We start from the raw sequence: 56,969 nt of genomic DNA, 5'->3' as shown, positions 1-56,969 counted from the left end.
AAAAAATGTCGCATGTCCTTTGTTTTCTTTTAAGGCTTTTAAAATTTTTGAGGTCGTGGATGGATTTGGTCCATCGTCAAATGTCAGGGCAATGGCTTTTTGATTTGGGTTGAATGTTGCCTGTTTTGGCAGTTTTACGAGCTTTCTTTTTGGGATCGGTTCTTTTTTCTCATTTTTGTTCTTTTCTTTATGAATATATTCAGGCTTTAACATTCCTTTAAGCACTGTTTTTTTAATCGCCAGCACTTGAGGGCCTTTTTTGTCTGGTGCGATTTGCCCTGCTGGAAAGTAAAATTCAATAAAACGATCCTTGATGGCAAAATACTGATAATGCTCTGCCGCAGGAGACGTTCCTTGCTTGAGCAAATGCTCATTTTCAGCAAGAGAGCGATCTTTTTTTAATTCATCAAATGTCATATGAGACAGTTTTTGCAGATCTTCTTTCTTTGATAAAAATAAATCATCTATTGATAAAAAATGCTGTTTCTTGAAATCAAAATTGAACAACTTCGTTTGATGTGCGCCTTTTACTCCGCCTTTCAATTCATATGTATTGAATTTGATCGCAGCGGTTTGTTTGGCATAATGAGTAATCTCGTAATCTATGTTTAATTCGTATCGATGATCTTCATCGACATCGCTTGCTTCACTAAATGATGTTTTGAATTTGTCGAGCGCTGTTTCTGCAAATCTTTTCATCTCTTGATCTAGCTTTTTTTGATGAAACACTGGATAGTTCACAGCATATCTCAAGTATCTCCCGTCATTCACGAGAGTGACAATTTCAACTTCTTTATAGCTCGCATCTGGTTCTACCTTCTTCTTCTCTGTCCCGCTTGCCTGCTGATTATGATAAAACGCAGCGATTCCGATGATGATTGCAAGTCCGCATAGGACGAGACTGATTTTCCATTTCATTGACACAATGATTCCCCTCTCGTGATGGCGTCATGTCTTGATGACGTGTGTTTGTAGGATAGACTTTGCGCCAACCCGATTTAGTTTTCAAAAAACACATTTGTCACATTTTCGTCACAATTAAGAGAGGTTGAAAAAAAGGGCTTGATCTCTCAGCCCTTTGATTATTTTTGCATATATAGTTGAAATAATTTCGTTTCTTCATCAATAGAACTCGCTCGATCAAAAGCCGCTCTAACCGTCTTCGTATTGTTCATGAGCTCATACAGCATTGTCAGGACAAAGATAAATGCCGCATCTCCATCAATGTAATCATCAGGCGCTGTATAGGACAAAGCACCTGCTTCTAAAAAGGCTTCTGCAAGTTTTTTCTCACCTAGTGTGCAGCCGGTTGATATGACGTGAACCCCTTTTAACGAAGCATACCGCTTGATTTCATCCGCTCCAAAAGTTACACCTCTAGGCTCCCCATCTTCGTATACATCTTCCCCTAACTCCGGCATGAGAAACGCTCCTTCTTCCCCATGAAAAGATAAAAAAAAGTAGTCCGTCTCCCTTCTATTTCTCCCAGATAACACATCAATCAGATCATTGGGTCTGCCTATCCAATGCATATCGACTTTTGCACCAAAGTTCTCAAATGCTGCACGCAGGGCAAAAGATTCTAGCTCACTATTTGGTCCTGTTGCTAATGTAATGCGCATGGTCTGTTGTTCCACTTGTATCTCCTCCAAACGATGATAAAAATAAACCCATTTTTTCTTCATCTGCATATGTATCCGTCCATTTTAGTGCACTGATCAATACATTTGCTCGATGTCCTGTCGTTCTCGTGCGAAGGAAAGAGCTTCCGTCATCAAGACTTGCCTACTCCCTTTCCGTGGGCACCAGCCGTTACATACATCACTGCTACATTCGCTCGGTGCTTTAATTTCTGTAAGGTTTCTTGGATGAGCGTGACCGTCCCCACAAGCTGCCCTTGATAAAAGGTGCCAAAGGTCCACATAGATTGTGCCGAAGTAAAACGAGCCGCATATTTGTCTTTTGTATCTATTTGTTCTTCTTCATAGCTCATCGCAAAGCCCTCTGGATGTAATCGCAGTGCTTCTAGTCTTAATGCTGTAAATTCTTCAGCATCACCTGCGTTAACAATTGAATATTCAGACAACCACCTCCAACAGAATGATTGATACTTCCAATTTTATCTTGAAAGGAGGTTTTGATCAAAGGATATTGATCCCTTAGCACCAATCTCTTTTCCTACATGCAATTAGACATGCTTATCCATCTGCGAAAACAAGGTATTTCCGATCATGTTTACTCGTTTTATCCTAGCAAAAACGATTCTTTTCTCACTTATCTTTTCACCTTTTTTATATTAATCTATAACTAATTCATGAAAAAAAAGAAAAAAAAGGATTGCTATGAATGAAAAGATATCATAAGATAGAATAGTAATAAAAAGTCAAAAAAGGGAGGAATTTGATATGACAGAAACAAGAAACGAAATCAAACTACATGTTCTTTTTGGTGCTTTAGCAGTAGGTTTCCTTATGCTAGCTCTTTTTTCCTTCTCGCTACAGATGCTGCCAGTTGCTGATCTAGCAAAAGAATTTGGTATTCCAGGCAGTGTTGCAGCTGTTGTTTTGAACGTTGTTGAAGCGGGCGGAGCTGTTACAACAATCGTCTCCATTTTAACTGCTGTAGGATCAGGTGGTCTTTCTCTTATTGCAGCGGCTGGTAAAGAGACCATTCGTCAGTACCTTAAAGCCCAAATTAAGAAAAAAGGCCGTAAAGCCGTTATTGCTTGGTAATTCATTTTTATGACTCAATAGAAGGAGACTTTGTTCTCCTTCTATTTAAATTTTGATGCAGGTGAGAAGATGTTATATCCATTATTATCACTACTTCTATCAATTAGAATTCAACAACAATATTCAAATCTAGCTCAGTTTATAATACGTAAGGTTCCATTTTTCACATCGTTTTCTTCTAAACAGTACATATTATTTTCTTGTATCCTTGATACTTTATTCGGATGTATGATTGTATTCGTTATTTCTTCATTTCTTTACTCTCCGATCTATCAAATAGAATGGGAAAGTGCTTTTGTGATATTTTTGTTTCTTTTCTCTATCGTCAAAGGGATTGAATCTTATAGAAGAACTCATATTCTTCCTTTTGAAGAATTGATACAGCTTGCACCTGTTTCCTCAAGACACCTTTTCCAAACGCTTTTGTTTTCAGAACTGATCTGGTTGATGTTGACCAGTTTGAGTACTTATTTAATCTATTTTCTGTTTCAATATTCCATTGCACAAACACATGACTGGATATTCTGGTTAAAGCATCTCAATGTCATGTTGACAGGTTTCTTCCTTTTTATCGTCAGCAATAAGATATTTGGTGCTTACATCTATAATATTGTCGTGAAAAAAATCGGGATCATTCGTGTTCTTTTTTTCGCAAGCATCTCTTTACTTTTTTTCTTATTTGGAAGAGTCCTGATATTGAACATTATTTTCCCTTTTTATCACACCTTCCAACAACTTTTTCAGTCGATTTCATCGCTTGCAGAGGATTCGTTTTGGATTACACTTTCCAACAATTTGGTGGCTTTATATCAAAATGATCTTCAGCATATCCATCATGCTTTATTCTCAAAGGATTCTGTATTTCTACAATTTCAAGCGCTTTTCACTTCACCTGTCACATTTTTCGTGGTGATATTAGCAGCTATACTCGTCATGAAGAGTCCTGTACGCTGGATTCCAACTGGGAAAGATCATGATCAAAACTCAACACATTTTCGAGATTTATTTTATTGGTACTTTCAAGTACTTAATAAAATTCAAGGCTCGCTGTTTCAAAAGAATATGTTGATCCAAAAAGACCTCAAGGTGTTAAAAGAAAAAAGATGGCTGCTGTCTAAAGAGTTTTTTAATTATATGTTTATGTCATATGAAGCCTTCTTTTATATCGGGGTTATGACTAGTTTGATCTCCATTATTGATCATCCGGCTTTGCAGATTCAGCTGCTTTTTACATTAAATGTGATGATTTTAGCAAATCAAACGTATGAGATGAGAATGCTGACCCCTTCTATTTTTTCTTTAAGTGCTGAAAAAAAGAATATTTGGCTTTTTGAGCTTTCTCAAACATCTCTTATTCAGTTTTTCTTATCAAAAATCCAGTTATTTTATTGTTTATTTTCCATACCAGCTCTCTTTCTGCTATTCATTAATCTATCAATCATGGGTGTATATCAGCTTTTTGATATTCAGATGCTCATTCAATTTGTGGCATTAGGGATTGGTTTTTTCATTTTCCCTTTGATTCAGCTTTACTTGTTTCCATTTACAACGAAATTCAATTTTATTCATGAGCATGAAATAGGGACAACCAATGAGGAAATAGAAGTTATCGATAAAGGGCAGGCTTTTGCAAGAAACTTTCTTGTATTACCTTTTATGTACTACATGATCTTGACCTCTTTTCTACCTATTTTGCAGCAATCCTCAGGTCTCATAAACTTTCTGTTTGCTTTATATTTTGTGATCGTTTCATTGATCTGCTGGGTGTTATGCCGCAAGACCATCTATAAAGGGATTGAGTATGTTGAAAAAAATAAGATATTTTCTATCGGAGAATAGACTGATTTTACGACTCGGCTACATTTATGCTGCTATCTTTATTGCAGCAGTGCTGATTGGTAGCCTTCTTCCTTATGATCAGATTCCTTATTTAAAAAAGGATGAAGAGATGTTTTTTCTATCTATTTTCTTAAACAATTTGCAAGTTGGGATGGCGATATTAGGGATCGGAGCTTTTACAGGCGGCATCATGGCTGCTGGCATTCTTTTTTACAACGGATACATTATTGGCAAACTAGTTCAGTATTTGATTGTCAATCAAGAAGTGCAGCAGATATTCACAGGATTACTGCCTCATGCTTTCGTAGAGATTCTTGGTTTCATCCTGTTTTCAATTGTCAGCTCTTTTCCTTTTATTTATCTTTATCGATTTATAAAAGGAGAAACAATTGATTTAAAAAAGCTGACTGTGACTGTGCTTCAATTGATTTTTGCAGCAATTGTTCTCTTATTCGCAGCATCTCTTTTAGAGGAATACGTTAGCCATGTACATCTACCATAGAAGAAAGGGGAATGTGGTTCCATGGAGCTACTTCTACGACCTAAGGAATTTTTCAATCAGAATCAATCGATTAAAACCATTGTAGGCCTTGTCTTACTATCATTATTTGTTTCGACTGTCTTTTTAACATTTTTTATTATTGATTTGTTAGTAGATGAACCGTTATCAGCTGGAAAACAAGTAGCCAGCATTGTTTTTATTTTTTTGCTGACGATCCCGCTGTATTTCATTTTAAATTTTCTCAGTACCGTTCTCACTTCTATTTATATGTATTTTTTTCATAAAGCTTTTATTTTACGCAAAATGTATCTTGTCATTTTGGTTTATAATGCATTTCTTTTATTAGTGAATAGTGCAGCGATCTATTGTGTGATGGTGTTACAATTAGATCACTATTTTATCTTGATACAAGCAATTTCCTTCTTCATCAACTTATATCTTTTGCGCATCCTTTATGATGGCATCATTTACTATGCAGAAGGGTCGAAAAAAGCTGCCCTTGCGACAGTGATCTTGTATATGCTGGTGACCACTGTGTTTGTTATTGGAGGATTCATCAATGGCTAGTCTTCAAGTGTCTCAGCTATCTTTTCGCTATGAAACAACAGAAGAAAGCTCTCTCCTCCTCGATCAAGTTTCGTTTGATCTGAAAGGAAGCGATCGAGCTTGTATCATTGGAAAGAACGGCAGTGGTAAATCGACTCTTTTAAAGATCATCGCTGGTCTGCTTCCTTCTGTATCAGAAACGATTTTACTCAACAAACAGCTTCACCCCGGGACCACTCAATATAAAAGTCTGGTGGCGTACATCCCTGATAAGCCTTTAGTCTATGATGCGCTCACTGGTCTTGAGCACATGGAGCTTGTCCAGTCTTTATGGAAAATGAACAAGTCAGAAAAAGAATTATACAAAGAGACTTTCCTATCGCTTTGTGATGCATTTGATTTAACGCATGCCCTAAAGATGCCAGTCAAACAGTATTCATTGGGCATGAGATATAAACTTTTCTTTAATTGTATGGTGGCAAGATCTCCAGAGCTGATCATTCTTGATGAGCCTTTTACCTCTCTTGATGAGGCCTCACAGATACAATCGATTTCTTTATTAAAAAAAGAATTCTCACATCGATGTGTTTTATTTACCAGCCATCAGCGCTACCTTTATTCAGAATTAGGAAATCGTTTCTTCCAGCTGGATCAAGGACAATTAAACGAAGTGGAACATTAGACATACAAAAGGCATCCCATAAAAGGATGCCTCTCTTCTTTTTCTCGATCACATTACCACTTACAGCGTTTCACTGGACGGCAGCAAGGGTTTTTGATATCCCTGCCGCAATCGTATTCTTCCACAATGTACTCGTTATGAGTAGATTGAGTGACAGGGTAGTAGTTTTCAATTCTTTTGATGTTTTTATTGACGTTTGTGATATGCGTTGGATGAATTTTTCTGATGGTTTGTTCATTCGTTGTCGTGTTGACAATTTGACGTGTGGGGAAAACAACCGTTTCATCTCCTCCTTGGTTTCCTCTGCGAGGACCAAAGAAAAAGTCATCTAATCGATTCCGGCTCATCTCAACACCCCTTCAAGTTGTCTTTCACTTACACTCTATCGTATGTAAGAAGCGCCTTTCGTGACTAGATGCTTGTCTATTTTTAAAAAAATCCACTATTTATCTCGTTTTCTCTTCCTTTACAAAAGGACAATTTTAACATATTATACAAATGATATATTGTGGTAGAAGAAATTGTAGCCCATAACCTTCCCACTTATCAAATACGAGGTGAACGATATGATCAATACGACACAACCAATCGAACGAAACAAGCTAGACATTGCACTTGAACTGACTCAATTGCATTTGAATCAATATGAAACGAGTCATCCTGATCAGTTGAGTGAGGTTTATGCGAAATATTATGCGCTGCTTGAAGTGCTGGATTTATCTTCTTATGATCAATTGATTGATTTATTGCCCGCTGAGCTAAAACAGACGCTTGAGTAAAAAAACCCTCTATCCACATGGGATAGAGGGTTTTCTTTATACACGTGCTGCCATATCGGTTTCGATTTGCTCTAAGCTTCTTCCTTTTGTTTCGACTAAAACAAAGCGGGTGAACAATAGTCCGATTAAGCAGATAACCCCAAATGAGGAGAAAATGACCCCAAAGCTGAACTTATCAGCTAAGATAGGGAAAACGAGTCCAACAGCTAACGATCCCGTCCAGTTAAAGGCAGATGAAATGCCTGCTCCAATGCCCCTGACAGAGAGTGGGAAGATTTCGCCGATGATGATCCACGTGATCGGTGCCCATGAGAAGGCATAGCACAAGATAAAGCAGCAAAGGGAAATCAATGTCACCCAGTTTAAAATCCCTTCACTAACGCCAAGTGCACCTAATGCCGCTGGTGCAAAGAAGGAAAGTGCCATACCTGTGCCTCCTACGGTGAGAATCGTTCGGCGGTCGAACCGGTCGACAAATTGTAAAAAGATAACGGTTGTCACGACAAAAATGACACCGACAATGACTGTAAAGCCTGCTGCGACCTGCGGCGCAAGGCCTACATTCCGAGCAATACTCGTTGCATAATACACAATGGAGTTCGCGCCTTGAATTTGCTGAAGGGTCGCCATCCCAACCCCGATGAAAAGAGCCATTCTGAATTTCTTTTGGAACAATTCACGAATACCAGAGCGTTCTTCTTTCGCGACTTCTAAAATTTCCTGCATTTCTGCTTCGATTTCTTCACGGGAAGAACGCAGTGATCCTAATACCTCCCGTGCTTTATGAGCCATTCCGTGTTTAATTAAATATCTCGGAGATTCAGGGAGCCTCAGCATACCAATATAAAGCACGATAGCAAATAAAGCGGCACTTCCCAGCATCCAGCGCCAGCTGTCTGGAATAGGTTCAAACACAAACGCGACAATATAGCTCAGCAATAGTCCGCTCACAATCATAAGCTGATTGAGCCCAGACAATTTCCCGCGGATTTTAGCAGGAGCGATTTCAGACATGTAAGCCGGCACCAAAGATGAGGCTGTTCCTACTGCTGTCCCTAAGAAGATACGAGCAATGGTTAAGGAAATCTCTTCTGGTGCGATAGCTGATCCGATAGCTCCGACAAAAAAGATAACGGATGAGACCAAAATAAGCTTTCTGCGGCCGAACTTATCCCCCATGAGGCCGCTTAAAATCGAACCAATGATTGCTCCGCCCATTAATGAAGAGACGACAATTCCAAGCCATAATGGGCTGAGCTGAAATTCTTCCTGAATATGTCCTTCTGCCCCTGCAATAATTCCAATATCATATCCGAATAAGATGCCTGCAAAGGACCCGAAAAAGAAGATAAATTTACTTGACACTTTTTTCTCCAAGTGGATGACCCCCTCACTTAATTAACCGCTTTCATTTCTCCCGGTGCTTCTACTGTAAACAGTAGAAGACGTTTCACCCTTCTATAAAACCACATATTCTGCATGAACCAGCTTTGTAAAATGAACAATTTGATCAACCGTTAAATTGAGGGATACGACTGTATGATGACCCCCGCCTTGCTTAATCCATGCTTTGACTCCGTCCTGAAAATTCGGCTTGATTTTCCAGAGCACACGTGCAACCGGTAAATGAGGTGCTGCTTCCTCCGGCTCAAAGGCTTCGACTTCTTGTATGAGCCATTTGAAATGGGTTCCAAAGTCAGCAATGGAAACAACAACACCTTCGCCTGCTTTTCCATCAAACACAAGACGCGCTGGATCTTCCCTGTTTCCGATACCAAGTGGAGATACGACAATCACTGGTTTCGTATGGGCGAGCGCTGGATCTACTTCTAACATATGAGATTGCAGCACCGCTTCCTGTCCAGAGGTCATTTCATACGTGTAGTCCTCCATAAAACCAGTGGATTGATGATGACTCATCACCTTTAATAATCGGTCCAGTGCAGCAGTTTTCCAATCGCCTTCCCCAGCAAAGCCATATCCCTTTGCCATCAGCCGCTGTACCGCAAGTCCTGGCAGCTGTTTCATTCCATGTAAATCTTCAAAGTTTGTCGTAAAGGCATTGTAGCCGCCTTCATCTAAGAAGCGTTTGATGGCAATTTCATAACGCGCTTGCACCTTGACACTTTTTTCCCATTCTTCAACTGAATACGTTCCATAATCCACATCATATTGCGTTAAATACTCCGCAAATAATGCATCTACCTCTGCTTCTTCTACTGCATTGACATATTCAACGAGATCGCCTATTCCAAAGTAATCAACAGTCCACCCTAATTGAATCTGGGCTTCAATTTTATCGCCTTCTGTTACAGCCACGTGGCGCATGTTGTCACCAAACCTAGCTACTTTAATCTGAAAGCTCTCATGATAAGCAGCCGCCACGTCCATCCAATCAGCGATTTGCTGCTGCACATCCGGCTTTGACCAATGACCGGCGACAATTTGATTTTGTTTATTTAAGCGCGCATTGATATAGCCATATTCTCTATCTCCATGTGCAGATTGATGAAGATTCATATAGTCCATGTTGATCGTGTCCCACGGAATCTTCTCATAATACTGTGTGACAAGATGCAAAAGAGGCTTCTGCAAGAGATCGGTTCCGCGTATCCACATTTTTGCCGGTGAAAATGTATGCATCCACGTCATCACGCCGACAACCTCATCGCGATAATTGACTTCTTTCATGAGCTTTGTGATTTGATCCGCGCTGACAGCCAGCTCCTGCAAGATCACTGGGTAAGGAAGTAAACCACTCTCATTTAAGGCATCCGTCATCTTTTGAGCATCTGCTTTTACTTTCTGCAGTGCTTCATCTCCATATAAATGCTGCGATCCAACAATAAACCAGCATTCTTTATGTTGACTTGTTAACATAGAAATCCCTCTTTTCTTTATCTTGAAGGTTTTTGTCCGTAATACGCATGTTCTCCGTGTTTTCTTAAGTAATGTTTATCTAAAATTCGCTGCGGGAGAGGCTCCGCGTATTCGTTTAATTGCTTTGCGAACAGATTCATTTTGGCGACTTCATCTAAAATCACACTGTTTGTGACCGCACTTTTTGCATCTTTTCCCCACGTGAATGGGCCGTGACCTTGAAGCAATACACCCGGCACCGCCATCACATCTAGGTTTCTTTCCTCAAACGTTTCGATGATCAGCCGGCCCGTTTCTACCTCATAACCGCGGTTGACTTCTTCTTCTGTCAGAAATCGAGCACACGGAACAGCACCGTAAAATGTATCGGCATGTGTTGTGCCCATTGCCTGTAAATCAAGACCTGCCTGCGCCCAAACGGTTGCCCACATGGAATGGCTATGCGATATACCGCCAATTTCCTCAAAGTGTTTGTAAAGAACAGCATGTGTTGCTGTATCTGATGAAGGACTGAATTCCCCTTCCACTACTTCACCGTCAAAGTCGACCACAACCATGTCTTTTGCTGATAATTGGTCATACGCTATACCGCTCGGCTTAATAACAAATAGACCGCTGTCACGATCACACGCACTGACATTGCCCCATGTGAATTTCACAAGTCCGTATTTCGGCAAATCTAAATTTGCTTCAAATACTTCTTCTTTTAAGCGCTCTAGCATACGGTTGTCACTCCTTTCTTTGGCATCAGATGTGCTACTGCCGCTTCTTCAATCGCAAGGCCCTCTTGATAGCGCTTTAAAAATTCGTCAAAGCCTTTGACATCAAGCGGGTCGGGTTCCATGAGCTCTTCTGATGTATGGGCAAACACTTGATGCGTGAGAAATTCAGCCAATGTTTGCTTTTGATGATGGACCATATAGGAAGCAAGAACAGCCATCCCAAACGCACCGCCTTCTCCCGCAGTGGAAACGACTGATACAGGTGTATCAAGCGCTGCGGCCACCATTTTTTGACCAACGAGCGGGGTTTTAAATAACCCCCCATGCCCTAGTAAACGATCAATCACAACCTGTTCATGTTCTTTTAAACGATCCATCCCTATTTTCATTGCACCAAAAGCAGAAAAAAGATGGGTACGCATGAAATTAGCCAGATTAAAGCGGCTTTCAGCTGATCTGACAAAAAGAGGCCTTCCTTCTGGCAATCTTGTAATATTTTCACCAGAATAATAGCCATAGCTTAAGAGTCCGCCGCCATCTCGATCTGCTTCTAACGCCTGCTGCAATAAGGCTTCGTATACCTTTTCTGACGCCACTTGCATACCCAATGCTTCAAATGCCTCTCTGAATATATTCATCCAAGCATTTAAGTCACTTGTACAGTTGTTCGCATGAACCATTGCGACTGGCAGTCCGTCTGGCGTTGTGACCATATCCACTTCTGGATACACACCCTTTAGCTCCTGCTCTAGCACAATCATGGCAAAAACAGATGTCCCAACTGAAATGTTCCCTGTCCGTTTTTCTACACTGTTTGTTGCCACCATTCCCGTTCCGGCGTCACCTTCCGGGGGACAAAATGGAATGCCTGGCTTCAAGTGTTTGCCTTGATCTAAAATGGCTGCTCCTGCTGCCGTTAACACGCCAGCCTCCTCGCCTGCTAAATAAACACGCGGCAGAAGGTGACGCAGCTTCCACGGGTAGCCTTTTTCTACGATCAAGTCTTCAAATTGATGGAGCATTACTTCATTGTAGTCCTTCGTTTGTTCATCAATTGGAAACATGCCTGACGCATCCCCAATGCCAATGGCCTGCTTTCCGGTTAACAGCCAGTGAATGTAACCTGATAGGGTGGTCATATATTCTAAACGGGAAAGATGTTTTTCCTCCTCTAATATCGCTTGATACAAATGGGCAATGCTCCATCTTTCTGGAATATGAAATTGGAAGACATCCGTCAGTTTTTGACTCGCCTCAATGGTTGTTGCATTCCGCCATGTGCGGAACGGAACGAGGACCTCTCCTGTATGGTCACATGCCACATAGCCATGCATCATGGCTGATACTCCAATTGAGCCAATGGTTTGAATGGTCACGCCATACCTTTGCTCGACTTGCTCTTTCATCTCCCGGTACGCCACTTGAAGACCTGTAATGATATCAATTAAGTTGTACGTCCAAATTCCTTCCTGGAGAGAACTTTCCCATTCAAATGTACCTTGAGCAATTGGCTGAAACACTTCATCTATTAAAATGGCTTTAATTCGTGTTGAACCAAATTCAATCCCTAAAGATGTCCGTCCTTCTTTTAAGGCTTTGGTCGTCTCTTCATGATCCATTCTGCGTTCACCTCCATAATTGATAGCGGTTTCAATTTTAATTTTCTAGATTCATTGATTCTCTGTGCACATTCACAATATAATATTTGTACGTACATATGTCAATATTAAATGTAGTTGTACATACACAATGTGACAAAAACCTTCACTTTTCTAAAGCTGAGACGACAGAAAGGGAAAGCGCCTGTTTTTGATTCGACAACCATGTTAAAATATGTCCATACAATTTCTTCTCAATCCGAGTAGATGATCAACTGAGAAAGAAGTGAAACGATGAAAAAGAAGTACCAGATCATTATCGATGATATAAAAAGCAAAATACTCACAGGGGATTACCGGATCGGGGAACGTATTCCAACCGAATCAAGCCTGCAGGAGATGTATCAAGTGAGCAGGCATACGGTTCGAAAGGCCATCTTAGAATTGTCGAGCGAAGGGTTTTTACGAAGTGAAAAAGGTTCAGGCACATTTGTGACCAATCAATATCAAACAAAGCCTGCTGGACATACGCATATGAAAACGATTGGCGTCATGACGACATACATATCCGATTACATTTTCCCTTCCATCATTCGAGGCATTGAAAGCCGATTAAACGAAGAGAACTATTCTTTGTTACTGGCAAGTACGAATAATGATGTGGAACAGGAGAAAAAAGCGCTAGAAATGATGCTGTCCTTTGGTGTGGACGGACTCATTGTCGAGCCGACGAAAAGCAATTTATATAATCCGAACATCTCGTACTACCTATCTTTTAAAGAACAGGATGTACCGCTCATTATGATCAATGCCTATTATGAACAGTTAGAGGTTCCTTTTCTCTGTTTAGATGATGTGAAATCCAGTTATTTAGCCACAAAAGAGCTGATCACCTCTGGACATCAGCAAATCGGCCTGATCTCAAAAACAGATGACTTACAGGGAAAGTACCGAATGAAGGGATATATTCAAGCGCTCGGTGAAGCCAAGCTTAACTTTCTGCCTGAGCACGTCCTCTTTTTCGATACAGAATCGAAGCAGCATTTGGGAGATGATATCAAAACTTTCTTATTAGAGCATCAGAATGAGCTGACTGCCCTTGTTTGCTATAACGACGAGGTTGGATTAGAAGTTGCCAATGTATGCAGTGACATCGGGCTGTCCATTCCAGAGGATCTCTCCATTATTGGACAGGATAATTCGTATATTGCCCAGAAAAATGCCCATGTGAAGCTGACAACATTGACCCACCCTCAGGAGCAAATGGGCCGGGATGCGGCAGACTGGATGATTAAAAAAGTTCAAGGAAAAAAGAATCTCCCTCATCAAACCTTTTACGAACCTGAATTGGTTCCAGGTGAAACGATCAAACATATGAATGCAAGAAAAAAATGAGCCCTTTTTGGAGGAGGCTCATTTTTTATATGATTAGATCTCTTCTTTAGGGGCAGGCACTGCGCATACGCCGTCTGCACATGCTGCTTCAAATGAATTGGCAGCCGCTTTCTCAGCTTGAGCTGCTTCTTCTGTCCAAGCCGTTTCAAGTGCACGAAGGAAGGTATCGGGTGGCTGTGCACCTGCCACTGAATATTTGCCATTCAATAAGAAGAAAGGAACAGCAGAAATACCAAGCTGTCTCGCCTCTTTTTCGTCCTCTCGTACATGATCTGCAAACTCTTCGCCGCCTAGAACTTGCTGCACTTCCTTCAAATCAAGACCTGCTTTTTCTGCAATATCTAAAAGGGTTTGACGATCACCAACATGCTTTCCATCTGTAAAATATGCTTGAAACAGCTCTCCCATGACGAAATCGCCTTTGCCCATTTGACCAGCATATTGCGCCAATCGATGGGCATCAAAGGTGTTTGTCAACACGAGTGGATCAAATTGAAAATCGATTCCCTTCTCTTTGCCGGCCTGCTTCACCTGCTCATTCATCGCCATGGCCTGGCTGCGGCTCATCCCATATTTTTTGACGAGCATATCATGGACATCATAATCGACATCAACGGGTGCATGTGGATCAAGCTCAAAGCTTTTAAACTCGATTTCTACCTGTTCCTTTTGAGGGAATTGTTCAAGCGCTGTTTCTAGTTGTTTTTTTCCTATATAACAAAAAGGACAGGCGATATCTGACCAGATTTGTACTTTCATCTTCATCTTCCTTCCGAGCTTACGCTTTTTCTTTAACGATGTAACAATTATAGTTACATCCAATCGATGATGTCAAGATTCTGCTCTTGATTTAGATAAAAAAAGCCTCTCCTTCTAAGAAAGGAAAGGCTTTGAAAATATCTATTCTAAATTTGCATGGTGACCGTACATTGTATGTGTGTCGAGCTCTTTTATTTCCATTAAACGCAAAATGACCGCATCGTATGTCAGAAGAAGCGATTGCTCAAATAGCGAGCCCATTGGCTGAATGGTATGATGGCTTCCTTCCTTTTGATCCTTCGGCGCACCTGACAGTAAAATGACTTCATCCGATAGATCAGCTAGAGGTGAGTCAACTGAAAGCGTGAATGCTGCCACTTTTCCGCCAATTGCTTTTGCCTTTTTTGCAAGGATTAGCAATGTCTCTGTTCGACCAGAGCCGCTCCCAACAATCAAGAGATCTTCTTCTGTAAAGGAAGGAGTATTGGTCTCACCGATTACATAAGCCTTGACGCCAATATGTGTGAGTCTCATGGCAAATGATTTTCCCATCAAACCAGATCTGCCAGCCCCTGCCACAAAGACCTTTCTTGCAGCTAAAATACTTGAGACAAGCCGCTCCGCTTGTTCGTCTTGAATAGCGGGGGAATGCTCAGAAAGCTCATTCAAAATGGCTTTCACATAGTCACTGGTCTTCATGATTGTGCGATCAGCTGCTTCATTTGTGCAGCCACTTCTGCTTTATTGTCCTGGCTTGCGATACCGCCGCCGACAATGATCAAATCAGGATTTAACTTCACGACTTCAGGTAACGTATCAAGCTTAATTCCGCCTGCAATGGCTGTTTTCGCTTGTTTGACGACTTGTTTAATGGTCATAAGGTCAGCAAATGAGTTTTGACCAACCGCTTGCAGGTCATAGCCTGTGTGCACACAAATATAATCGACTCCAAGCTCATCCAGCTCTTTTGCCCGGCCAGCGATATCTTTGATACCAATCATATCAACTAAAATTTGTTTCCCTCTTGCTTTCGCTTCTTTCACCGCTCCTTGAATGGACATATCTTCTGCCGCTGCAAGAATGGTGACGATATCCGCTCCAGCTTCAGATGCCTGCTGCACTTCATAACCGGCCGCATCCATAATTTTCAGATCAGCGAGTACACGTAAATTCGGAAATGCCTGTTTGACTTCTTTTACAGCACGCAAGCCTTCATTGATCACAACAGGTGTCCCAATTTCAACCACATCAATAAATGCTTCTACTTCTTTGATCAGCTCAATCGCTTCTGGTATATTCACTAAATCTAATGCTAATTGTAATTTCATTCACTTTCACTCCCGTTTTTTCATCTCATCTTCAAGAGCTTCGCGGATGGTGCTTCTTGAACGATGAAATGAGTATAACAACAGGATGGCAGCAATCCAAGTACGCACTTTTTTTTTACATACTATACTTTTTCGCATATGGTCACAAAAAAGATACTGTCTTTCGACCAGTATCTTTTGCACTTTCTATTTATCATCCTTTAAAAAATTGCTGTCGAGATATTGTTTTCCCCAATCATACATCGCCTCTAAAATCGGCATTAAGCTTTCTCCTAGTTCTGTGAGGGAATATTCAACTTTTGGCGGAACGACAGGATAAACCTCCCGATGCACAATGTGATCTTCCTCTAATTCTCTTAGCTGATTGACAAGCATTCTTTGCGTAATCCCAGGCATTAACGACTTTAGCTCACCAAATCGTTTTGTCCCTTCTCTGCCAAGGTGCCATAAAATCAGCATTTTCCACTTACCGCCGATAATATTCAGCGTCAGCTCTTTTTCGCAATTGAACACTTTATTTTCCATACGTGATGACAACGACATACACTCCTTTGGTACAAACCATTTACGCTTTATCATATACTGCGGCAAATTAGATTGTCGAGCATACGGTCTTCGTTATTGATTCTGTTTATTCACAAAAGACATGACAGCCTTTGTCATTTCTTGCGCTTCTTTTGGCGCCCTGTCTGATCCAAACCATTTATTCAAGTTACTGTGGCTCAGCGAATGAACCCGAAAAACAAACCGCGAGCCTTTATCATGATTCAGTTTTTCTGCAAATCGGTACACCTCTGGATTTTCCCAGCCCGTGACCAAATAAACAGGCGGTACATTCGCTTGATTCATATAAGTGACAGGTGATGCCTTTGTCCAGTTCTTCTCCTGTTTGCCAAACACCTTTTTGTACGATGGTATGGCTTGTATAAATTGATTGATGTTTAACGGTCCATCTAAAATCACGATGGAATTGATCGTTTTTGGCGACAATCCAACACGTTTTAAATAAGTTGAATCTGTGGCCACCAATGCCGTTAAATGACCGCCTGCCGAATGTCCCATCATGTTGATTTTTGATGAATCGATTTGATATTCATCCGCATGATCCTTGACCCATTTAATGGCGTTTGCCGTATCATCTGCCATCTGCTCATAGTTGGCATCAGGGTGAAGCCTGTAATTCATCGAAACAAACACATACCCTTGATCCGTAAAATAATCAGCCTTTGAAGCGACTCTATTCTTATCGCCGCCTGTCCAGCCGCCGCCATGGAGATAGATCATGACTGGATGCTTCTTCTTATTGTCTTCATCTTTTCCCTTTGGCATATACATATCGAGTGTTTGCTGTTTGTTTTGTGTGTCTGCGTAATGGATATTCGTCGTCGGCTTAGGCTGGTTTAAACGGAACACAAAGAATGCGCATACCAATAAGCCCGCGATGACTGCCGCAAATAAAAGCCATTTCATCATTCGATTCAATGTCATTGCACCTTTCTGTGTTGGGATAGAGAAGCATGATTAGCACATATGTTGATAGACTAGCACGATTCATTTGATACGACTTGTTTGACTTGAACCGTTTGACAATAAAAAGAAAAATACTCTTCTTCAAAGTCTTCGACAAAGTAATTCAAATTTTCCCACCCTCTATCCAAAAGCTGAATGTCCTAAAAAAGATAGGAATCGTTTGTTAACTCCAAATCTTTGATTTGAACAGAAGAGACATTGGTGAATTTCAGATGAATGTCTGCTTGTAGATTCGGGGATTCATATGGGATGTGCAGAACAATACAGTTGATCAAGTCGTAATGTTCATTATACTCTTTAAAGTAGTGAAATTCATTGATTTGCTTTAGATGGTTGATATCGAAATCAGGGATTTGTTTCTGGATTTTTTCATCTAAAAACCATGTCATCGTTTGTCCAAGAGGTTATTGTATAAGTGCAATGATTCGTTTTCTTGTTTCTTCATGGTATTGAATACATAGCGTTGTTCTTCTTCCCAAAAACCCATTAAAAACATACACTCCTTTGTAAGTTGCGTTCTTGATTTCCACAAGTGTTATGCTATTCTCATTTTGCTTTATCACGATAACCGTACACTTGTATAAACAGGTTTATTTGTATGTTTGAATAATGCTACTTCATGATCAGTTAGCCATTTAAGCTCACGAATGTGATAAGAAATTTCTTCTAAATAGGTATCGGTTTCAGCAATTAATTTTTTTGATAAAATCTTTCCTTTATTATCTTCTATAACAAGATAGAGAGTAAACTGCTTTAGATCCAATTCGATCAGAGGATATGCTTTCTTTTTTTTATCGGGACTTAATTTTGTTTGTTTTCCTTTCATCTCCGCTTTATATTCCTTTTCTTTCATTTTTTGAATTGTCGCTTTGACTAGCTGACTGTCCCAGTTTTTTAATTCACACAGATAGAGCATCGCTTTTTCCAAAGTATCAGCTAAGATCTTTTTCTTATTTGTTGCATTTTCAAATTCACTGTAACTAAAGGGTAATTCTAGCTCGTACGTATTTTTTAAAAATAAGATGTCAGGTTCTTTTTTAGAAGTACTCAGTAATTTGTAATCTTTAAAAGAGCCACATATAAAAATAATAGCCTCACAATCTTTCGTTTGAATTTTTTCCCTAATTCCCATAAAAACATTTCTGTCACACAAAGGGATTGGCTGGCTAAGTTCCCACGGTCATCATCTGACATTAATTGGATGTATTTCAAGTACACTCCTTATACCTCCTTTCTAGAATCACCATCTCCCCATTAGGGTAAAGGCACGCCACATTCATAAATCGTATTTCATGTTGAGTTTGAGCTATTTTTTTACTTTTCATATCTTGACTAAAACACCTTCCATATTCAACTGATAGACCATAATTTTTATTTATATGAAATTATTCTTTTTAGGGATTTTTCTAATAAATCAATTGGTATATGGTCTTGACTAATATAGTGGAATATTACTACACCATTTTCCAGTGAAAGAATTGCCCATGCCATTTCTTCAGAAGAAAGGGCACATGTAAGGTTCTCTTTTTTCATCAAATTCTCAAGGGATTGCGATATTTGTTTTACCGATTGTAGGATCATATTTGACCACTGACACCTTACTTCTTCATTTCTCATTGAATACAGAAGAAATTCCATGTTTAGCAGACTCCACGTCCGATTTTCTTCACGACTTTGAATAGACTGTTGATTCATTTTTTCTGAAAAGTGTAAAAGAGAAGGTTGTTCTGCTATTAAAGCATTGATTTTTTCTACATGTAATTGCATTTGTTGTTTCAATAGTGCCAAAAAGATCTCTTCCTTTGAATGAAAATGCGCATAAAAGGCCCCTTTGCTAAATCCCGCATGTTCTGTCAATTTATCAATGGAGACCCCATGAAAACCATACTTGGCGAAATTCTCAACTGCAGAATTTAAGAGTAATTTTCTTGTTTCTTCTTTCCTTTCATTTTGCGTCTTTCTTTGTCTAATCATTCCTTTACCTCCTTTTCTTGACAATCATACCATATAGAATTAATATACCAATTAGTATATAAATTCAAAAGGGTATATAATGTGAAAAGGAGAAAAACAATGCGACAGATGGGGAAAAAAATTCACAAAACGAAAATGGAAATAATCGCTCAAACAGTTAAATCAGGGATTATTAAATCAAATTTGATCCCAATGTGTGCTGGCTTAACCTTGGCATTATACACATATCAAATTGACATCCTTCATAAATCTATTGAGATACTATTGGCTTTTGCAGGTTCAATTTTATTAATTGGTGCTGCTGGAGCTTTAAACAATTTGTATGATAGGGACATAGATTCAGTGATGAATAGAACAAAAAACAGACCTACTGTAACAGGAGAAGTCAATCCTAAAAAAGTTCTATGGCTTAGTATTTTAATGTCTGTTTTAGGACTAGGCTTTTTAGCATTTACAACCTATCTAGCAGCTATTATAGGATTGATTGGTTTATTTTTTTATATTTTTCCTTATACAATATGGAGTAAAAGAAAAACCGTATACAACACAGAAATTGGTAGTATTTCTGGAGCAATGCCTCCTCTCATTGGTTGGGCAGCTATTTCACCAGATATATCACACCCAGCTATTATGGGGTTGTTTTTCATTACAATTATTTGGCAGATGCCGCATTTTTATTCGATAGCTATTAGAAAACAAAATGAATACAAGGCAGCAAACATTCCCATGTTACCGGTTGTAAAAGGAATGAAAAGAACATACTTACAAACGAATCTTTATATCTTAGCAATTACCTTAAGCAGTTTTCTTTTCCATTCTTTAAGCATAGGGCTTGTGCTTGTATCCTTTTTTTTAGGCCTTATATGGATTTGCTTAAGTATTTTGGGTTACAAGCGAATGCATTCCGAGAAGTGGGCATCAATTATGTTTGTCTATTCACTAATTTATATGACAACTCTTTATTCAACGGTCATTATCTATTCTCTTACTCGTCAAATTTTTTGATTAATAAAACATTAGTTTTGTAGATAACCATAATAAGTTCATATAAAAAAGCACCCTAAACGGATGCTTCAATCAAATGATATTTTTTCAAAATGCGATAGGTGATTTCTTTTGCTTCTATTCCGGTGCCTTCGATATTTGTGGCGAAGATGTAGGTTTTGTTTTCATGTTTGATGAAGCCTACGTACCAGCCGATGCCTGAGCCGGAGCCTGTTTTTCCGTATAGGGTGGTGTGTTTCTCTTCTTCTTGAATCATCATTCGTTTGACCGTTCTCATGGCGTTTAGGTCAAATGGGAGAGTCTCTTCATATAGCTGTTTGAGGAAACGAACTTGTTCAACTGGAGAAATACGCAACGTACTGCTTAACCAAAATTGATCGATTCCGCCAGATATGTCTTCGTTCCCATAATGAATGGCTTTCACCCACTGACTCATGCGTTCTTCACCGATGTCACGGGCCATGGCTTGATAGTACCAGACGACTGAATCTCTCATGCCAGATCCTAGTGTATGATCCCTATTCCAGCGGTCAATCTCTCTTTTCACTCCGTCCCAATATTTGATGTCATATTCATCTCTCACTGCGCCTGTTTGGAGTCCGATTAAGGCATTTGCTACCTTAAATGTCGATTGAGGTGCAAAGCGCTCTTTCGCTCTTTTTTTGTTATACACCCAGGGCGACTTTTCTTTTACTTCTTGAATCACAAATGTGCCTTCTCGGTCTTTCAAGAATTCATCTACTGACCATGCTGGTGATGCTCCTTCAGTTGATGAAGGCTGGCTTATACAAAGTGCCATCAGCATCATGCCAGTAAACAGCCATTTTATATACTTTTTCTTCAAAACAATCGCTCCTTTTCCCATGATTCCATTGATTGTAGCATGTTGAGCGATGAGATATAAGGTACGCTTGTCCTCTTTTCTTTCAAACAAAAAAAGCCGGTTCATCCGGCTTTTTGCTGTATATTAGCTTTCTTTTTTCTCTTCAATGGCTTGCTTCGCGATTTTTGAAATCGTCATATCGTCCATTGGCGGGTTATGGAGCCCGGCACGAATATCTCGATAGTAACGCTGCAGTGGACAGTCAAGGCTTAAGCTTTTTGCACCGACTAAACGCATGGCTTTATCAACAACTTGCAGACTGTGATTGACGACTGTATGTTTCACAGCGCCGAATTCATTGATTAACAGCTCTCTTTTCTCCGGCTTTTCATACAATGTGGTCGTTGAGTAGATGACGTGGCGTGCTTGCTTTAATAGTAAGTCAATTTCACCAATAAGTGTTTGGACATTTGGCAGATCACTAATCGTTCCGCTGATACTGTTCGGTGAATGGGTGATGGCATACTGAACAGCATAGTCTCTTGCCGCTTGCGCAATCCCTAAATAGCAGGAAGGAATGTGTGCAATCCAAGGATTTAGCGTACCCCCCCGCGGCCCTTTTTGCACCTCAACAAGCATGTCATCTGAGACCTTAACCTGTTCTAAGATTAAATCATGGCTTTCTGTTCCTCTCATGCCCACAACATTCCACGTTTCTTCTATTGAAACACCTTCTGTCTCACGATGAATTAAGAAGAAACCCATCGCCTCTTTTTCTTCGATCCATACGCCGACTAAAAAGTATGTAAGCGCTGGTGACATCGTTGTGAAAATTTTACGTCCATTGATGATCCACTCATTACCTGATCTAGTGGCTGTTGTCCCAGGCTTGCCCCCTCTTGTTGGACTGCCTGTCTGCGCCTCGCTCACGGCACGGTTGACAAGGGCGCCCTTCTGCACTTCTTTCGCGAAGAATTGCAGCTGCTTCTCATTCCATTGTTTCTTTTCGTAGATTTCGCCTACAACCCCTTGGTGCCAGCCGATCGATAAGGCAGTCGCTCCGTCCATGCTGCCAAGCGTTTCTTGAAACAGAACCATATCCGTGACAGATTGACCTCCGCCTCCGTATTCAGTAGGAAGAGACAACGTCGTATAGCCCATTTCTACTAATGATTCAATATTTTTTTCAGGAAAATAAGCGCCTTCATCATGTTCTTTTGCCGTTTGTTCGATCGTTTCACGAAGAGATTCTAGTTGATTGAGCCATGTTTTTTGAAAATCGGTATCGACAAATAATGCTTTAGACAAAACGTATCCAACTCCTCTGTTTCTTACAATCTATCATATCTGATTTTTCCAATCGGAATAAATAAAACACACTTTACTTATAGGATTTAATATGTTAAATTTTATCAATATTAAGTACATATGTCAAAGGAACGTGATGCTTTTATGATCTCAGCTACTAATCTACATAAATCTTATGGGCAGACCCATGTGTTAAAAGGCATTGATTTCACCGTACAGGAAGGTGAAGTGGTCGCAATTATTGGACCGAGCGGATCAGGAAAAACAACACTTCTTCGCAGTTTAAACAGCCTCGACATTCCAGATAAAGGAGAGCTGACGGTTGGTGAAGCCACGATTCAATTTGAACGATATCAAAAAAAAGATCTTCTAAAACTCAGGCAGCAATCTTCCATGGTGTTTCAGCATTATCACTTGTTTCAAAATAAACGAGCACTTGAAAATATTACAGAAGGATTGATTGTGTCTCAAAACATGTCTAAGAAAGAAGCAGAAAAGGTCGGAGAGCAATTTTTAACGCGGATTGGACTGCTTCATAAAAAAGATGCATTTCCGAGTGAATTATCTGGCGGTCAGCAGCAGCGTATTGGCATAGCCCGCGCTCTTGCGATGAACCCTTCGGTGCTTTTGTTTGATGAACCTACGTCGGCACTGGACCCAGAGATGGTAGGAGAAATTCTTGAAATGATCAAAGATATTGCGAGCCAAGGAATGACGATGGTCATTGTGACACATGAAATTTCTTTTGCAAAGGACGTGGCGGATACGGTGATCTTTATGGCAGATGGCGAAATTGTTGAAAAAGGCTCACCAGAAGACGTCCTGTTGAAACCACAGCATGAACGAACGAAACAATTTTTATCAAGGATTCATCGCGGAATGTGGCAAGGATCGGAGAAAGACAAATGAAGCAAAAGACAGCATTCATGATGTCCGGTGTCCTTCTGTTTCTCCTTTCTCTGATTGGCTGCAGCAGTGTGAAAACCACGACAGATGACGGCAGACAAATTGTGAAAGTCGCACTGAGTGCAGAGGTCAATCCACCCTTTTTAGCAACAAATGACCGAAACGAACCGATTGGCTATAACATTGATTATTTAAATGAAGTGGAAAAGAGGCTTCCCCACGTACATTTTGATTACATTTTTGGCGAGGAAGAATCCAATTTAATCGGTGTAGGCGCAGGGAAGTTTGAAATGGCGGCTAATTGGTTTTTTAGTAACCCTGAACGTGAAAAGCGGTTCCTTTACCCTAAGGTCCCGTATGGCTATTCGATGACAGGTTTAATTGTGAATGAATCAGACAAGGAGATTCGATCGCTTGATGATATGACATCTAAAAAACTGGCTCCTGTCAGTCCTAGCGGAGGCTTGCGTTCGATATTAAATCAATATAATAAAGAGCATGATCCGGATATTCCACTGACGACCATTGAAAGTCCTTCAAATGAACTCAACTTAAAACGTGTTGAAAGCGGACGGTCCGATGCAGCATTTATGAACATTTCAACCTTTGATACCATTCAAAAGCATTTGAACCTAAAGGTCAAAGTTGGCGGCATTGTGTCAAAGGAGCCTATCTATCTTGTCTTACAGCCAAGCGAGAAGCAGCTTGCAGCAGATTTGGACCGGATCACACAAGAAATGATTGATGATGGAACACTGCCTAAGCTTGCGAAAAAGTGGTTTGGTGGTGATTTCTTTCAAAATATTGATGACATCTCAGAGCAAGGGGATCAAAATGAAGAAAGGAAGGAAGCGTCATGACGTTTACAGCTGGAGATTGGCTGCGCATCTTTTTACAGGTGCTTGAACGCCTGCCACTCACTTTTCTCATTATTACGGTGTCATTGTTTTTTGCTATCATCATCGGGTTGCTATTTGCTTTCATTCGTATCAAGCAAATCCCAGTGCTGAAGCAATTGGCTGTTATCTATTTATCTTTTACACGAAGTACGCCTTTAATTGTTCAGTTGTTTTTGATTTATTTTGGACTGCCTCAGCTTTTACTTGTGGCAGGGATTCAAATCAATCATTGGGATCGTGTGTTATTTGTGATGATGACGTTTTCTTTACATACTGGCGCTTATTTATCTGAAGTCTTTCGCAGTGCGTATTCATCTGTTGGGAAGGACCAGCTGGAGGCCGCCTACATTGTTGGGATGACAGATACACAGGCCTTGATCAGGATTATTATCCCGCAGGCCTTTCTCATTGCACTGCCAAACCTCGGAAATTACATCATTGATCTCGTGAAAGACACAGCGATTGCCTTTACAATCGGACTTATTGATATCATGGGACAGGTGAAGATCATTTTAGGAAATAACTACGGGATCGGCATGTTTGAAGTGTACGTGATCATTGCGATTGTGTATTGGCTCATTTGCATGAGCATTGAACTGATCACCATGCTGCTTGAAAGGAAATTTGTAAAAGGCCGCACCAGCCTGTCACGTTAAGGAGGCGATTTGATGCAAACCATTGATATTCAATTTGCGATTGACCAAGTACCTCATATTCTAAAAGGCGTTCCTTTTACTTTATTGATTGCACTCGTTTCCATGGCTGTGAGCCTTTTGATCGGATCTGTTTTTGCTTTCATTCGTCTCTTTCGCATTCCTGTACTCAGGCAGCTTGTGACACTCTATGTCTCCTTTTTTAGAGGAACGCCTCTTATTGTTCAGCTGTTCGCTTTCTTTTATGGGCTCCCTTTTGTTCTAACCAAAGTGAGCGGTACATTCGGGCTGACCTTTCATCCAGATATGGTCTCCCCATTAGCTGTTGCCCTCATTACCTTCAGCCTCCATTCAGCCGCCCATTTAACAGAGGTGGTTCGGAGTGCACTCCTTGCGGTAGACAAAGGGCAGCTTGAAGCGGCAAAAATTGTGGGTATGACGACGCGCCAGGCGATGATGCGCATTATTTTGCCGCAGGCCTTTGTGGTCGCCTTACCGAACCTAGGCAATCAGCTCATTCAGCTATTAAAAGCCACCTCTCTTTCGTTTACGATTGGAGTACTTGAAATCATGGGGATTTCCCGGATCATTGCGAATGACGGCTATCAGTTTTTAGAAACGTACCTCGTCTCTGCTTTGATCTATTGGCTGCTGAGCATTTTCTTTGAACTCGCTTTTGCCTTGTTAGAGAAACGTGTCAGCGTGTACGGAAGATCTCTTGGACGTTAAAAAAGCCGATCAGGCTCAAATACCTGACCGGCTTTTTTTATTCGCCTTTTTTCGGTGTGTTAAACAGTTCCTTTGGTGCGGGTTTTAGTTTTGGTGCGGAACCGAACACGACTGGTGCAGAAATATATCTGAATTCCCCTTTTCCATCCATGCTTCGGCCATATGCCCATCTGCCTTCCTTGCTTGCTTCTCCTCTTGAGAAGTTAAACAGATCATAGGATACTTGCTGTTTTTCTAGTGAGCGCGGGAAGGTGGTTGGTACGACGACGTCCCCTTCTCGTTCTTCTAATTCTTTAATGGCCGCAAGCCACATATTTTGATGATATGTATCACGGGCAATAAGAAAAGAAAGCATATCCTTCACGCCGCGATCATCGGTCATTTCGTAGAGCCTTGTGACCTGAAGCCTCCCTTGTGATTCTGCATTTAAGTTGGCCCTAAAATCAGCCATTAAATTTCCGCTTGCAATGATATACTTGGCATTCCACGGATACCCTTGACTATCCGCTGCCATTGCTCCTAAACCGGCAACAATTGCATGCTGAGGATTCATTCCGCCCATAACAGCTGCTAGTGCGGGGTCACTTTGATACGCCTCTTCTTGTTCCTTAACTGGTGCTTTATCTAGTAAACGCGCGATCATCGTCGCCAGCATTTCGACATGACCAATTTCCTCTGTCCCTATGTCAAACAATAAATCTCTGTATTTTTGATCTGCCCGGCAATTAAAGCCTTGAAATAAATATTGCATCATGACACTAATTTCTCCATACTGTCCGCCTAATACTTCTTGCAGCTTTTTCGCGTAAAGCGGATCAGGCTTTGAGGGCTTTGCTTCATATTGCAGTTCTTTGATGTGATAAAACATGATGTCATCTCCCTTATCAAAACATCTTTTCACTTATCACTATTCAACCGCATGCCTCTTTATGAAAATGAGCAGAATATGTGCACAAAAAAAGGGAATGGCCTCTGCCATTCCCTTTGTCATCCTACTTATTCAGCACTAACTAAAATTTTCACTTGATCTTTTTCATTGATTAATGCATGGAAACCATCCTCGATCACATCGTCCAGCTTGATTTTTTTCGTGACGAGCGTATCTGCAGAGAAATAGCCTTTTCTCATTAAGTTTAATACAGATGGGAATACGTCTCTGTAGCCGATAATTCCTTTGACTGTACGTTCTTTAATGACAATGTCATTTGGCAGAATTTCTGCGCCTTTTTCCCAAATGCTCACAATGACTGTTTCACCTGAAATTCTTGTTGATTGGATGGCTTGCTTCAATACAACAGGTACACCTGTCACTTCAAAAGAAACATCGACGCCACCGTTTGTACGGCTTGCGATTTCTTGAACAACATCTTCATATTGAGAAGGATCAACAATGATCGCTCCAAGCTCTTTAGCTTTTTCTTGGCGTTCTTTAGATAATTCTACTGCGTAAATATCAGTAGCACCAGCTGCTTTTAATGCTTCAATGACAAGTAAGCCAATTGGTCCGCAGCCAAACACAGCCGCTGTATCCCCAGCTTGTACTTTACTAGAACGAACCGCATATAAAGCAACTGCAGAAGGCTCTACAAGCGCACCTTGCTCATATGAGATTTCGTCTGGTAATAAATGAAGTAATTCTTCATCGACAGATACATATTCAGAGAATCCACCGCCGCCTCCGGCAAGTCCTAAAAAGCCCATGTTTTCATCTAAGTTGTAAGCACCTTGGTGTCCGTGAGTCGCAAAAATAGGCTCAACAACCACTCGGTCGCCTACTTTGTAATTGCTCACGCCTTCTCCTACTTCAACAACCTCACCAGAGAACTCGTGTCCCAGCGTAACGGGTGCTTTTTCTTTTGTAAGTGGATGAGGTTCATTCACTGGAATGAAAATCGGTCCTCCTAAATATTCATGTAAATCACTACCACAAATGCCGCACCATTTTACTTTTAGTTTCACTTTTCCTGGAGCAACTGTTGGTTCGTCAATTTCCTCTAGTCGAATGTCCTTTTGATCGTGCCAGCGTAGTGCTTTCATGTGTAAGACTCCTTTTCTCATCAATTTGATTAACTTACTTAAATAATCATAACATAATTTTTTTAATTTTCTAAGTAGGATGCACTATTTTTTTGACATTCAATGGACGAAAGATGACAAAACATAGCAATAAACAGACAAGAAGCATACATACACACCCGATGACAACGGAGGTTCGGATTGATAAAACATGTGCAAGTCCACCAGAGACCCCTGTCATCATCATCGTCAGAATGGCTTCAACCAAAGCATAAAAACTGGCTACCCTCCCCATGACCTCTACCGGGATATTCGTTTGATAGAAAGTCATAAAACCTGTGTTCGCAAATGCTAAAAAGAATGCTAGTATAAAAAAACCAACAGCGGCTACAAACAATGTGCTGGAAAAAGCATAAATGAGATAGCCACATGCAACAAACAAACTGCCAATCCCAAGCATGATCGAAACAGGCAGCCTCTCCACAATCACCGAATTGAGACCTGCGCCTGTGATGATGCCTGCCCCAGCTATACTGACAAGAAGACCATATTCTGTATCAGTCAGCAGCAGCACTTCTTTTGCAAAGGCTGTTTCAAGAGAGTCAATGGCAGTAGGAAGCACCGTGATGGCGGCACTAAACAATAAATACACCGTCATAATCTGGCGTGATGTCAAACTAAACCGAAGAACAAGCTTCGCATCCTCTTTTAACATTGAAAGGGAAAAGCCATTTTGGCCAGCATCTTGTTTTAGCAAATTCGGTAAACACATCGTTAACAGAGCAGATATCAACAAGCAGATCGCATTTATATAAATTGAAAAAACAGGTGTACCGATTAAAAAAAGCAGACCTGCTGCTGCGGGTCCAAGTAAAAATCCACCCGATTGTAATAATGAGCGAATGGCATTAAACCGTTTTCGATTATCCGCCGGGATCAATCCTGTCATATATACCATCGAAGCTGGATGAAACATCGCTTGTGCCATTTGAATGAGAAACACCATCACATACAGGATCAGCAGATGTCCTGAAAATAACGCAAAGGGTACACATGCGATCAGGATAGCCCGGGTGATATCTAAGCTGATCATCACATTCCGCTGATTCAGCCTGTCAACCAAACTGCCAGACCAGCTGTTTGTCAAAAAAGCTGCAGCCGGTCTCAGCATATAGACGGCTGTTACAGCCAGCACAGAGCCCGTTTCTTGAAAAATGAGCAGATGGAGAGCAATCATATAAATCCATTCTCCTATGTTCGCAATTCCGATGGCTCCAAGCAGCAAACTCATATCCCGCCAATGTTTTTTCATAGCTGTTCCCCCTATTTGTCATAAAAAAATCCCGCCCCCAAGACATTTCTGTCTTGAGGACGGGATTTACTCCGCGTTGCCACCTCAGTTTATTCATCTGTTGCCAGATGAACCTTAGCAGGTCATCATGAACCCATCTCTGTAACGGGAGAATTTCGCTGCACCACCATCCGAAGGAATCCGGTGCAGAGCTAAGAGGCTTGGTTCCATCATGCTTCCCAGCTCCTTCTCAGCTTAACGGAGTTCTCTGTGCGGGACAGCTATGATGTACTCTTCTCTATTTGCGCTGTGTCTTTATTTCATCACGATCTTCAGCTGAATTGTTACATATTGTACTGCGCCTCGATCAAAGCGTCAATGTTTTTTTCAAGTTAATCAGCATAGATCATCTTTCTGGTCATGCCACCATCAACGACTAAATCTGTACCCGTCACAAATTGATTGTCTTCATCTGTTAAATAAAAGCAAGCCTTCACAATATCCTTTGGCGCCCCGACTCGATTGGAAAGATGCTGCTTGTGGTCGACCTCTCGAAGATTCTCCTCATCCTTCGTTTCAATCCATCCAGGGGAAATGCTATTCACCGTGATGTGATCCGGGCTAAAAGAAGCAGCCAAGGCATGAGTCAGTGCTGATATTCCGCCTTTTGATGCAGCATATGCTTCCGTATGAGGCTCTGACATTGTCGCGCGGGTGGATGAAATGTTCACAATAGAACCGCCTTTTGGATTCTCTTTTATATAACGTGCTGCTTCTCTTGCACATAGAAAAGTCCCTCTTAGGTTCGTATGTAACACACGATCCCACTCATCGACCGTTAATTCATAAGGCGATACTGTGCACATGACGCCGGCATTATTGATGAGAATATCAATCGTTTTGCAGCGCTCCGCTGCAAACGACATTAAGTGTTGAATATCCTTCTCTTGTGTCACGTCCGTTTTTTTAAAATAAGCTTCTAAAGATTCTTTTTTCAGCTCTTCCTCCAAACGCTTGCCCTTCTCTTCATCTATATCTGCAATCACCACACGCGCTCCTTCTTTTGCATAGCCCCAGGCGATCGATTCACCAATTCCATTGGCTGCGCCTGTGATGATAACGGTTTTTTCTTTAAAATTCAGCATATGATTGATTCCTTTCTAACTGGTATGAATGAAATACTTTTATCCTTTCCTGAAAAGAGCGATCCAGTCATCCACCTCTATTGATTCTATTTTTTCCTCTGTCATTTTTAATCTATAATATTGCTTTATTTTCTCGTTAGCATCTAACAAGTATTCTGTAACAATCTCTTCTTCCTTTAAAGTTTTCGTTGTGCGCTTGACCCATTCTTGAAAAGGATAACGTTTTTTTCGTTCCATTGATCTTACTTCTTTTATTCCCTCTTCTAAAAACAATTTCCTCCATTGTTCTGTAGATAGACAGGACACATGACTTGGGTCTCTCAATCGTTCTAGCTGATTGATAAATAGTGCAAGCTCTTCATCATTTGGCGAAACATTATCAATAAAGAAAAACAGACCATTTGACTTTAATACGCGAGACGCCTCTTTGGCGAACTGTTCAGGGTGCGGGAAATGGTGTGCTGCAATTCGGCATGTGACCATATCAAATGTTCCATCTAAAAAAGGAAGGCTTTCTGCATCCGCTACTACATAAAAAATTTGTGGATACGCTTTTAAATGAAGTGATGTATTAGAAAGCATCTCTTTCGTTAAATCTGTCGCAAACACTTGATTCACATATGGAGCCAGTGCTTTTGCGGTATGCCCGCCACCTGTTGCTATATCGAGTACGATCCAGCTTTTTTCTGGAGCTGCCCATTCAACAATTAGATCTAGGTCTGCTCCCTTTGCATGAGTTTGACTCGTCACATACTTTTCTGCATTTCTCCCAAATTGTTCTACAACTCTTCTTTTAGCCTGATCTGAATTCATCTGATTCCTCCCCTTTGAAATGGATTTGTATATTCTATGTGATTTTCCACAATAAAGAGCCGTCCCATTTTATTGAGCGGCCCCTTCCATGTTAAAAATTATCGAGAAAGCATTCCGTGCGGGTCAATGACAAATTTCTTCGCCACACCCGAATCAAAGTCGCTGTATCCTTGAGGAGCTTGATCAAGGTTAATGACGGTCGCATTCACCGCTTTGGCGATTTGTGCTCTTCCGCTTAAAATGGATTTCATTAGACTGCGGTGATATTGCATGACAGGGGTTTGACCTGTCACAAAGGTATGGGCTTTTGCCCAGCCAAGTCCAATTCGCACTTTCAGAGATCCAACTTTTGCATCGGCATCCACTGCACCTGGGTCTTCTGTGACGTAGAGCCCTGGGATTCCGAGCTTACCGCCAACTTTGGTAATATCCATAATTGTATTTAAAACGGTTGCAGGTGCTTCTCCTTGATCTCCATGACCTGACGCTTCAAAGCCGACACAATCGACGGCACAGTCAACTTCTGGCTCTCCTAAGATATTCGTGATTTGTTCACCGATTCGATCATGTTTTCTTAAATTGATCGTCTCACAGCCAAAGCTTCTGGCCTGCTCCAGCCTTTGTTCATTCAAATCACCGACAATTACAGCAGAGGCGCCAAGGAGCTGAGCGGAATGTGCTGCGGCAAGACCTACTGGCCCGGCACCAGCAATATATACAGTCGAACCAGGCTTTACTCCAGCCGTATAAGCACCGTGAAAACCTGTCGGGAAAATATCGGAAAGCATCGTCAGATCAAGTATTTTCTCCATCGCTTGATCTTTGTCTGGAAATTTGAGCAGCTGAAAATCTGCATATGGGACCATGACGTACTCGGATTGACCGCCAACCCATCCGCCCATATCGACGTATCCATAGGCAGAGCCTGGACGGTCCGGGTTTACATTTAAGCACACATGAGTTTTTTGTTCCTTGCACATGACGCAGCGTCCACAAGCAATATTAAATGGAACGGACACGAAGTCTCCTTTTTGAATAAACTCCACATCTCGTCCAACCTCAACGACTTCACCTGTAATTTCATGACCAAGGACTAGTCCTGCAGGCGCAGTGGTACGCCCTCTCACCATGTGCTGGTCACTTCCGCAAATATTCGTCGTCACTACTTTTAAAATGACGCCATGCTCACATTTGCGCCCCACATTGGCTTTCGGTACACCCGGGCCATCTCTTAAAATCAAATCAGGGTATCCAATATCCTCAACTGCTACATTTCCTGCTCCTTTATAAACGACACCTTTGTTTCCCGACATGTTTTCATTCCTCCCTTTTTGTTTAAAAATGAAGTCTCTACAATTTTCTCTATTTATGAAGCAATTCCCTGCTTCAAATGGCACAATAGATAAAAAAAGCGAAAAATGTCTATCAGGGAGAGAAAAATGTATCTTCCAGTCAAATAAAAAAGAAAATATTGAAAAAAAAGCTAAACTTTTGAAGAACGGTGTCGATATAAGAAATAAGCCAGACAGGTATCCTTAATCGACAAACAAATTCCTTATATATACTATCATTCCTTACACACCTGGCTGGCGCCTACATAACATTGAAAAGACTCTTCTGATGAAGAGTCTTTTTTAACTTTGCGTCCCATCAATCACGGGTACAATTGTAAGCAAAGAGGCTCCTCTGACGAAGAGCCTCTTTTTGAATGCTTGTTCATTACCTGGGAAATATTTTCATCATTTTAACGCTTTGATACAGATGTATGTATCATAGTGATAAACCGAAACTTCTCTAAAGTGATACGCTGAAAATAGGCGGCTGATCTCTTGTTCACTATACGATGAAAAAGATTGTGACCGTTTTTGTTCCTTCATCAGTTCCTGCTGTTGGAAAGATAAGAATACTTCTCCATCCACTTGAAGGACGCGGTACACTTCCTTCATGACCTGTTCAATATCCTTCAAGTAATAGATGGTCTGTACCGTAAATAATTTATTGAATGATCTGTCTTCAAAAGGTAAATGCTCAGCTTTACCAAGAGTCACGACGGCTTTATCCTGTTCTACAAGCTTCTTATGTTTTCTTTTTGCATATTTGATCATATGACGAGAGGCATCCACTCCATATACTTTACCGCGATCAAGTTTTTCTGCTACCTTCGATAATGTCATGCCTCTTCCAGTTCCGATTTCTAAAATTCGGTCGTTTTCTTGTATATTTAAGAGTTGAATCGTCCATTCATTGATATTATGATGATTTTTTTCCATATAGCGGGCAACCCATTTTGAGAACAAGCCTTTTGGTTCCCTCATTTGTTTTCCAATCCAGCTTTGAATCAATGTTAACACCTGCTTTGCACCAGTAAATAAAACTATTTACGAATTTTCTTACTTTTCATATCGGCTCTCGCCTAACAAAGTTTAAGACCTAGTCCTAATTAGTTGTCATTGATTAGACGGCACCTTTTCAGAAAATGTTTCGCAGAACTTTAAAAAATTTTGATCTGAATAGGCGTTTTCATTAATTGTGCTCAGATTGATTTCGTTTTCTGCATGAGCTGCATATTTTATGAATGTATCTTGATTAGATAAAGGTGGTGCTAGATTATGGGCTTTGGTGGCGGTTATTCTGGAGACTGCGGTGGTTACGGTGGCGGTTTTGCAGGCGGATTCGCATTGCTTGTTGTACTGTTCATTTTGTTGATCATCATCGGTGCAAGCTGGATTTACTAATGTAAAAGGAGCAGAAAACAATACGTTTCCTGCTCCTTTTCTTTAATACCAATAAGTTGGATAATTGTAATTGTACATATAGCGTCTAAGCATTTCTTGTTGCTCTCTTTGCATCCGGTATGGATTGCCGTATCCGTGCTTTAAGGAATGCGGAATGGACGTATACCCGTGCCCCACTGACGGAAACCTCATATATGGTGACATCGACATTCATTGATCACCTCACAATCTCCTTTTACGGATATCATATGTGCAGGTGATCAATGTGGAGCGTGTCTAAACCTGGTCCTTCTCCCTAGTATAACAATCAAGCATTGCAAGCATCATAAACATGTCAATCTCCTCCTTTTCCAATTTTTCTTTTCCTGTTTTAGTTCATATACTTTAGTTGTTTCTGCTTCATTTCTTCATAAAATGTTTCGACTTGTTGTTCATAAAGAACGGTCTCAATGTCTTTGTATTTACGCTGAATCGTCAATGTAATAAAGAATAAATGGATTGTCATATACGCTCACCTCCCTTCAGTTCGCAGCATGCGAAATAGCCCGCAGATCTTCTTTATCAGTTGACCTGCGGGCACACAAAAATGCAGATCAAAAGACAATGTCTTCCAACCCGCAATGGATGATGCGTGAAATCCTCGTTTACTTAAACAGTTTTGAAGCGTGCACCGTATAAGGTAAAGGAAGGACACGAGCTCTTCCACAGGCTGATGACATGATGAAATTGTTGGTTGAATTGATCACAAGTAGATACGAATAACATATTCTTCAGCCTCCTTTACGTTTTTAATTACTTTGTAAGTATATCCAGCAAGCACCATTTTGTAAACCTGTTTTTAGTAATATAGATGATTTTTGTGTTTTTGACTAAATTTCTACAGTTATTCTTGTCCGTTTGTCCAATACAATCAAAAAAGCCCCCTCACGTATATGAGGAGACTTTTCGAATTAATCTTCATCTAGTTCTTGCAGTTTCTTTTGAAAAAAGATCGCGCGTCTGACACAAAGAAAAGCTGCTAATAAGAAAACACAATCAATTCCCATCATCAGCATTTTTGGAGATGCTTCGATGTGCTGGTTTGGTATGATCGTACCAATATATAAAAAGGTGCTGACAGCAAGCAAAATAAAAGCGTACTGCTTGTAATCTGTCACTAAACCACTCCACTTTTTCTTCACTTGAATCACCTTCCTGTTTAACATGTCTATTGATAGCTTAACATAGTAAAAGAAAGGTAGTGGCATGTAAATCTATCCATTCACTAGTGCGTTTAGTCCTTGCTTCATATCATTCAGTAAATCATCCACATCTTCAATCCCAACGGATATACGAATTAAACCATCAGTGATGCCAAGCTCCTCCCGGCGGTCTTTCGGAATGGACGCATGAGTCATTCGAGCAGGAACAGAGATTAAGCTTTCAACCGCTCCAAGGCTTTCTGCGATTGTAAACAGCTTAAGCTGGCTTAAAAACACATCGACATGTTCTTCTTTTCCAATATCAAAAGAGATCATTCCGCCGAAGCCGGATGCTTGCGTTTTCGCAAGTTCATGTCCAGGGTGAGCACCAAGACCTGGGTAATAAACACGTGTGACCGCTGGATGTTGTTCTAAAAATTCAGCGATTTTCTGCGCATTTTGTTGATGTGCTTCCATTCTTAGTCCAAGCGTTTTGATCCCTCTCATGAGAAGCCATGAATCCTGCGGTCCAAGAATTCCACCTGTAGAATTTTGAACAAAATGAAGTTCTTCTCCAAGCTCTTTCGTCGCTGTTACAACAAGCCCGCCTACGACATCACTGTGGCCGCCTAAATATTTAGTGGCACTATGGAGGACAATGTCCGCCCCATATTCAATCGGTTTTTGGAAATAAGGTGTAAAAAATGTATTATCAACAATCATTAAGATGTTGGCTTCTTTTGTCAATTGGCCGATCGCTTTGAGATCAGTCATTTTCAGTAAAGGATTGGTTGGTGATTCAATGTAAACCGCTTTTGTTTCGGGTAAAATTGCTTTTTTCACCGCTTCAGGATCACTTGTGTCCACGAAGGTCGCATGAATGCCAATACGGTTTAGTACCTTTGTAATGACGCGGTAAGTTCCGCCGTACACGTCATCTGTCAGGACAATATGATCTCCGCTGTTAAACAGCATCATGACTGCCGTAATGGCAGCCATCCCTGAACCGAATGCGTAGCCGTTTGCTCCCCCTTCAAGATCACGAATGACGGTTTCAAGTGCCGTTCTTGTTGGATTCGCTGTTCTAGAATATTCATATCCTGTATGTTCGCCTGCTTTCGGCTGCTTATATGTGCTCACTTGATATATAGGCACAGACACAGCTCCCGTTTTTTCATCACCAGTTGTTCCGCTGTGTATCATCATTGTTTTTGGTTTCATTCTATTTTCCTCCCTCATAAATTCCTTTACTTAAATAGCGTTCACTGCTGTCAGGAAAAATGGTGACAATGACTGTCCCAGGTGCTGCCTTCTTTGCTTCCTCTAAAGCGGCATATAATGCGGCACCTGAAGAGCTTCCAATGAGAACGCCTTCTTTTTCAGCAGCTTCTTTCACCATTTGGAAAGCATCATCATCACTGACCGTATAAATCTCATCGAATAAAGCAGATTCCATATAATCTGGGATAAATTCAAGGCCGATTCCTTCCGTTCTATGCGGGCCCGGATCTCCTCCATTTAAAATCGATCCTTCAGGTTCGACAACAATTGTTTTTAACGCCGGATGCTGCTCTTTTAAATAGGCAGCACACCCTTGAAAAGTTCCTCCAGATCCCGCTCCTGCTACGAATACATCAATGTTTCCTTGTAGGTCGGACCATAACTCTGGGCCAAGCGTTTTATAGTAAGTCAATGGATTTACTTGGTTTTTAAATTGTAAAACGCAATAGGCATTGTCAAGGCTTGCCTCTAGTTCAAGGGCTCGATCAATCGCACCTTTCATGCCCTCTTTTCTTGGTGTATGAATAATCTCTGCACCGAGCGCCTTCATTAGCTGTTGTTTTTCTTGACTAAAATGTTCTGGTACGCAAAAAATGGTCCGCAATTGATGCTTTCTTGCACTGAGGGCAAGCCCAATTCCTGTGTTTCCAGCAGTTGCTTCAATGATGGTTCCGCCTGGACGCAATTTGCCAGATGCCAATGCTTCTCTTATGAGCATATCACCTAAACGATCTTTAATACTTCCACCCGGATTCATCATTTCAAGCTTTGCATACACCTCTACACCATCTGGGATGCCAATCCCTGACAGCTTTAAAAGCGGTGTGCGGCCAATTAATTCTGTAATATCCTTTATGACAGCCATATGATTTCCCTTCCTTTGTATGGAAAAGAAGGGGGAACCCCTTCTTTTATTGAGTTTGCTTTATCATACGCAAGACAAGGTCGGTTGAGTGAATCGCTGCTTGCTCAAGAAATTGATCAAAGGAGACATTGGATTCTTTCCCTGCAATATCAGATAACGCTCGAACGACAACAAATGGCGTTCCAAAGAGCTGGCAAACTTGTGCAACAGCTGCGGCTTCCATTTCCACCGCATATAGTTCTGGAAACTTCTCTCTCACAAACGCTACACGATCCGGATCATTCATAAACGAATCTCCTGTTGCAATTGTTCCTTTTGCCACTTGAATATGATCGATCTCTAAAGCCGATTCCTCTGCCAGCTTCACAAGCTTTTCGTCTGCAGCGAAAGCAGCTGGCAACCCTGGTACTTGTCCGTATTCGTAATCAAAGATTGTCACATCCACATCATGATGTCGAACATCAGTAGAAATGACAATATCCCCTACATTTAATGTGTGATGGAAACCGCCAGCAGATCCTGTATTGATCACATAATCCGGCTGAAAGCGGTCAAGCAGAAGTGTTGTGCTGACCGCTGCATTTACTTTTCCAATCCCTGATTTTAATAAAATCACTTCTTTATCTTCATAAACACCTGTTGTGAATTCACACCCAGCGATGTTTTCTTGTGTAGCATTCTTTAGTTGATCTCTTAATATTGTCACTTCTTCTTCCATTGCACCTATGACTGCGATTTTCAAATCAAAAACATCCTTTCATTCCCTTTTCTTCGCTTCTACGATCCAAACAAAATCATTCATTTGATGAAAGGACGTGCTAAAACCTTCTTCTTCAAAGATTTGTTTTAGCACATCAATGGATGGATAATATTCCGTTTCTAAATCCTCAGCAAGCTGATCGAATCCTGCGGCTTTCGCTTTGTCGATTTCCGCTTGATGTGCAGCTTGATTTTGAAACATTGTATCAGCAAAGACTATTTTACCATCTGAGTGAAGGATGTTGCTATAGGTGTGAATGGCTTGTTTTTTTTCTTCGTCCGTTAAATGGTGGAAAGCATATGAACTGACAATCGTATCCGGCTCAAATGGCAGTGCTGGAAATGATAAAAAATCCCCATCATGAAACACATCGGGTACTCCCTTTTGAAGAGCCGCTTTCTTCATGGCGTCTGATGGTTCAACACCAAACACGTTCTTATCAGCTGCAAGCAGTGCCACTGTTAGATTCCCCGTGCCGCTTCCAAACTCAAGGACATATTGACCTGAACGTTCTACAATCTCTTTTAAAATGGCCGGATACCGGCGAAACACTTCTTCATACTGCTCGTCATGACCACTTACCGTGTCGTCATAAGACTCAGCCCAATGATCAAATAAAGAAAGAAACTCACGTCCCATTTTCTTTCCCTCCACTTTATCTATTTATTCCTATGCGTATAGTATGCTTTAATTCGTCGAACAGTTCTTATCCTACCACATCTTCTGTTTCTTTCCTACTAAAAAATACTGGGAGGGGTAGAAAAATATTTGCCCTTTTAGAGGCGAGAGATTAAGATGAATGGAGAGTATGGAGGGGTGAATCAAATGGATTTTCAGTTGGATTTTCTAAAGGATAAAATTGAATTCTTTGAAGCATCGTCTTTAAAAGAACTTGAACAAAAGATCCAAAAACAAATTGAACATAATCAGGCAATCTTGCTGACTGTTCATTCTGTCAGTCATCAAACGACTGTGATTGATGACCGGATTTTGTATACAGCGGTTGTTCATTTTAAGGCGAATATCTAAATAAAAAAGATAGCATATCTGCTATCTTTTTTTCATGTTTATTTTAATTTTTCAACCTTTACAGGTTTCCAGCCTTTTTCATCTACCCATGTGATTTCCACGCGGTAGCGTTCACCTGATGATTTGTCACGGATGGTTCCCTTTGCATCTTGAGGACCTCCGTTATTTCCTAACCAAAGAACCGTCATTTGATCTTCTGAAATCCCCGTCGCATAGGACATGGCTTTGATCATTTCTTTCCAGTCTTTTGAGTTAGAATCATAGGTTGCTGTATGTGAACCGGATTGCTCTGTTCCTACAGGCTCCCAGTCATCGCTTTCATATGTTTTGTCTACGTCACTCGTTTTGCCGCCGTCTGTTTCTTTGGCGTCTTTTAACGCATCTTTATTAGGCTCTTCTTCATCATCTGTCTTCTTCGTATCGTCGTCTTGATCAGATGAGTCCTCTTTTTTTGCATCTGAATCATCGGATGTGTCTTTCTTTTGATCTTTCACATCTTCTTCTGAGTTTTGTTTATTTTCACTTGTTGCAGGCGCCATTTTTGATGGTTCTTTCGCTACATCTGTATCTTTCGGTTTATTAAAAATTAACAAACTCGATGCGACAACCAAAATAAGCACCACAACGATACCAATTAATATGTTAAGCACCATATTCGCCTTTCTGCGCTTATCACGATGTTCAAATCGAGAATTTCTACTCAAAATCTCTGCACTCCTTTGCCTCGTTCCCTAAGTCGTTACTATTCTAACATGACATGAAGGGATGTTCTATGTCTGTTTCTTTTCAATTTCATTGACCTTTTTTACAATATCATAAAACGCATCATTTGTCTTAGCCCGGCCACTTGCCTCATCAAGGTGAACAACGACAAGAGCATATTTTGGTTTTTCCACCGGAAAGTACCCAGCAAACCACTTATGATAAAGCGGATTCCCCTTTTTATCTTTACTGCCGGTTTGGGCAGTGCCTGATTTCCCCGCTACATCAAATGGAAGATCTTGAAACCTTCTTCCTGTTCCTTTGTCAGACGTCACCACCTGCCTTAAGTACTTTTGCAGCTTTTGAGCTGTATAGCGGTCAATACTGTCTCCTTCCGGTCGTTTGTTTTGAAAGGTTAGCATCGTTGTTCCGTTTTGATACAGCACTTTTTCAGCGATTTTCACTTCTTTTCGTTCTCCGCCTCTCGCAATCGATGCCATCATATTGGCGATTTGCAAAGGAGTCGTTTTGACATTTTTTTGTCCTATTGCGGTTTGGGCAATGGCTTTTTTGACATGCTTGTCTCTTTTATCTCCCCACACACTGCCGGTTTCTTCACGATCAAACTGTTTGAAATGCTGCTTATGATAGACATCCCCTTCCCAGCCAGCTCGATCAATGAGTCCAAGCTTTGCAGCCGTCTTTTCGATGATTTGATCATCTGTTTGGATAAGCTTGCCAGCAAGTGTCGCAAAGGTATAATTACAGCTCTGCGAAAAGCTCTCAGACAGATTCAGCACTTCCTGCGTTCCTTCTGGCTCTCCATATAAATTCTTTCGACAGTCATACATCGTTTGTGGCTGGTCGAGGGTTTTTTCGATTGCTGCGGCAAGTACAGCGGTTTTAAAGACAGAGCCTGGTGCCATGGCAGTCAGCATATAATTTCTTGCCTCATGCCGGTTTTTGCTTGTGACATTTGGCGTACTCGCCATCGCCAGCACGCTGCTGCTTTCAATGTCGAGCAGAACGGCCCCGCCTTTTTCGACTCCTTGTTCTTTCAGAACTTTCTCCATTTCAGCTTGCATGTTTTCATCAATTGTTGTTTGAACCTGAAGAGGATAAAATGAATGAGCCTCTGCTGTATATTTGACGTCCATTCCAAACAAAGGGTTTCCCCTTCCGTCCACATGATATAACAATTTTGTGTCTTGCTCGGGTAATAGAAATTCGTCAAAGGTACTTTCCAGCCCAAAAGTACCGATTTCTGTACGGATGGAAAGCTCTTTTTTGTCAGGATAACGCTTTCTGAGCAATTCTGGATTTTCACTCGTGAAGCCTAATGTGTGAAGGGCAAGTCTTTTTTTGTCCTTCTCTTTCATATATACGCCGTAAACACCTGAATATTTCATATCATTGATGTCTTTCAGCTTTTTTTTCGTGATGTCATCTTTGAGAATCAGAGGTTTTTTGGTTTCTGTCAGCTGTTTTTTGAGTTCATCTTCTTCCATCTCGAGAATAGAGGCGGTTTGTTTTAAATGAGGAAGATCATATTGCAGAAAAGGAAATAAGATAACCGCGGGCTGTTCTTTTGTGAGAAGCGCTTCGCCGTTTCGATCTAAAAATTCACCGCGGCCATCTGAAATGACCACTTCTTCTGTACGCTGTTTGACACTTTCTTGTATTAAATTGATATCAAGCTTTGAAAAAGATTCTGTGAAAAACAGTTGAATTTCTGCCAGTCTCATGAGAAGACCGAGCAGCAGCATAAAAATAATAGCACCTGTCCATTGAATTCTACGTTTTTTGCGCATAAAAACACCTCGTCCCTATTGTGGACGAGGTGTTTATCGTATAAACGTGATTATGAAATTTTTACAATTTGGACGAACATTTCTCCGCCAGGTGTTTGAACGGTTACTTTGTCGTCTACTTGTTTGCCTAACAGACTTTTTGCGATTGGTGAATCGTTTGAAATTTTTCCTTCGAACGGATCAGCTTCTGCACTTCCAACGATTGTGTAAGACTCTTCTTCTCCATCTGGTAATTCAACGAATGTGACTGTTTTACCAAGTGAGACAATATTTGAGTTTCCTTCATCTTCGATAATTTTGGCATTGCGAATCATATTATCAAGCGTTGTGATACGGCCTTCTACAAACGCTTGCTCTTCTTTAGCAGAATCATATTCCGAGTTCTCAGAGAGGTCTCCAAAGCTTCTAGCAATTTTAATACGCTCTACAACCTCTTTACGTTTAACCGTTTTCAAATATTCAAGCTCTTCTTCTAATTTACGTTTTCCTTCTTCTGTCATTGGAAATACTTTCTCTTGTGCCATGAATCATTCACTCCTTCTATTAATCCTCATCATACAAACTTTCTGCACGTGAGTGACGACTGAAATATACAAGAATGAGGACTTCTTCAGGCCCTCATTCCTTCTGTCCCATATTTGTAAAAGTCCATCTTACATGGCGTCCCTTTTAGATGCAACTATTAGGCCTTTTTTCAGACAGAACCACTCTCAGTGGTCTAAAGATGATCTATCTTCATCGCACAAACTGTGGAAAGGCACAGGAAGCTCCTGTACCTCGTTCGCCATTTCGATCATATGTAGAAGAATAGCTTATCCATTCTCCATCTTCCAATACATAATATGGTCAGTGTACGATATGTCTATGCTATATTATTACAAAATTGCTTTTTGATCAAGAATTGTTTGAAAATTTGTGATGATTTGTTTGTCGTTTTTTTAATATACTATTACAAAATCGAAACAACTTCAATATTCAGCTTGAAAACGGCATTTTTCTACATCTATTTCACATCATTGTTTTCCTATCATACCAAATCTTTCATTCAAGGTGTTCCTTCTAAAAATATTTAAGCAGCTTCTACTTATAGAAACAAGTGAAATATTGGTATTTATTCTCTTTATCATGATGTTGAAAAGACCTTTACAATGTAAAGGTCTTTTTCTTCTCCACCATTTACTCTGCTCGGTTTTGAAGAATCGTTTGAATTTTTGTTACCATTAAGTCAATCGCGACATGGTTTTGGCCGCCTTCTGGGATGATGATATCGGCGTATCGCTTTGTCGGTTCAATGAATTGATTATGCATTGGTCTGACAACAGATACATACTGTTCAATCACAGAATCGATTGAACGGCCTCTTTCTTTTGTATCGCGTAAAATGCGGCGAATGATGCGAAGGTCTGCATCTGTATCGACATACAGTTTAATATCCATTAAGTCTCTTAGACGTTCATCTTCTAGTGCAAAGATACCTTCAACGATGATGACATCCTTTGGTTCAACATGGACAGTCTCTTCTGAACGTGTGTTTAGCTTGAAATCATATATTGGTTTTTCAATGGATTCGTACCTTAGGAGCTGTTCCAAATGCTCAAACATCAGGTCATTGTCGAATGCAAGCGGATGATCATAATTCGTAAGCAAGCGCTCTTCAAATGGCATATGACTTTGATTTTTGTAATATAAATCTTGCTGAAGCATGAGGATGGAATGTCCTTTAAATTTTTCATAGATCGAATTGGTGACGCTCGTTTTACCTGAACCCGAGCCGCCAGCAATTCCAATGACAACTGGTTTACTCCTCATGTGCCTGTTATTTCCCCTTTCTCATCATGTTGCTAGGGTATACTTTTTGATCGAGCTTGAATTTTACGATTTGCAGCGGATGACGAGCGGCATCTAGTTCATTTCCTTTTTCATCCCAAATCGTCTCAATTTTGCATGTGAAATTCTCAATTTCTGGTCCGAAAAATTCGACTTCATCGCCAGCTTTAAAGAAGTTGCGCTGCTGCAATGTGACGATTTGTTCTTTTTCATCATAATGAAGAACGAGACCTGCGAAATCAAATGTCGTTTTCTTTCCATGAATGCCAAACATTTGTTCATCCGTTCCTGGTACACCTTCGAAAAAGGCTGGCGCTGTGTCACGGTTTGCGCATTTATCTAGTTCATCTAACCATTCCTGCTGAATGACAAAATTGTCCGGGTCAGCACAATAGGCGTCAATGATTTTGCGATATACACTCACGACAGTTGCCACATAATGAATTGATTTCATTCGCCCTTCGATTTTCAAGCTGTCAATTCCCATTTCGATCATTTGAGGAATGGATTCGACAAGCTTTAAGTCTTTTGGACTCATCGCAAATGGTGCGTCTTCCTCTCCAAACAATGGCGCTTCCTCAGAACCTTCTAGTTTATAAAGATCATAATCCCAGCGGCAGGACTGGCAGCAGCCTCCGCGGTTAGAATCTCTTGCCGTCATGTGGTTACTGAGCACGCAGCGGCCAGAGTAAGCAATACACATTGCACCGTGAATGAACGTTTCAATTTCAATATCGACCTTTTCTTTCATTTCTCTAATTTCCAGCGCACTTGTCTCGCGAGCAAGCACCACACGCTCAAGACCTTCTTCCTTCCAAAACTGAACAGCTTTCCAATTCGAAAGAGATTGCTGTGTGCTTAAATGGACTTCAAGCTTCGGTGCGACACGTTTACACGTTTCAATGATCAGCGGGTCAGCCACAATAATGCCCGCTACTCCAGCGCCTTCAATCCCTTGAAGGTATTCCTCAAGTCCGTCCATGTTTTCGTTGTGGGCAAAGATATTCGTTGTCACATAAATTCGTGCACCGTATTTGTTTGCAAATGCGACGCCTTCAGCCATTTCTTCAATTGAAAAGTTATCGGCATTTGAGCGAAGTCCAAATTCTTTCCCGCCAATAAAGACAGCGTCTGCTCCGTAATGTACAGCAATTTTCAGCTTTTCCAAGTTTCCTGCTGGTGCAAGCAGTTCTGGTTTTTTTGTAATGACACGTTTCCCGTCAATCATTTCAGAAATACCATCTTTCAATAGTGCCATTTCCTCTGCCTCCTCTTATATTAATAAACCGTTTCTTTAAAGAAGAACCCTGTATCAATTGAACGATTCACTGGCTGAATCTCTTCAATCCGCTTCACCCAGTCCTCTTTCTGATCTTCATAGGCGTCTTTGTCAGCCACTAATAAATCAATTGCTTTTCTATATAGTGACGTCACCTCTGTCATATAAGAAAGTGACTTTAAAATTCCGTCAATTTTAAAAGAGTCAATGCCTGCGTCAACAAATTCTTCTAATTCGTCAATCATACACACATCATTAGGACTCATAATATGTGTGCCGTTTGCATCCTCGAAAATAGGATATTTGTTTTGACGTTCCTGGTCATGAAGGAATAGTCCTTCCTCCATATTTCTGCCTTCAACGTCCATTTGTTTGCCTTGGTATTCAAAGTAGTTGCCAATGAGCGTACGTTTCGATTGAAACATACATGTCATGCCATGAACTTGAATTTCGATTTCCACCTCAGCATTTTCTTTAATGTCGATTACACTGTCCATGTTCAGCTCTTTGGCAAGAACAGCACGCGTTGCGCCTTTTCTGCCCCAGTAGTTACAAGTGTAATAGTTTGTCCCAGTCGTTTCTGTACTCCAGTGGAGATTCAGGCTCACCCCAGTTTCCTTTGCGGCCATGATCACTGCTGGGTCTCCAAAGACGACGCCATCTACGTTTAATGCATCGAGAAAGGTTAAATAATCTCCAAGCAGCTGCACACGGTCATTATGAAAAATCGCGTTCATCGCCACATACACTTTTTTGTGATGCGCATGTGCCAGCTCAACCGTCTGTTTCACATCTTCTCTTGAAAACTCGCCTGCAAGACGAATACCGTATGTTTGTTCGCCTATGAAGAATGCATCAGCTCCCGCCTCAATTAATGGCAGTACATCTGACACCTTGCTTGGCGTCACAAGCAATTCTGGTTTTTTCATGATTGGTCACCTCTTTTAGTACTAATGGCGATCCCGTCTCCAACTGGAATAATACACGTTTGGAAATCGGGGTTTGACATAAGCCATTGATTGTATCGATCAATTTTTCCAATTAATTGTTTTTTTCTTTTATCTTCTATTTCTTCTTCATAGTTCGTTGCCACTAAGCCTTTGAATAATACGTTGTCTGTAATAATCATTCCGTCATGAGCAAGCATCGGTTCAAACAGCTCAAAAAAACGTTTGTACTGCCCTTTTGCGGCATCAATAAAGATCACATCATAGGGCGCCATCGTTTGGACTGTTTTAGCCGATTCCATGGCATCACCAAAGAACACGTGTATTCTTTCTTTTAACTTTAATTCCTCAATGTTCCGTGTCGCCTCTTCATAGCGTTTTGCATTTCGCTCAATCGTATAAATCTCAGCATCTGGCAGAGCTGTCGCCATTCGAATGGCGGAGTAGCCAATCGCTGTCCCAACCTCAAGAATTTTCTTCGGCTTTTTCATCGACAGCAACTGCAGTAAAAGTTCGATGCTCACCTTTTCCATAATTGGCACATGGTGCTCTTTTGCGTATACCTCTAATTGAGCGATTGCATCAGGACTTGGGTGAATTAAATGTTCAATATAATCATTGATTTGATCATCTTCGATAGTCATTATTTGTCTAGCTCCTTCATGACCTGAAAAAGAAGAGTCCTGCCTATTGCAGCTCTCTTTCTCGTCAATCTTTCGTTCATCTAAGTAAAAACAACCCGATATATTTTACCACAAAGAAGTGGTAATTGCGAACCTATAAAATGGATATTTCAACGAAAAAAACTGCAGGCAATCTTGTATTGTCTACAGTCTTTTTCGATTCACATGTACATTAATTACTGCCTGTGATGTATTTTGCTTTCGCTTTGTTGTGCTCATTTAACGTTTTCGTAAAGACGACTTCTCCATTTTTCTTCGCAAGGAAATACACATAATCCGTTTTCTCTGGATGCAGTGCCGCTTTCCATGAAGATTCACCAGCATTTGCAATAGGTCCAGGCGGCAGCCCCTTGTTATTATACGTATTATAAGGAGATTTCACCTTAAGGTCTTTGTAATAAACGCGGGATTTATGCTCTCCCAGTGCATAAAGAACGGTTGGGTCGGTTTGAAGCGGCATGTCCTTTTTCAACCGGTTATAAAATACACTAGAGATTTTTGCTCGATCCGTCTTTTCCGTCGCTTCCATTTCAATCAGTGATGCCATCGTTAACACATCATGTATGGACATGTTTGTCTTTTTCATGTCTTTTTCATACGTTTTCACGTATTGATCTGTTTGTTTAATCATTGTTTCAATGATCGTTTCGAGTGATTCATCCTCACGATAAAATGGATACGTCGCAGGGAATAAATAACCTTCTAACGGATGTTTCACCTGTTTGCCATTTACCTGTGAAGTCACCGTTTTCGGATATTTTTTCATTAACGTTTGAATAAACGCAGGATCATCAAGCTTTGCTTCCACTTCCTTGGCTGAAAAATGCGTCTGGTTTGCAATAACCGCCGCAATATCAGACAGCTGTTTTCCTTCTGGAATCACAAGCTGAAAGGCGTAGTCTGTCCCTCCAGATGTCAGCTTTTGAATCAGCGTGTCTGCGTCCATCGTTTGTTTCAAATGAAAGTATCCTGCTTTAAAGCCGGACGCATTTTTGTATTTTGCATAATAAGTGAAAATCGAGTCATTCGAAATGAGCCCATTTTCTTTTAAAATGCCCGCAATCTCACGGACAGATGTCCCATTAGGAATATGAATATTAATCGTTTGTTTGCTTTTTTGATCGACCGGTCCAAGTGCTGATTTAACATATAAAAAGCCTGATAATGCTGCAATGATGATGACAGCAAGAACAGATAACAGGACGATCCCCATTTTTCTTTTAAAAAATGGTCGTTTCTTTTGTTCTGAAAACATGCATGGCCCTCCTCACATCTAGCTTTTATAGTACATGATTCGACGGAGTTCGGCAATTACTTGCACATGCATGTCATGACAGAACTTGACATAATACGGCTAAACCAATGCCGCCACCGCTCCCAATAGCAGCCATGACATAGCTTCCATTCGGTAAGGTGCGCGCTTCATAAAATAGTCTCACCATCATCGCAGCGCCCGATGCGCTATATGGATGCCCAAGACAAAGTGCACCGCCTCTTTTATTGATTCGGTCATAAGGAATATCCAGCGTACGAGCAATCAGCGCTATTTTCAGAGCAAAAGCTTCATTGATTTCAAACAGTGCAACATCCTCTGCCTTGATTTTCTCTTGATCTAGAAGTTTCTTCATCGCATCAATCGGCGCAGCAGCTGGAAAATTGGGATGCATTGCCGCAACAGCACTTCCGGCATATCGCAGCATTGGCTGAAACCCATTTGCCTCCGCTAGCGCTCTTTCCATCACAACGACCGCTGCTGCCCCGTCTGCTTCTTTGCAGCTATTGGCGGCAGTCACAGATCCTTTTCCCGGTGAAAATACAGGCTTTGCCCGCTGGATCAGCTTCTTCATCGGTCTTATTTTAGCGGCCGCTTCATCAATGCTCAGTCCGCTAATCGAAACAATTTCCTCTGAATATGTACCACGTTTGATTGCGTCTATACTTCTTTCCCAGCTTAATTGCGCATAATCATCTTGTTCTTTTCTTGTAACAGAAAATCTCGAGGCGGTCAGCTCTGCTGCTTCGCCCATAGACGGATCTCCTATCCATTCAGGTGAAAAGCGGGCTCTTTCTTTCATTGGTGATCTGGAAATGCTCTCAGTCCCGCCAGCGATATACATTGAGCCTTCCCCTGATTGAACCATGACGCAAGCTGTTCGGATTGCTTCAAGACCAGAGGCACACTGCCTATCAATCGTCATACCAGGAACGTGCAAAGAAAGCCCTGCTTCTAATGAGGACAGACGGGCCATATTTCCGCCGCCTCCTACAACATTGCCTAATATGACGTCGTCCGGCGTCATCCCTTGAGACAAATGCTGAATAAGGGGCGCGGCTAATTGCTCTGGACGATAATCCTTCAGCATCCCGTTTTTATCACCGAAGGGTGTTCGTTTTGCTTGTACGATTACTGCTTGCATGACAACTGCTCCTCCGCCCACTTTTTCATGCTGGCACGTGCTATTTTTCCCCCAGATGTTTCAATCATTTGATCAATGACAAGCCATTTTTTAGGCATCTTGTAGGCAGCCAATTTTTCTTTGACAGCTTGCCGAACCGTCTTTGTCTGCTGTCCTTCTTCAATAATGGCAACAGGAATTTCACCCCAATATGGGTCAGGAATGCCAACCACAATCGACCGCTTCACCTCGGGCTGTTCATTTAGCACGCGTTCAATTTCCTCCGGAAAAATATTCAGCCCCCCATAGACGATCATGCCATTCTCACGGCCGCTCATATACAAATAGCCGTCTTCATCCATCCAGCCCATATCATAAACTGTCAGCCACTCCTCCGGCGGTTTCACCTCATGTAAGTAGCCTGAAAAAGACATTGGGCTCTTCACATAAATTCTTCCTGTCTCATTTGGCTGGCAGACAGATTGATCGGCCCGCCTCACTTCGACTTGAATGGAAGAAAAGGGTCGTCCGACAGAAGAAGGTTTTTGCAGAAAGTCATTTGAAGATAAGTAGGAAACAAAGCTTAACTCTGATGTGCCGTAAAAATCAAAAAAAGTGACATGCGGATAGTTGGTGACGAGTTGTTTTTTTGAAGAGATGCCCCAATCTGCTCCGGATGATATGACAAGAAACGGATTGTCTCCCTCAAAAGCATTAATTTGCAGTAACGATTCTGTCATTGTCGGGACAGTATACATAACAGTGATGTCTCCTGTCTCTAAAGCTTTCTTTGCTTTCACTGGCGTGAATTTTTCTAAAAGCGTCACTGTGCCGCCAAAGTATAGGGTACTAATGGCACCATATAAAAAGTGAGAGGATAAGAGTGTGCCTGCTATAAGAACATGATCTTGATGAGTGATTCCAAATGTATCCGCTGTCGTTCGAAAGCTTTCGATCCATGACTGCTGACGCCTGATAAAGGCTTTAGGTGAACCCGTTGATCCTGACGTAAATCCCATATAAAAGACAGGGTCGTTCTCGCTGTCGCTTTTGTTATATGGACCTTGTGTGATCAGGCTCATTCTTTCCTTCCATTCAGATAAAGAAAAAACCGTCATGTCTACGCTGTGTTTTTCAAATCTTTTCATATATCGATCCTCTATAATGACGAGAGCTGCCTCACTTAACAAGAGCTTTTCTACACATTCCTCATGGCCCCATCTCGGATCAAGCGGGATAGCTGTCCACCCTGCACAAGCAGCGCCAGCAAATATTTGCAAGAAAGAAGCACCATTTGATAATAAAAAAGCGACTCTTTTTTGCTCATGAGCCGTTCGTTGCAGCCATTGTGCCGATATCTGGACACGATCATACCAATCTTGATAAGTGATCCTTTCTTTTCCATCAATGATAGCGATATGATCTGGGTTCATTTCTGCAAGTAATGCATAGCTATCCGTTATTCTGTTCAAACCGCACGCCTCCCTTTATGCACATCCCTTTTTCGATATGACATGGCCTCAATGATTTTCACCGTGAGAACGGCACACATGCCCGCTTTGATGAGATCACCTGGAATATAAATCAGACTAAGAAGAGCTGCCTGAGTGACCTTTATATCCATCATCATGGCTTGAAAAGGAATACCGCATAGATATAAAATCCCGATACTGCATACCGCATAGATCATAAAAAGACGCAGAGCGGTTACTTTTTTCAGACGGTTCAGCCACAAACTGATCATAAGGGCAGCCACTGGATAAGCTAGTAAAAAACCACCGCTTGGTCCAAAAAAGACCCCTATTCCGCCTCTCCCACCAGACAAAAGAGGTGCGCCTGCTGCCACAACCAAGAGGAACAGAAGTAAACTGATCAGTGCCTGTTTTGGCTTTAACAGCCCCCCAGCAAGCAAAAGACCTGCCGTTTGCAATGTGATTGGTACAGGTGTAAACGTAAGTAAAATCGGCGGGATCAACCCTAACATTCCGATAACCGCTGTCATTAACGCCATTTGCATCATGTCTTGAATTTTCAATATTCATACCCCTCACTCAATTCATTGTTAAAAATAGAGTAAAAGGTACAGTTTATTATGTCAACATAAAATAAAATAAAGTTAACATATTAATCGTAAAAAAAGACCTGTGAAGAAAGATCACCAAGATCCGTTCACAGGCCTTTTATTCGTTCTATTCTTCGTCTTCTTCTTGATCTAAGAACGTATTTAACGTTTCTTCAATCATGTCCCACTCTTCATCCGTTTCAATAGGCTCTAGCTCGCCATCTTCACCGTTTTCGTTCGGCGTGAAGCTTGATGCATGAATTTCAATTTCTTCATTGTCTTGCTCAGAAATTGGGTAGTAAAGAACATATGATTTGTTAAAATGGTCGCTTTCAAAAGTAAATAGTACTTCGCAAAGCTGTTCATTTCCATTATCATCAACGATTGTAATTTGCTTTTCTCCGTGTTCCATTTGATTCACCTCATTTTAATTTAAGCTGTCTAAATACCCTTGCAGGATCATAACAGCCGCCATTTTATCAATGACTTTTTTACGCTTTTGTCTGCTCACATCTGCAGAGATGAGCATTTTTTCCGCTGCCATTGTCGACAGACGCTCGTCCCAAAGCACAACAGGAACATTGTACGTGTTTTCTAACACTTTCGCAAATAATTGGCTGGCTTCGCCTCTAGGACCGACCGTACCGTTCATATTTTTTGGAAAGCCAAGTACGATTTTATCCGTTCCGTATTGCGCGACGATCTCAGACAGGCGGCTGAGACCGAAGTCTCCGCCTGCTTCATCAATTTTAATTGTTTCTATCCCTTGCGCTGTCCATCCCATTTCATCACTGATCGCAACACCAAGGGTTTTCGTGCCTAAATCCAAGCCTAAAATTCTCATGTTTTACGCCTCTTTATGTGTCTCTAAGTACGATTTAACCAATTCCTCAATTAATTCGTCTCGTTCTAGTTTACGAATTAGGTTGCGTGCATCCTGATGTCTTGGAATATAAGCAGGGTCGCCTGACAGCAAGTATCCGACAATTTGATTGATCGGGTTGTATCCTTTTTCTTGGAGTGCGTCATATACTGTAATGAGCACTTCATTCACATTGGTTTCAGCTGAATCATCAGAGAAGTTAAACTTCATTGTCTTATCAAATGAACTCACTGCTTCTTGCACCTCTCTTCCAACATTCTACTAGCAAGCTTTTTTCTAACCGCTCATCTAATACCATTATTCTACACTACATCGCCTGATTATAAAACGGATTTGACAGATTCTTCGACAGTTGCCAGTGCTTCTTCTAGCTTTTCCGGTTGTTTACCGCCTGCTTGTGCCATGTCTGGACGTCCGCCTCCGCCTCCGCCGCAGATTTCAGCTGCCTGCTTCACAAGTTCCCCTGCATGCAGACCTTTTTCGATGACGTCTTTTGTTACTCCTGCTGAAATGTTTACTTTTCCGTTTTGAACGGCTCCGAGCACAATGACAGCTGATCCTAATTTGGCTTTTAAGTCATCAACCATTGTTCTTAAATGGTTCATGTCTTTCGCGTTTACTTTTTCAGTTAACACTTTCACTCCGCCGATTTCTGTCACTTTCTCTAAAATAGAGCCTGCTTCAGCCTGGCTTAATTTTGCAAGAAGAGATTCGTTTTCTCTTTGAGCCTCTTTTAAATCTGCCTGCAATGCGGCGATACGTTTTGGTACGTCTTTCGTATTTGACTTCAGCTCACTCGCTGCCTGTTCTAAAATGGCCAGCTGGTCATTTAATTCTTCGTATGCACCTTTACCAGTCACAGCCTCAATCCGGCGTGTTCCAGCACCAATACCCGATTCAGACGCAATTTTAAACAACCCGATTTCCGCCGTGTTTTGCACGTGACAGCCGCCGCATAGCTCGATGCTGTAATCGCCTACCTGGACCACGCGGACAATATCGCCATACTTCTCGCCAAAGAGCGCCATTGCACCCATTTCTTTTGCTTCAGCAATCGGCTTCAGGTCAATCGCAACAGAGATGCCTTCCCAGATTTTTTCGTTCACGATTTTTTCAATCTGAGACAATTCTTCTTTTGTCACTTGTCCAAAGTGAGAGAAGTCAAAGCGAAGTCTGTTTTCATTCACCAATGATCCCGCTTGGTTCACGTGGCTGCCCAATACATCTTTTAGCGCCTGATGCAAAAGATGTGTCGCTGTATGGTTTTTCACAATGCCTTTTCGAAGAGCTGATTCCACTTCTGCAGTGACTTCAAGTCCTTTTTTGGCTGTACCGCTTACAACCACTCCCTCATGGACATGCTGACCGTTTGGCGCCTTTTTCACATCTTTAATGTCGATGATGACTTCAGCGCTTTTTAATGTCCCTTTATCAGCCACTTGTCCGCCGCTTTCCGCATAGAAAGGTGTTTCATCTAACAAGATTTGTACCGTGTCGCCTTCATGTGCTTCTGTGACAATTTCACCATTTTGAAGCAATTCGACAATATGGGCATCTGCCGTTAGATTTTCGTAGCCAACGAATGTGCTTTCTACTTTAATATCTCCTAGAGCGCCGCCTTGAACCTGCATACTGCCGACATCTTGTCTCGCATTTCTTGCACGTTCACGCTGCTTCTCCATCTCAGCCTGGAAGCCTTCTCGATCCACTGTCATGTTCTCATCTTCTGCGTATTCTTCTGTCAGCTCGACAGGGAATCCATACGTGTCATACAGTTTAAAGACATCTTCACCTGAAATCTGCGTGTTGCCTTTGTCTCTTTCTTTTTTGATGACTTCTGACAAAATAGCTAACCCTTCGTTCAGTGTTTCATGGAAACGTTCTTCTTCATTTTTGATGACTTTCGCAATAAATTCTTCTTTTGCTTGTACATCTGGGTAGAAATCCTTCATGATTTCCGCAACCACTGGGACTAGGTCATACATAAACGGGCGGTGAATGTGAATGGTTTTTGCATAACGCACTGCACGGCGAAGTAAACGTCTTAACACATACCCGCGGCCTTCATTGGAAGGAAGCGCTCCATCACTTACAGCAAAGGCAACCGTCCGGATATGGTCAGCAATTACTTTAAATGCTGTATCCTTTTCCTTTGTCTCGCCATAGCTTTCTCCAGAGATGGTTTCAACTGCACGAATAATTGGCATGAATAGATCTGTATCAAAGTTCGTTGGCACGTTTTGAATGACAGATACCATTCGTTCAAGACCCATCCCTGTATCAATGTTTTTCTTCGGCAGCGGCGTGTATGACCCATCTGGATTATGGTTAAATTCAGAGAACACTAGGTTCCACACTTCTAGATAACGCTCATTTTCTCCGCCAGGATATAATTCTGGATCGTTCATGTCGTCACCGTATGATTCGCCGCGGTCATAGAAAATTTCCGTATTCGGTCCACTTGGGCCCTCGCCAATATCCCAGAAGTTTCCTTCAAGACGAATAATACGTTCTTCAGGAACACCGATTTTATCTCTCCATAGAACATACGCCTCATCGTCCTCTGGATGGACAGTTACAGATAACAAATTCGGATCAAAGCCAATCCACTCGTCACTTGTGAGGAATTCCCACGCCCATTCAATCGCTTCTTCTTTAAAATAATCACCAATAGAGAAGTTGCCGAGCATTTCAAAGAACGTATGATGGCGTGCTGTCTTTCCTACATTTTCAATATCATTTGTACGAATTGATTTTTGCGCGTTGCAAATACGCGGATTGTCAGGTACGACGCGGCCATCAAAGTATTTCTTTAATGTTGCCACGCCGCTGTTGATCCACAAAAGTGTCGGATCATCATGCGGTACGAGTGACGCACTCGGTTCTACAGCATGTCCTTTTTCTTTAAAAAAGTCTAAAAACATTTGGCGTACTTGAGCTGAAGTTAAAGTTTTCATTCAAAAATCCTCCCTTATCATTCATCAATCTCCACACAAACGAAAAAACATCCCGCCCTATGCAAGCACAAAACGACTTACACAGGGACGAGATGCTCTCGCGGTACCACCCTGATTATAGACCTATTCGTCTATCACCTTCACATCCGATAACGCCGGAAGAGAGCGGCAGTGTTTATCTGCACTCGGGACTAGCTTCCGTTAAAGGTCTGATAAGGCTTTTCTCAGCAAAATAAAGCCTCTCTCTGCAACAGCTTTTTAACGTACTCGGGTCCGTCATTGAATTCAGTATGTATGAATCGAAATTATTATAGACAACTCGGCTCCTCTTGTCAATGAACGCTTCGTCTCATGAGGATATATTGCACAATGATCACCCTAATTATAGCAGCTGTAGGTACCGCTAAAATCATCCCAATTAAGCCAAATAACTCTCCTCCTGCTAGCAAGACAAGCATAATGACGACCGGATGCATATGAAGGCTTCTCCCTACGATGATCGGGCTGAGGACGTTGCTTTCTAAAAATTGCAGCACTGCTACTGTAATCAGCACAATAATAACCGATTTGATCGAGATGGTAAACGCGATAAAGACAGCGGGAATCGCGCCAATAATCGGTCCAAAATACGGAATGACATTCGTTGCGCCAATCAGCATACCAAGGACAAGCGGATACGGGATATGAAACAGCCAGAGCACAATGGCTGCTGCACCGCCGATTAAGGAACAGACAAGCAGCTGCCCTCTAATATAATTACCAAGCGATTCATCAACTGCTTTCACAAACGCATGTCCCCTCTTCCGAAATGAGGGCGGCGTTAAATACCATGCAGCCCGCTTCATCGTATTCATGTCCTTCACCATATAAAAAACAAGAAAAGGAATGAGCGCTGCAACTAATGCGTAATCAAGTAATACTTTACAGCTAAGAATCATCCTCTCAGCTCCGTTAGCTGCATATGTCTCCGATTGGACAATCAAACGGTCCAGCCTGTCGTGAAGTCCGTCGGGCCAATGGCTAGTATGACGATGAATATGAGATAAGGCGCCATTATACGTTTCAGCAAGCACAGGAATTTGTTCTGACAGCTCATTTAACTGCTTAATCATGACAGGTGCCCCTTTATAAACCGCAAGCCCAATCCCGCCAAAAAACAGTACATAAATCAATAAGAGACTAACAGTCCTTGGTAAGCCCCCCGCGTGCAATCTTTCCACTATCGGATAAAGCAGATAAGAAATAAAAATAGCAATGAGAAGCGGAATCAGAACCGCCTTTAACAACAAAAAAATAGGCATCCATAACTCGTCGAGCTGCAGTAAAATGAGCAAGGATGCAAGGACAAGCAGGACCCCTGCAGCATATATCAGAAATTGGATCGGACGTTTCTTCACCTTTTTCACCTCTTTTCTTATTGTTTAACCTTCTTCTGCAATTATCCATGTAAATAAAATTTGTCCTAACTTTGTTAAAAATGAATACACATGAAACATACAGCTCCATCAAAAGTCACTAAAATATCTCCACTGAATATTCCATCATGTACAAGAGGAGGTTTTTTATGATCACATTCGAAGAAGTCAACAAGCATTATGGCCAGTTCCATGTACTTAAGGACATTAACCTACATATTCAAAAAGGTGAGGTGGTCGTGATCATCGGTCCTTCAGGATCAGGTAAAAGCACGATGCTCAGATGCATCAATCGTCTTGAAAGCATTGATGAGGGAAAGGTACTCGTCAACCAAGTGCCTGTTCAGCATCCGAAGACCAACATTAATCTTGTCAGGCAAAATATCGGGATGGTGTTTCAGCATTTTCATCTCTATCCTCATAAAACGGTGCTTGAAAACATTATGCTTGCGCCAATGAAGGTGAAAAAGGTGAGCAAGGAAGAAGCGAGGGAAACAGCCGAATTTTATTTACATAAAGTCGGCATTCCTGATAAGGCTGACGCCTACCCTTCAAGACTCTCAGGCGGACAGCAGCAGCGTGTTGCCATTGCAAGAGGGCTTGCGATGAAGCCAGAGATCATGCTGTTCGACGAACCGACATCGGCACTCGACCCAGAGATGATTGGAGAGGTACTAGATGTGATGAAGCAGCTCGCCCGAGAAGGAATGACCATGGTTGTCGTCACACATGAGATGGGGTTTGCCAGGGAAGTGGCCGACCGCATTGTCTTTATTGATGAAGGCAGAGTTCTTGAAGAGTCAACACCGGCTGCATTTTATGAGAAACCGCGTGAGAAACGCGCTCAGCTCTTTTTAAGCCGTATTTTAAATCACTAGGGGGAAAGATTTGATGAAAAAAATGAAACGCTTTGGCCTACTACTCTTTATGACTTGCTGTATTGCCGCTTTAGCTGCTTGCGGCTCTGCTGAAAAAGGCTCGACGAATGCAAAGCAAGGAAGCTCTTTAGAAGCCATTCAGAAAGACAAAAAAATCATATTCGGGGTCAAGAATGATACACGTCTCTTCGGTCTAAAAAATCCTAGCAGCGGAGATATCGAAGGATTTGATATCGATATAGCAAAAGCCATCGCAAAGGAAATGCTCGGTGATGAAGGAAAAGCAGAATTCAAAGAAGTGACATCGAAAACGAGAATCCCTTTACTGCAAAAAGGAGATATTCATGCGATCGTCGCAACCATGACGATTACCGAAGAGCGTAAAAAAGAAGTCAATTTCTCAGATGTTTACTTTGAAGCAGGA

64 protein-coding genes and 1 other annotated feature (2 of these 65 cut by a window edge) are annotated in these 56,969 nt (G+C 41.3%); of the genes, 16 read left to right on the top strand and 48 right to left on the bottom strand.

Going from position 1 to position 56,969, the window contains the following annotated elements; translation table 11 throughout:
• The 3 genes from ACSSTM_RS18605 to ACSSTM_RS18595 all read right to left on the bottom strand — a co-directional run.
• Positions 1-924: the 5' portion of a polysaccharide deacetylase family protein gene (locus tag ACSSTM_RS18605; RefSeq protein ID WP_095285474.1), read on the bottom strand. Its footprint begins 489 nt before the window's first position; only the first 924 of its 1,413 coding nucleotides appear in the window; it begins with the start codon at positions 922-924; its stop codon lies beyond the left edge, outside the window.
• Between the two features lie 158 nt (positions 925-1,082).
• Positions 1,083-1,637, bottom strand: a complete 555-nt coding sequence (locus ACSSTM_RS18600) for a delta-aminolevulinic acid dehydratase (RefSeq protein WP_420735196.1) — start codon at positions 1,635-1,637, stop codon at positions 1,083-1,085.
• A gap of 137 nt (positions 1,638-1,774) precedes the next feature.
• Complete coding sequence (locus tag ACSSTM_RS18595) at positions 1,775-2,086, bottom strand: hypothetical protein (protein ID WP_252067788.1); 312 nt, start codon at positions 2,084-2,086, stop codon at positions 1,775-1,777.
• 319 nt (positions 2,087-2,405) lie between these two features.
• Here ACSSTM_RS18595 and ACSSTM_RS18590 point away from each other — a divergent pair, with 319 nt between their 5' ends.
• The 5 genes from ACSSTM_RS18590 (at position 2,406) to ACSSTM_RS18570 (ending at position 6,301) form a co-directional block, all read left to right on the top strand.
• Positions 2,406-2,732, top strand: a complete 327-nt coding sequence (locus ACSSTM_RS18590) for an uberolysin/carnocyclin family circular bacteriocin (protein ID WP_034661404.1) — start codon at positions 2,406-2,408, stop codon at positions 2,730-2,732.
• A 297-nt stretch (positions 2,733-3,029) separates the two neighbouring features.
• Positions 3,030-4,571 (top strand): hypothetical protein, encoded by a 1,542-nt coding sequence (locus ACSSTM_RS18585; protein WP_223251540.1) that lies wholly within the window; start codon positions 3,030-3,032, stop codon positions 4,569-4,571.
• Positions 4,534-5,073 carry a stage II sporulation protein M gene (locus tag ACSSTM_RS18580; protein WP_223249893.1) on the top strand — a complete coding sequence of 180 codons (540 nt, stop codon included), beginning with the start codon at positions 4,534-4,536 and terminating at the stop codon, positions 5,071-5,073. Before ACSSTM_RS18585 ends, ACSSTM_RS18580 begins: the two co-directional genes overlap by 38 nt.
• A 21-nt stretch (positions 5,074-5,094) precedes the next feature.
• On the top strand, positions 5,095-5,640 hold the full coding sequence (locus ACSSTM_RS18575; RefSeq protein ID WP_034661406.1) for a hypothetical protein: 546 nt from the start codon (positions 5,095-5,097) through the stop codon (positions 5,638-5,640).
• Positions 5,633-6,301: an ATP-binding cassette domain-containing protein gene (locus tag ACSSTM_RS18570; RefSeq protein ID WP_095285475.1), complete on the top strand. Its 669-nt coding sequence runs from the start codon at positions 5,633-5,635 to the stop codon at positions 6,299-6,301. Before ACSSTM_RS18575 ends, ACSSTM_RS18570 begins: the two co-directional genes overlap by 8 nt.
• Positions 6,302-6,354: 53 nt before the next feature.
• Here the strand turns inward: ACSSTM_RS18570 and ACSSTM_RS18565 are convergent, their stop codons facing one another.
• Positions 6,355-6,648 carry a CotD family spore coat protein gene (locus ACSSTM_RS18565; RefSeq protein ID WP_060596629.1) on the bottom strand — a complete coding sequence of 98 codons (294 nt, stop codon included), beginning with the start codon at positions 6,646-6,648 and terminating at the stop codon, positions 6,355-6,357.
• Positions 6,649-6,867: 219 nt separating this feature from the next.
• On the opposite strand from ACSSTM_RS18565, the gene ACSSTM_RS18560 reads away from it, so the two are divergent.
• A complete protein-coding gene (locus ACSSTM_RS18560) occupies positions 6,868-7,080 on the top strand; it encodes a hypothetical protein (RefSeq protein WP_095285476.1) in 213 nt (70 codons plus the stop codon).
• Between the two features lie 36 nt (positions 7,081-7,116).
• Here the strand turns inward: ACSSTM_RS18560 and ACSSTM_RS18555 are convergent, their stop codons facing one another.
• The 4 genes from ACSSTM_RS18555 to ACSSTM_RS18540 form a co-directional block, all read right to left on the bottom strand.
• The gene (locus tag ACSSTM_RS18555; RefSeq protein ID WP_420735195.1) at positions 7,117-8,457 is read right to left on the bottom strand and encodes a sugar porter family MFS transporter; all 1,341 of its coding nucleotides are present in this window, start codon (positions 8,455-8,457) and stop codon (positions 7,117-7,119) included.
• 81 nt (positions 8,458-8,538) lie between these two features.
• Complete coding sequence (araA, locus tag ACSSTM_RS18550) at positions 8,539-9,960, bottom strand: L-arabinose isomerase (RefSeq protein ID WP_095285477.1); 1,422 nt, start codon at positions 9,958-9,960, stop codon at positions 8,539-8,541.
• A gap of 17 nt (positions 9,961-9,977) precedes the next feature.
• A complete protein-coding gene (locus tag ACSSTM_RS18545) occupies positions 9,978-10,682 on the bottom strand; it encodes an L-ribulose-5-phosphate 4-epimerase (protein WP_034661424.1) in 705 nt (234 codons plus the stop codon).
• Complete coding sequence (locus tag ACSSTM_RS18540) at positions 10,676-12,301, bottom strand: xylulokinase (RefSeq protein WP_420735194.1); 1,626 nt, start codon at positions 12,299-12,301, stop codon at positions 10,676-10,678. Before ACSSTM_RS18540 ends, ACSSTM_RS18545 begins: the two co-directional genes overlap by 7 nt.
• A 273-nt stretch (positions 12,302-12,574) precedes the next feature.
• Here ACSSTM_RS18540 and ACSSTM_RS18535 point away from each other — a divergent pair, with 273 nt between their 5' ends.
• Positions 12,575-13,675, top strand: a complete 1,101-nt coding sequence (locus ACSSTM_RS18535) for a GntR family transcriptional regulator (protein ID WP_095285479.1) — start codon at positions 12,575-12,577, stop codon at positions 13,673-13,675.
• A gap of 33 nt (positions 13,676-13,708) precedes the next feature.
• Here ACSSTM_RS18535 and ACSSTM_RS18530 read toward each other — a convergent pair whose 3' ends face one another.
• The 8 genes from ACSSTM_RS18530 to ACSSTM_RS18495 all read right to left on the bottom strand — a co-directional run bounded on the left by ACSSTM_RS18530 (position 13,709) and on the right by ACSSTM_RS18495 (position 19,266).
• Entirely contained in the window at positions 13,709-14,434 is a 726-nt protein-coding gene (locus ACSSTM_RS18530) for a DsbA family oxidoreductase (protein WP_095285480.1), read from the bottom strand.
• A 141-nt stretch (positions 14,435-14,575) separates the two neighbouring features.
• Positions 14,576-15,133, bottom strand: a complete 558-nt coding sequence (gene hxlB / locus ACSSTM_RS18525; RefSeq protein ID WP_095285481.1) for a 6-phospho-3-hexuloisomerase — start codon at positions 15,131-15,133, stop codon at positions 14,576-14,578.
• Entirely contained in the window at positions 15,130-15,762 is a 633-nt protein-coding gene (gene hxlA, locus ACSSTM_RS18520) for a 3-hexulose-6-phosphate synthase (protein ID WP_034661437.1), read from the bottom strand. Before hxlA ends, hxlB begins: the two co-directional genes overlap by 4 nt.
• Before the next feature lie 186 nt (positions 15,763-15,948).
• The gene (locus ACSSTM_RS18515) at positions 15,949-16,305 is read right to left on the bottom strand and encodes a winged helix-turn-helix transcriptional regulator (protein ID WP_012010675.1); all 357 of its coding nucleotides are present in this window, start codon (positions 16,303-16,305) and stop codon (positions 15,949-15,951) included.
• A gap of 75 nt (positions 16,306-16,380) precedes the next feature.
• Positions 16,381-17,250 (bottom strand): alpha/beta hydrolase, encoded by an 870-nt coding sequence (locus ACSSTM_RS18510; protein ID WP_095285482.1) that lies wholly within the window; start codon positions 17,248-17,250, stop codon positions 16,381-16,383.
• 182 nt (positions 17,251-17,432) lie between these two features.
• On the bottom strand, positions 17,433-17,681 hold the full coding sequence (locus ACSSTM_RS18505) for a hypothetical protein (protein WP_252067789.1): 249 nt from the start codon (positions 17,679-17,681) through the stop codon (positions 17,433-17,435).
• A gap of 170 nt (positions 17,682-17,851) precedes the next feature.
• On the bottom strand, positions 17,852-18,424 hold the full coding sequence (locus ACSSTM_RS18500; RefSeq protein WP_252067790.1) for a hypothetical protein: 573 nt from the start codon (positions 18,422-18,424) through the stop codon (positions 17,852-17,854).
• 239 nt (positions 18,425-18,663) lie between these two features.
• Positions 18,664-19,266: a TetR/AcrR family transcriptional regulator gene (locus tag ACSSTM_RS18495; RefSeq protein WP_095285483.1), complete on the bottom strand. Its 603-nt coding sequence runs from the start codon at positions 19,264-19,266 to the stop codon at positions 18,664-18,666.
• A gap of 108 nt (positions 19,267-19,374) precedes the next feature.
• On the opposite strand from ACSSTM_RS18495, the gene cyoE reads away from it, so the two are divergent.
• The gene (gene cyoE / locus ACSSTM_RS18490) at positions 19,375-20,271 is read left to right on the top strand and encodes a heme o synthase (protein ID WP_370876314.1); all 897 of its coding nucleotides are present in this window, start codon (positions 19,375-19,377) and stop codon (positions 20,269-20,271) included.
• Between the two features lie 55 nt (positions 20,272-20,326).
• Here cyoE and blaBPU read toward each other — a convergent pair whose 3' ends face one another.
• Together blaBPU and ACSSTM_RS18480 are read right to left on the bottom strand one after the other, a co-directional pair.
• Entirely contained in the window at positions 20,327-21,115 is a 789-nt protein-coding gene (blaBPU, locus tag ACSSTM_RS18485) for a BPU family class D beta-lactamase (RefSeq protein ID WP_095285514.1), read from the bottom strand.
• A gap of 123 nt (positions 21,116-21,238) precedes the next feature.
• Positions 21,239-22,402, bottom strand: coding sequence for an acyl-CoA dehydrogenase family protein (locus ACSSTM_RS18480; protein WP_095285485.1), 1,164 nt, complete (start codon positions 22,400-22,402; stop codon positions 21,239-21,241).
• Between the two features lie 144 nt (positions 22,403-22,546).
• On the opposite strand from ACSSTM_RS18480, the gene ACSSTM_RS18475 reads away from it, so the two are divergent.
• The 4 genes from ACSSTM_RS18475 to ACSSTM_RS18460 are packed head-to-tail and all read left to right on the top strand — an operon-like array spanning position 22,547 to position 25,589.
• Entirely contained in the window at positions 22,547-23,311 is a 765-nt protein-coding gene (locus ACSSTM_RS18475; protein WP_170938403.1) for an amino acid ABC transporter ATP-binding protein, read from the top strand.
• The gene (locus ACSSTM_RS18470; RefSeq protein WP_420735193.1) at positions 23,308-24,168 is read left to right on the top strand and encodes an amino acid ABC transporter substrate-binding protein; all 861 of its coding nucleotides are present in this window, start codon (positions 23,308-23,310) and stop codon (positions 24,166-24,168) included. Before ACSSTM_RS18475 ends, ACSSTM_RS18470 begins: the two co-directional genes overlap by 4 nt.
• Positions 24,165-24,863 carry an amino acid ABC transporter permease gene (locus ACSSTM_RS18465; protein ID WP_034661454.1) on the top strand — a complete coding sequence of 233 codons (699 nt, stop codon included), beginning with the start codon at positions 24,165-24,167 and terminating at the stop codon, positions 24,861-24,863. The genes ACSSTM_RS18470 and ACSSTM_RS18465 overlap by 4 nt, the downstream gene beginning before the upstream one ends.
• 12 nt (positions 24,864-24,875) lie before the next feature.
• Positions 24,876-25,589: an amino acid ABC transporter permease gene (locus tag ACSSTM_RS18460; RefSeq protein ID WP_187703979.1), complete on the top strand. Its 714-nt coding sequence runs from the start codon at positions 24,876-24,878 to the stop codon at positions 25,587-25,589.
• Positions 25,590-25,626: 37 nt separating this feature from the next.
• On the opposite strand, the gene ACSSTM_RS18455 is transcribed toward ACSSTM_RS18460, so the two are convergent.
• From ACSSTM_RS18455 to ACSSTM_RS18425, 7 genes are all read right to left on the bottom strand, one after another.
• Positions 25,627-26,457, bottom strand: coding sequence for a manganese catalase family protein (locus ACSSTM_RS18455; protein ID WP_034661459.1), 831 nt, complete (start codon positions 26,455-26,457; stop codon positions 25,627-25,629).
• Positions 26,458-26,585: 128 nt separating this feature from the next.
• Positions 26,586-27,626 carry a 2,3-butanediol dehydrogenase gene (locus tag ACSSTM_RS18450; protein WP_034661461.1) on the bottom strand — a complete coding sequence of 347 codons (1,041 nt, stop codon included), beginning with the start codon at positions 27,624-27,626 and terminating at the stop codon, positions 26,586-26,588.
• A gap of 70 nt (positions 27,627-27,696) precedes the next feature.
• Positions 27,697-28,917, bottom strand: a complete 1,221-nt coding sequence (locus ACSSTM_RS18445; RefSeq protein ID WP_095285491.1) for an MFS transporter — start codon at positions 28,915-28,917, stop codon at positions 27,697-27,699.
• Positions 28,918-29,288: 371 nt separating this feature from the next.
• Positions 29,289-30,038 carry a glucose 1-dehydrogenase gene (locus tag ACSSTM_RS18440; protein ID WP_034662020.1) on the bottom strand — a complete coding sequence of 250 codons (750 nt, stop codon included), beginning with the start codon at positions 30,036-30,038 and terminating at the stop codon, positions 29,289-29,291.
• 42 nt (positions 30,039-30,080) lie between these two features.
• Positions 30,081-30,854, bottom strand: a complete 774-nt coding sequence (locus ACSSTM_RS18435; protein WP_034661467.1) for a class I SAM-dependent methyltransferase — start codon at positions 30,852-30,854, stop codon at positions 30,081-30,083.
• A gap of 98 nt (positions 30,855-30,952) precedes the next feature.
• Positions 30,953-32,167 carry a formaldehyde dehydrogenase, glutathione-independent gene (gene fdhA / locus ACSSTM_RS18430; RefSeq protein WP_095285493.1) on the bottom strand — a complete coding sequence of 405 codons (1,215 nt, stop codon included), beginning with the start codon at positions 32,165-32,167 and terminating at the stop codon, positions 30,953-30,955.
• 426 nt (positions 32,168-32,593) lie between these two features.
• Positions 32,594-33,196 (bottom strand): class I SAM-dependent methyltransferase, encoded by a 603-nt coding sequence (locus ACSSTM_RS18425; protein ID WP_065098495.1) that lies wholly within the window; start codon positions 33,194-33,196, stop codon positions 32,594-32,596.
• Positions 33,197-33,532: 336 nt separating this feature from the next.
• Here ACSSTM_RS18425 and ACSSTM_RS18420 point away from each other — a divergent pair, with 336 nt between their 5' ends.
• Positions 33,533-33,589 (top strand): YjcZ family sporulation protein, encoded by a 57-nt coding sequence (locus ACSSTM_RS18420; RefSeq protein ID WP_223251065.1) that lies wholly within the window; start codon positions 33,533-33,535, stop codon positions 33,587-33,589.
• A 42-nt stretch (positions 33,590-33,631) separates the two neighbouring features.
• Here ACSSTM_RS18420 and ACSSTM_RS18415 read toward each other — a convergent pair whose 3' ends face one another.
• The 7 genes from ACSSTM_RS18415 to ACSSTM_RS18385 all read right to left on the bottom strand — a co-directional run bounded on the left by ACSSTM_RS18415 (position 33,632) and on the right by ACSSTM_RS18385 (position 38,315).
• Positions 33,632-33,793 (bottom strand): hypothetical protein, encoded by a 162-nt coding sequence (locus ACSSTM_RS18415; protein ID WP_212040727.1) that lies wholly within the window; start codon positions 33,791-33,793, stop codon positions 33,632-33,634.
• Positions 33,794-33,959: 166 nt separating this feature from the next.
• Positions 33,960-34,094 carry a YrzI family small protein gene (locus ACSSTM_RS18410; protein ID WP_008342648.1) on the bottom strand — a complete coding sequence of 45 codons (135 nt, stop codon included), beginning with the start codon at positions 34,092-34,094 and terminating at the stop codon, positions 33,960-33,962.
• Positions 34,095-34,539: 445 nt separating this feature from the next.
• Positions 34,540-34,770, bottom strand: coding sequence for a YrhC family protein (locus ACSSTM_RS18405; RefSeq protein ID WP_041815772.1), 231 nt, complete (start codon positions 34,768-34,770; stop codon positions 34,540-34,542).
• Positions 34,771-34,842: 72 nt separating this feature from the next.
• On the bottom strand, positions 34,843-35,991 hold the full coding sequence (locus ACSSTM_RS18400) for a bifunctional cystathionine gamma-lyase/homocysteine desulfhydrase (RefSeq protein WP_034661473.1): 1,149 nt from the start codon (positions 35,989-35,991) through the stop codon (positions 34,843-34,845).
• Between the two features lies 1 nt (position 35,992).
• Entirely contained in the window at positions 35,993-36,916 is a 924-nt protein-coding gene (locus ACSSTM_RS18395) for a PLP-dependent cysteine synthase family protein (RefSeq protein ID WP_060596846.1), read from the bottom strand.
• Between the two features lie 46 nt (positions 36,917-36,962).
• The gene (gene mtnN, locus ACSSTM_RS18390) at positions 36,963-37,658 is read right to left on the bottom strand and encodes a 5'-methylthioadenosine/S-adenosylhomocysteine nucleosidase (RefSeq protein WP_034661478.1); all 696 of its coding nucleotides are present in this window, start codon (positions 37,656-37,658) and stop codon (positions 36,963-36,965) included.
• Positions 37,659-37,673: 15 nt separating this feature from the next.
• Complete coding sequence (locus ACSSTM_RS18385) at positions 37,674-38,315, bottom strand: class I SAM-dependent DNA methyltransferase (RefSeq protein ID WP_034661480.1); 642 nt, start codon at positions 38,313-38,315, stop codon at positions 37,674-37,676.
• 186 nt (positions 38,316-38,501) lie between these two features.
• Here ACSSTM_RS18385 and ACSSTM_RS18380 point away from each other — a divergent pair, with 186 nt between their 5' ends.
• On the top strand, positions 38,502-38,705 hold the full coding sequence (locus ACSSTM_RS18380; protein ID WP_034620637.1) for a YrzA family protein: 204 nt from the start codon (positions 38,502-38,504) through the stop codon (positions 38,703-38,705).
• Between the two features lie 38 nt (positions 38,706-38,743).
• On the opposite strand, the gene ACSSTM_RS18375 is transcribed toward ACSSTM_RS18380, so the two are convergent.
• From ACSSTM_RS18375 to ACSSTM_RS18300, 16 genes are all read right to left on the bottom strand, one after another.
• Positions 38,744-39,409: a YrrS family protein gene (locus tag ACSSTM_RS18375; protein ID WP_437404280.1), complete on the bottom strand. Its 666-nt coding sequence runs from the start codon at positions 39,407-39,409 to the stop codon at positions 38,744-38,746.
• A gap of 66 nt (positions 39,410-39,475) precedes the next feature.
• Complete coding sequence (locus tag ACSSTM_RS18370; RefSeq protein WP_437404279.1) at positions 39,476-41,218, bottom strand: peptidoglycan D,D-transpeptidase FtsI family protein; 1,743 nt, start codon at positions 41,216-41,218, stop codon at positions 39,476-39,478.
• 50 nt (positions 41,219-41,268) lie between these two features.
• The gene (gene greA, locus ACSSTM_RS18365) at positions 41,269-41,742 is read right to left on the bottom strand and encodes a transcription elongation factor GreA (protein ID WP_007501433.1); all 474 of its coding nucleotides are present in this window, start codon (positions 41,740-41,742) and stop codon (positions 41,269-41,271) included.
• 652 nt (positions 41,743-42,394) lie between these two features.
• A complete protein-coding gene (gene udk, locus ACSSTM_RS18360; protein ID WP_024423106.1) occupies positions 42,395-43,027 on the bottom strand; it encodes a uridine kinase in 633 nt (210 codons plus the stop codon).
• 7 nt (positions 43,028-43,034) lie between these two features.
• On the bottom strand, positions 43,035-44,303 hold the full coding sequence (locus ACSSTM_RS18355) for a peptidase U32 family protein (RefSeq protein ID WP_429677270.1): 1,269 nt from the start codon (positions 44,301-44,303) through the stop codon (positions 43,035-43,037).
• Between the two features lie 20 nt (positions 44,304-44,323).
• Positions 44,324-45,253 carry a peptidase U32 family protein gene (locus tag ACSSTM_RS18350; RefSeq protein WP_429677269.1) on the bottom strand — a complete coding sequence of 310 codons (930 nt, stop codon included), beginning with the start codon at positions 45,251-45,253 and terminating at the stop codon, positions 44,324-44,326.
• The gene (locus tag ACSSTM_RS18345) at positions 45,250-45,915 is read right to left on the bottom strand and encodes an O-methyltransferase (RefSeq protein WP_034661491.1); all 666 of its coding nucleotides are present in this window, start codon (positions 45,913-45,915) and stop codon (positions 45,250-45,252) included. The genes ACSSTM_RS18350 and ACSSTM_RS18345 overlap by 4 nt, the downstream gene beginning before the upstream one ends.
• Before the next feature lie 211 nt (positions 45,916-46,126).
• Entirely contained in the window at positions 46,127-47,209 is a 1,083-nt protein-coding gene (mltG, locus tag ACSSTM_RS18340) for an endolytic transglycosylase MltG (protein ID WP_437404278.1), read from the bottom strand.
• Between the two features lie 73 nt (positions 47,210-47,282).
• On the bottom strand, positions 47,283-48,371 hold the full coding sequence (locus tag ACSSTM_RS18335; protein WP_437404277.1) for an acetyl-CoA C-acyltransferase: 1,089 nt from the start codon (positions 48,369-48,371) through the stop codon (positions 47,283-47,285).
• Positions 48,359-49,822, bottom strand: coding sequence for an acyl-CoA synthetase (locus ACSSTM_RS18330; protein WP_437404276.1), 1,464 nt, complete (start codon positions 49,820-49,822; stop codon positions 48,359-48,361). Before ACSSTM_RS18330 ends, ACSSTM_RS18335 begins: the two co-directional genes overlap by 13 nt.
• Positions 49,819-50,385, bottom strand: coding sequence for a biotin transporter BioY (locus ACSSTM_RS18325; protein ID WP_034661500.1), 567 nt, complete (start codon positions 50,383-50,385; stop codon positions 49,819-49,821). The genes ACSSTM_RS18330 and ACSSTM_RS18325 overlap by 4 nt, the downstream gene beginning before the upstream one ends.
• A 154-nt stretch (positions 50,386-50,539) precedes the next feature.
• Entirely contained in the window at positions 50,540-50,824 is a 285-nt protein-coding gene (locus ACSSTM_RS18320) for a DUF1292 domain-containing protein (protein ID WP_003216483.1), read from the bottom strand.
• A 15-nt stretch (positions 50,825-50,839) separates the two neighbouring features.
• The gene (gene ruvX / locus ACSSTM_RS18315; protein WP_034661502.1) at positions 50,840-51,256 is read right to left on the bottom strand and encodes a Holliday junction resolvase RuvX; all 417 of its coding nucleotides are present in this window, start codon (positions 51,254-51,256) and stop codon (positions 50,840-50,842) included.
• Positions 51,257-51,259: 3 nt separating this feature from the next.
• Positions 51,260-51,526 (bottom strand): IreB family regulatory phosphoprotein, encoded by a 267-nt coding sequence (locus ACSSTM_RS18310; RefSeq protein WP_024718370.1) that lies wholly within the window; start codon positions 51,524-51,526, stop codon positions 51,260-51,262.
• 89 nt (positions 51,527-51,615) lie between these two features.
• Positions 51,616-54,252 (bottom strand): alanine--tRNA ligase, encoded by a 2,637-nt coding sequence (gene alaS / locus ACSSTM_RS18305; protein WP_106038017.1) that lies wholly within the window; start codon positions 54,250-54,252, stop codon positions 51,616-51,618.
• An 80-nt stretch (positions 54,253-54,332) separates the two neighbouring features.
• Positions 54,333-54,541, bottom strand: a binding site (T-box leader).
• Between the two features lie 43 nt (positions 54,542-54,584).
• Complete coding sequence (locus ACSSTM_RS18300; RefSeq protein ID WP_034661506.1) at positions 54,585-55,649, bottom strand: AI-2E family transporter; 1,065 nt, start codon at positions 55,647-55,649, stop codon at positions 54,585-54,587.
• 167 nt (positions 55,650-55,816) lie between these two features.
• Here ACSSTM_RS18300 and ACSSTM_RS18295 point away from each other — a divergent pair, with 167 nt between their 5' ends.
• Positions 55,817-56,545: an amino acid ABC transporter ATP-binding protein gene (locus ACSSTM_RS18295; protein ID WP_106031250.1), complete on the top strand. Its 729-nt coding sequence runs from the start codon at positions 55,817-55,819 to the stop codon at positions 56,543-56,545.
• A 13-nt stretch (positions 56,546-56,558) separates the two neighbouring features.
• Positions 56,559-56,969, top strand: partial view of a transporter substrate-binding domain-containing protein gene (locus tag ACSSTM_RS18290; protein ID WP_095285500.1) — the 5' portion only. 399 nt of this gene lie beyond the right edge of the window; the window shows 411 of its 810 coding nt (coding positions 1-411); its start codon is at positions 56,559-56,561; its stop codon lies off the right edge, out of view.

The sequence above is a fragment of the Bacillus sp. RK1064 genome (genome assembly GCF_051488405.1).
Lineage (GTDB): Bacteria > Bacillota > Bacilli > Bacillales > Bacillaceae > Bacillus.
The sequence above is the reverse complement of the archived record's forward strand: the minus strand, read 5'-3'. Positions and strand labels throughout refer to the sequence as shown.

What these genes read in the sequence shown, in the direction of transcription:
- ACSSTM_RS18320 (WP_003216483.1), bottom strand. Translation starts at nt 50,824, where the DNA reads ATGGAACACGGAGAAAAGCAAATTACAATCGTTGATGATAATGGAAAT.
- hxlA (WP_034661437.1), bottom strand. Translation starts at nt 15,762, where the DNA reads ATGAAATTACAATTAGCATTAGATTTAGTGAATATACCAGAAGCGATT.
- ACSSTM_RS18445 (WP_095285491.1), bottom strand. Translation starts at nt 28,917, where the DNA reads ATGAAAAAACATTGGCGGGATATGAGTTTGCTGCTTGGAGCCATCGGA.
- ACSSTM_RS18370 (WP_437404279.1), bottom strand. Translation starts at nt 41,218, where the DNA reads ATGCGCAAAAAACGTAGAATTCAATGGACAGGTGCTATTATTTTTATG.
- cyoE (WP_370876314.1), top strand. Translation starts at nt 19,375, where the DNA reads ATGGGGAAAAAAATTCACAAAACGAAAATGGAAATAATCGCTCAAACA.
- ACSSTM_RS18530 (WP_095285480.1), bottom strand. Translation starts at nt 14,434, where the DNA reads ATGAAAGTACAAATCTGGTCAGATATCGCCTGTCCTTTTTGTTATATA.
- udk (WP_024423106.1), bottom strand. Translation starts at nt 43,027, where the DNA reads ATGAGGAGTAAACCAGTTGTCATTGGAATTGCTGGCGGCTCGGGTTCA.
- ACSSTM_RS18505 (WP_252067789.1), bottom strand. Translation starts at nt 17,681, where the DNA reads ATGACATGGTTTTTAGATGAAAAAATCCAGAAACAAATCCCTGATTTC.
- hxlB (WP_095285481.1), bottom strand. Translation starts at nt 15,133, where the DNA reads ATGAAGACCAGTGACTATGTGAAAGCCATTTTGAATGAGCTTTCTGAG.
- ACSSTM_RS18295 (WP_106031250.1), top strand. Translation starts at nt 55,817, where the DNA reads ATGATCACATTCGAAGAAGTCAACAAGCATTATGGCCAGTTCCATGTA.
- ACSSTM_RS18415 (WP_212040727.1), bottom strand. Translation starts at nt 33,793, where the DNA reads ATGTCACCATATATGAGGTTTCCGTCAGTGGGGCACGGGTATACGTCC.
- ACSSTM_RS18510 (WP_095285482.1), bottom strand. Translation starts at nt 17,250, where the DNA reads ATGACATTGAATCGAATGATGAAATGGCTTTTATTTGCGGCAGTCATC.
- ACSSTM_RS18345 (WP_034661491.1), bottom strand. Translation starts at nt 45,915, where the DNA reads ATGACTATCGAAGATGATCAAATCAATGATTATATTGAACATTTAATT.
- ACSSTM_RS18590 (WP_034661404.1), top strand. Translation starts at nt 2,406, where the DNA reads ATGACAGAAACAAGAAACGAAATCAAACTACATGTTCTTTTTGGTGCT.
- araA (WP_095285477.1), bottom strand. Translation starts at nt 9,960, where the DNA reads ATGTTAACAAGTCAACATAAAGAATGCTGGTTTATTGTTGGATCGCAG.
- ACSSTM_RS18580 (WP_223249893.1), top strand. Translation starts at nt 4,534, where the DNA reads ATGTTGAAAAAAATAAGATATTTTCTATCGGAGAATAGACTGATTTTA.
- ACSSTM_RS18465 (WP_034661454.1), top strand. Translation starts at nt 24,165, where the DNA reads ATGACGTTTACAGCTGGAGATTGGCTGCGCATCTTTTTACAGGTGCTT.
- ACSSTM_RS18565 (WP_060596629.1), bottom strand. Translation starts at nt 6,648, where the DNA reads ATGAGCCGGAATCGATTAGATGACTTTTTCTTTGGTCCTCGCAGAGGA.
- ACSSTM_RS18575 (WP_034661406.1), top strand. Translation starts at nt 5,095, where the DNA reads ATGGAGCTACTTCTACGACCTAAGGAATTTTTCAATCAGAATCAATCG.
- ACSSTM_RS18570 (WP_095285475.1), top strand. Translation starts at nt 5,633, where the DNA reads ATGGCTAGTCTTCAAGTGTCTCAGCTATCTTTTCGCTATGAAACAACA.
- ACSSTM_RS18410 (WP_008342648.1), bottom strand. Translation starts at nt 34,094, where the DNA reads ATGACAATCCATTTATTCTTTATTACATTGACGATTCAGCGTAAATAC.
- mltG (WP_437404278.1), bottom strand. Translation starts at nt 47,209, where the DNA reads ATGTTTTCAGAACAAAAGAAACGACCATTTTTTAAAAGAAAAATGGGG.
- ACSSTM_RS18450 (WP_034661461.1), bottom strand. Translation starts at nt 27,626, where the DNA reads ATGAAAGCACTACGCTGGCACGATCAAAAGGACATTCGACTAGAGGAA.
- ACSSTM_RS18355 (WP_429677270.1), bottom strand. Translation starts at nt 44,303, where the DNA reads ATGGCACTATTGAAAGATGGTATTTCTGAAATGATTGACGGGAAACGT.
- ACSSTM_RS18475 (WP_170938403.1), top strand. Translation starts at nt 22,547, where the DNA reads ATGATCTCAGCTACTAATCTACATAAATCTTATGGGCAGACCCATGTG.
- ACSSTM_RS18395 (WP_060596846.1), bottom strand. Translation starts at nt 36,916, where the DNA reads ATGGCTGTCATAAAGGATATTACAGAATTAATTGGCCGCACACCGCTT.
- alaS (WP_106038017.1), bottom strand. Translation starts at nt 54,252, where the DNA reads ATGAAAACTTTAACTTCAGCTCAAGTACGCCAAATGTTTTTAGACTTT.
- ACSSTM_RS18460 (WP_187703979.1), top strand. Translation starts at nt 24,876, where the DNA reads ATGCAAACCATTGATATTCAATTTGCGATTGACCAAGTACCTCATATT.
- ACSSTM_RS18495 (WP_095285483.1), bottom strand. Translation starts at nt 19,266, where the DNA reads ATGATTAGACAAAGAAAGACGCAAAATGAAAGGAAAGAAGAAACAAGA.
- ACSSTM_RS18350 (WP_429677269.1), bottom strand. Translation starts at nt 45,253, where the DNA reads ATGAAAAAACCAGAATTGCTTGTGACGCCAAGCAAGGTGTCAGATGTA.
- ACSSTM_RS18470 (WP_420735193.1), top strand. Translation starts at nt 23,308, where the DNA reads ATGAAGCAAAAGACAGCATTCATGATGTCCGGTGTCCTTCTGTTTCTC.
- ACSSTM_RS18515 (WP_012010675.1), bottom strand. Translation starts at nt 16,305, where the DNA reads ATGTCGTTGTCATCACGTATGGAAAATAAAGTGTTCAATTGCGAAAAA.
- ACSSTM_RS18380 (WP_034620637.1), top strand. Translation starts at nt 38,502, where the DNA reads ATGGATTTTCAGTTGGATTTTCTAAAGGATAAAATTGAATTCTTTGAA.
- ACSSTM_RS18455 (WP_034661459.1), bottom strand. Translation starts at nt 26,457, where the DNA reads ATGTTTTATCACATCAAAGAACTGCAATATGAAGCAAAGCCCTCAAAG.
- ACSSTM_RS18435 (WP_034661467.1), bottom strand. Translation starts at nt 30,854, where the DNA reads ATGAATTCAGATCAGGCTAAAAGAAGAGTTGTAGAACAATTTGGGAGA.
- greA (WP_007501433.1), bottom strand. Translation starts at nt 41,742, where the DNA reads ATGGCACAAGAGAAAGTATTTCCAATGACAGAAGAAGGAAAACGTAAA.
- ACSSTM_RS18335 (WP_437404277.1), bottom strand. Translation starts at nt 48,371, where the DNA reads ATGCAAGCAGTAATCGTACAAGCAAAACGAACACCCTTCGGTGATAAA.
- ACSSTM_RS18560 (WP_095285476.1), top strand. Translation starts at nt 6,868, where the DNA reads ATGATCAATACGACACAACCAATCGAACGAAACAAGCTAGACATTGCA.
- ACSSTM_RS18500 (WP_252067790.1), bottom strand. Translation starts at nt 18,424, where the DNA reads ATGGGAATTAGGGAAAAAATTCAAACGAAAGATTGTGAGGCTATTATT.
- ACSSTM_RS18545 (WP_034661424.1), bottom strand. Translation starts at nt 10,682, where the DNA reads ATGCTAGAGCGCTTAAAAGAAGAAGTATTTGAAGCAAATTTAGATTTG.
- ACSSTM_RS18385 (WP_034661480.1), bottom strand. Translation starts at nt 38,315, where the DNA reads ATGGGACGTGAGTTTCTTTCTTTATTTGATCATTGGGCTGAGTCTTAT.
- ACSSTM_RS18535 (WP_095285479.1), top strand. Translation starts at nt 12,575, where the DNA reads ATGAAAAAGAAGTACCAGATCATTATCGATGATATAAAAAGCAAAATA.
- ruvX (WP_034661502.1), bottom strand. Translation starts at nt 51,256, where the DNA reads ATGAGAATTTTAGGCTTGGATTTAGGCACGAAAACCCTTGGTGTTGCG.
- fdhA (WP_095285493.1), bottom strand. Translation starts at nt 32,167, where the DNA reads ATGTCGGGAAACAAAGGTGTCGTTTATAAAGGAGCAGGAAATGTAGCA.
- ACSSTM_RS18540 (WP_420735194.1), bottom strand. Translation starts at nt 12,301, where the DNA reads ATGGATCATGAAGAGACGACCAAAGCCTTAAAAGAAGGACGGACATCT.
- ACSSTM_RS18400 (WP_034661473.1), bottom strand. Translation starts at nt 35,991, where the DNA reads ATGAAACCAAAAACAATGATGATACACAGCGGAACAACTGGTGATGAA.